General features: G+C 58.5%; 53 protein-coding genes, 1 other RNA gene and 1 riboswitch (1 of these 55 running past the window's edge). Of the genes, 18 read left to right on the forward strand and 36 right to left on the reverse strand.

From position 1 onward, the window contains the following. Positions 1-115: 115 nt before the first annotated feature. The 3 genes from fusA to rpsL are packed head-to-tail and all read right to left on the reverse strand — an operon-like array spanning position 116 to position 3,109. Positions 116-2,233 carry an elongation factor G gene (gene fusA, locus GOW98_RS20610; protein WP_170335583.1) on the reverse strand — a complete coding sequence of 706 codons (2,118 nt, stop codon included), beginning with the start codon at positions 2,231-2,233 and terminating at the stop codon, positions 116-118. Positions 2,234-2,251: 18 nt separating this feature from the next. Then, on the reverse strand, positions 2,252-2,722 hold the full coding sequence (gene rpsG, locus GOW98_RS20615; RefSeq protein ID WP_039529242.1) for a 30S ribosomal protein S7: 471 nt from the start codon (positions 2,720-2,722) through the stop codon (positions 2,252-2,254). 15 nt (positions 2,723-2,737) lie between these two features. After that, complete coding sequence (rpsL, locus tag GOW98_RS20620; protein ID WP_005621086.1) at positions 2,738-3,109, reverse strand: 30S ribosomal protein S12; 372 nt, start codon at positions 3,107-3,109, stop codon at positions 2,738-2,740. Between the two features lie 398 nt (positions 3,110-3,507). Between rpsL and GOW98_RS20625 the strand changes: the two genes are divergently transcribed. Then, positions 3,508-4,314 carry a putative rhamnosyl transferase gene (locus GOW98_RS20625; protein WP_170335584.1) on the forward strand — a complete coding sequence of 269 codons (807 nt, stop codon included), beginning with the start codon at positions 3,508-3,510 and terminating at the stop codon, positions 4,312-4,314. Here GOW98_RS20625 and GOW98_RS20630 read toward each other — a convergent pair. The 6 genes from GOW98_RS20630 to rplJ all read right to left on the reverse strand — a co-directional run bounded on the left by GOW98_RS20630 (position 4,299) and on the right by rplJ (position 16,455). Further along, complete coding sequence (locus GOW98_RS20630; RefSeq protein ID WP_170335585.1) at positions 4,299-5,168, reverse strand: DMT family transporter; 870 nt, start codon at positions 5,166-5,168, stop codon at positions 4,299-4,301. The two genes, GOW98_RS20625 and GOW98_RS20630, sit on opposite strands and share 16 nt — an antisense overlap. A gap of 304 nt (positions 5,169-5,472) precedes the next feature. After that, positions 5,473-6,459 (reverse strand): linear amide C-N hydrolase, encoded by a 987-nt coding sequence (locus tag GOW98_RS20635; protein WP_170335586.1) that lies wholly within the window; start codon positions 6,457-6,459, stop codon positions 5,473-5,475. A 344-nt stretch (positions 6,460-6,803) separates the two neighbouring features. Then, positions 6,804-11,045, reverse strand: a complete 4,242-nt coding sequence (gene rpoC, locus GOW98_RS20640; RefSeq protein ID WP_170335587.1) for a DNA-directed RNA polymerase subunit beta' — start codon at positions 11,043-11,045, stop codon at positions 6,804-6,806. A gap of 50 nt (positions 11,046-11,095) precedes the next feature. Next, positions 11,096-15,232: a DNA-directed RNA polymerase subunit beta gene (rpoB, locus tag GOW98_RS20645; RefSeq protein WP_170335588.1), complete on the reverse strand. Its 4,137-nt coding sequence runs from the start codon at positions 15,230-15,232 to the stop codon at positions 11,096-11,098. 250 nt (positions 15,233-15,482) lie between these two features. After that, a complete protein-coding gene (gene rplL / locus GOW98_RS20650) occupies positions 15,483-15,857 on the reverse strand; it encodes a 50S ribosomal protein L7/L12 (protein WP_008204003.1) in 375 nt (124 codons plus the stop codon). Positions 15,858-15,936: 79 nt separating this feature from the next. Beyond that, entirely contained in the window at positions 15,937-16,455 is a 519-nt protein-coding gene (gene rplJ / locus GOW98_RS20655; RefSeq protein ID WP_170335589.1) for a 50S ribosomal protein L10, read from the reverse strand. 402 nt (positions 16,456-16,857) lie between these two features. Here rplJ and GOW98_RS20660 point away from each other — a divergent pair, with 402 nt between their 5' ends. Beyond that, a complete protein-coding gene (locus GOW98_RS20660) occupies positions 16,858-17,823 on the forward strand; it encodes an aminoglycoside phosphotransferase family protein (RefSeq protein ID WP_170335591.1) in 966 nt (321 codons plus the stop codon). An 85-nt stretch (positions 17,824-17,908) separates the two neighbouring features. Here the strand turns inward: GOW98_RS20660 and rplA are convergent, their stop codons facing one another. Continuing rightward, positions 17,909-18,607 (reverse strand): 50S ribosomal protein L1, encoded by a 699-nt coding sequence (gene rplA / locus GOW98_RS20665; protein WP_170335593.1) that lies wholly within the window; start codon positions 18,605-18,607, stop codon positions 17,909-17,911. Position 18,608: 1 nt separating this feature from the next. Beyond that, positions 18,609-19,058, reverse strand: a complete 450-nt coding sequence (gene rplK, locus GOW98_RS20670; RefSeq protein WP_113791694.1) for a 50S ribosomal protein L11 — start codon at positions 19,056-19,058, stop codon at positions 18,609-18,611. 312 nt (positions 19,059-19,370) lie between these two features. On the opposite strand from rplK, the gene GOW98_RS20675 reads away from it, so the two are divergent. The 3 genes from GOW98_RS20675 to GOW98_RS20685 all read left to right on the forward strand — a co-directional run bounded on the left by GOW98_RS20675 (position 19,371) and on the right by GOW98_RS20685 (position 22,483). After that, complete coding sequence (locus GOW98_RS20675) at positions 19,371-20,231, forward strand: hypothetical protein (RefSeq protein ID WP_170335595.1); 861 nt, start codon at positions 19,371-19,373, stop codon at positions 20,229-20,231. After that, entirely contained in the window at positions 20,228-20,992 is a 765-nt protein-coding gene (locus GOW98_RS20680; RefSeq protein WP_170335597.1) for a hypothetical protein, read from the forward strand. The genes GOW98_RS20675 and GOW98_RS20680 overlap by 4 nt, the downstream gene beginning before the upstream one ends. 246 nt (positions 20,993-21,238) lie before the next feature. Continuing rightward, on the forward strand, positions 21,239-22,483 hold the full coding sequence (locus tag GOW98_RS20685) for a peptidoglycan-binding domain-containing protein (RefSeq protein WP_170335599.1): 1,245 nt from the start codon (positions 21,239-21,241) through the stop codon (positions 22,481-22,483). Positions 22,484-22,582: 99 nt separating this feature from the next. Here the strand turns inward: GOW98_RS20685 and nusG are convergent, their stop codons facing one another. The 11 genes from nusG to ccoN all read right to left on the reverse strand — a co-directional run bounded on the left by nusG (position 22,583) and on the right by ccoN (position 32,580). Next, positions 22,583-23,116 carry a transcription termination/antitermination protein NusG gene (gene nusG / locus GOW98_RS20690; RefSeq protein WP_170328796.1) on the reverse strand — a complete coding sequence of 178 codons (534 nt, stop codon included), beginning with the start codon at positions 23,114-23,116 and terminating at the stop codon, positions 22,583-22,585. Positions 23,117-23,316: 200 nt separating this feature from the next. Further along, the gene (gene secE, locus GOW98_RS20695) at positions 23,317-23,514 is read right to left on the reverse strand and encodes a preprotein translocase subunit SecE (protein WP_170335602.1); all 198 of its coding nucleotides are present in this window, start codon (positions 23,512-23,514) and stop codon (positions 23,317-23,319) included. Positions 23,515-23,582: 68 nt separating this feature from the next. After that, positions 23,583-23,741 (reverse strand): cbb3-type cytochrome oxidase assembly protein CcoS, encoded by a 159-nt coding sequence (gene ccoS / locus GOW98_RS20700; RefSeq protein WP_170335604.1) that lies wholly within the window; start codon positions 23,739-23,741, stop codon positions 23,583-23,585. Positions 23,742-23,745: 4 nt separating this feature from the next. Then, complete coding sequence (locus tag GOW98_RS20705) at positions 23,746-25,923, reverse strand: heavy metal translocating P-type ATPase (RefSeq protein WP_170335606.1); 2,178 nt, start codon at positions 25,921-25,923, stop codon at positions 23,746-23,748. A gap of 4 nt (positions 25,924-25,927) precedes the next feature. Beyond that, positions 25,928-26,386, reverse strand: coding sequence for a FixH family protein (locus GOW98_RS20710; protein ID WP_170335675.1), 459 nt, complete (start codon positions 26,384-26,386; stop codon positions 25,928-25,930). 1 nt (position 26,387) lies between these two features. Then, positions 26,388-27,815, reverse strand: a complete 1,428-nt coding sequence (ccoG, locus tag GOW98_RS20715; protein WP_170335608.1) for a cytochrome c oxidase accessory protein CcoG — start codon at positions 27,813-27,815, stop codon at positions 26,388-26,390. Between the two features lie 101 nt (positions 27,816-27,916). Further along, positions 27,917-28,792, reverse strand: coding sequence for a LysR family transcriptional regulator (locus tag GOW98_RS20720; RefSeq protein ID WP_170335610.1), 876 nt, complete (start codon positions 28,790-28,792; stop codon positions 27,917-27,919). A 375-nt stretch (positions 28,793-29,167) separates the two neighbouring features. Then, entirely contained in the window at positions 29,168-30,031 is an 864-nt protein-coding gene (gene ccoP / locus GOW98_RS20725) for a cytochrome-c oxidase, cbb3-type subunit III (RefSeq protein WP_170335613.1), read from the reverse strand. Next, entirely contained in the window at positions 30,028-30,219 is a 192-nt protein-coding gene (locus GOW98_RS20730; RefSeq protein WP_170335615.1) for a cbb3-type cytochrome c oxidase subunit 3, read from the reverse strand. The genes ccoP and GOW98_RS20730 overlap by 4 nt, the downstream gene beginning before the upstream one ends. A 10-nt stretch (positions 30,220-30,229) precedes the next feature. Further along, positions 30,230-30,958: a cytochrome-c oxidase, cbb3-type subunit II gene (gene ccoO, locus GOW98_RS20735; protein ID WP_170335617.1), complete on the reverse strand. Its 729-nt coding sequence runs from the start codon at positions 30,956-30,958 to the stop codon at positions 30,230-30,232. 14 nt (positions 30,959-30,972) lie between these two features. Further along, complete coding sequence (gene ccoN, locus GOW98_RS20740; protein ID WP_170335619.1) at positions 30,973-32,580, reverse strand: cytochrome-c oxidase, cbb3-type subunit I; 1,608 nt, start codon at positions 32,578-32,580, stop codon at positions 30,973-30,975. A gap of 194 nt (positions 32,581-32,774) precedes the next feature. Between ccoN and GOW98_RS20745 the strand changes: the two genes are divergently transcribed. Next, positions 32,775-33,614, forward strand: coding sequence for a universal stress protein (locus tag GOW98_RS20745; RefSeq protein WP_170335621.1), 840 nt, complete (start codon positions 32,775-32,777; stop codon positions 33,612-33,614). A 41-nt stretch (positions 33,615-33,655) separates the two neighbouring features. Here GOW98_RS20745 and GOW98_RS20750 read toward each other — a convergent pair whose 3' ends face one another. Both GOW98_RS20750 and fnrL read right to left on the reverse strand, forming a co-directional pair. Then, entirely contained in the window at positions 33,656-33,907 is a 252-nt protein-coding gene (locus GOW98_RS20750; RefSeq protein WP_170335624.1) for a GlsB/YeaQ/YmgE family stress response membrane protein, read from the reverse strand. 74 nt (positions 33,908-33,981) lie between these two features. Further along, entirely contained in the window at positions 33,982-34,725 is a 744-nt protein-coding gene (gene fnrL / locus GOW98_RS20755) for a transcriptional regulator FnrL (protein ID WP_170335626.1), read from the reverse strand. A 61-nt stretch (positions 34,726-34,786) separates the two neighbouring features. Here fnrL and hemN point away from each other — a divergent pair, with 61 nt between their 5' ends. Further along, positions 34,787-36,142, forward strand: coding sequence for an oxygen-independent coproporphyrinogen III oxidase (hemN, locus tag GOW98_RS20760; protein ID WP_170335628.1), 1,356 nt, complete (start codon positions 34,787-34,789; stop codon positions 36,140-36,142). Between the two features lie 175 nt (positions 36,143-36,317). Further along, the gene (locus GOW98_RS20765) at positions 36,318-38,246 is read left to right on the forward strand and encodes an elongation factor G (RefSeq protein WP_170335630.1); all 1,929 of its coding nucleotides are present in this window, start codon (positions 36,318-36,320) and stop codon (positions 38,244-38,246) included. A 20-nt stretch (positions 38,247-38,266) separates the two neighbouring features. Here GOW98_RS20765 and GOW98_RS20770 read toward each other — a convergent pair whose 3' ends face one another. The 5 genes from GOW98_RS20770 to GOW98_RS20790 form a co-directional block, all read right to left on the reverse strand. Beyond that, complete coding sequence (locus GOW98_RS20770) at positions 38,267-39,844, reverse strand: ABC transporter ATP-binding protein (RefSeq protein ID WP_170335632.1); 1,578 nt, start codon at positions 39,842-39,844, stop codon at positions 38,267-38,269. Further along, positions 39,841-40,947 carry an ABC transporter permease gene (locus tag GOW98_RS20775; RefSeq protein ID WP_170335634.1) on the reverse strand — a complete coding sequence of 369 codons (1,107 nt, stop codon included), beginning with the start codon at positions 40,945-40,947 and terminating at the stop codon, positions 39,841-39,843. Before GOW98_RS20775 ends, GOW98_RS20770 begins: the two co-directional genes overlap by 4 nt. Then, on the reverse strand, positions 40,948-42,033 hold the full coding sequence (locus GOW98_RS20780) for a microcin C ABC transporter permease YejB (RefSeq protein ID WP_170335636.1): 1,086 nt from the start codon (positions 42,031-42,033) through the stop codon (positions 40,948-40,950). It abuts the gene before it with no gap. A 9-nt stretch (positions 42,034-42,042) separates the two neighbouring features. Then, the gene (locus GOW98_RS20785) at positions 42,043-43,947 is read right to left on the reverse strand and encodes an extracellular solute-binding protein (protein WP_170335639.1); all 1,905 of its coding nucleotides are present in this window, start codon (positions 43,945-43,947) and stop codon (positions 42,043-42,045) included. Between the two features lie 174 nt (positions 43,948-44,121). Then, on the reverse strand, positions 44,122-44,631 hold the full coding sequence (locus GOW98_RS20790) for a c-type cytochrome (protein ID WP_170335677.1): 510 nt from the start codon (positions 44,629-44,631) through the stop codon (positions 44,122-44,124). 119 nt (positions 44,632-44,750) lie between these two features. Here GOW98_RS20790 and GOW98_RS20795 point away from each other — a divergent pair, with 119 nt between their 5' ends. Next, positions 44,751-45,584 carry a prephenate dehydratase gene (locus GOW98_RS20795; RefSeq protein ID WP_170335641.1) on the forward strand — a complete coding sequence of 278 codons (834 nt, stop codon included), beginning with the start codon at positions 44,751-44,753 and terminating at the stop codon, positions 45,582-45,584. A gap of 12 nt (positions 45,585-45,596) precedes the next feature. Here GOW98_RS20795 and GOW98_RS20800 read toward each other — a convergent pair whose 3' ends face one another. The 3 genes from GOW98_RS20800 to nudC are packed head-to-tail and all read right to left on the reverse strand — an operon-like array spanning position 45,597 to position 47,581. After that, positions 45,597-46,061, reverse strand: a complete 465-nt coding sequence (locus GOW98_RS20800; RefSeq protein ID WP_170335643.1) for a GNAT family N-acetyltransferase — start codon at positions 46,059-46,061, stop codon at positions 45,597-45,599. Positions 46,062-46,093: 32 nt separating this feature from the next. Then, entirely contained in the window at positions 46,094-46,561 is a 468-nt protein-coding gene (locus tag GOW98_RS20805) for an SRPBCC family protein (protein ID WP_170335645.1), read from the reverse strand. A gap of 39 nt (positions 46,562-46,600) precedes the next feature. After that, on the reverse strand, positions 46,601-47,581 hold the full coding sequence (gene nudC, locus GOW98_RS20810) for an NAD(+) diphosphatase (protein WP_170335647.1): 981 nt from the start codon (positions 47,579-47,581) through the stop codon (positions 46,601-46,603). A gap of 126 nt (positions 47,582-47,707) precedes the next feature. Here nudC and GOW98_RS20815 point away from each other — a divergent pair, with 126 nt between their 5' ends. Beyond that, entirely contained in the window at positions 47,708-49,636 is a 1,929-nt protein-coding gene (locus GOW98_RS20815; RefSeq protein ID WP_170335649.1) for a bifunctional 2',3'-cyclic-nucleotide 2'-phosphodiesterase/3'-nucleotidase, read from the forward strand. A gap of 39 nt (positions 49,637-49,675) precedes the next feature. After that, an RNA gene (gene ffs, locus GOW98_RS20820) (signal recognition particle sRNA small type) lies at positions 49,676-49,774 on the forward strand. A 30-nt stretch (positions 49,775-49,804) separates the two neighbouring features. Here ffs and GOW98_RS20825 read toward each other — a convergent pair. After that, positions 49,805-50,662 carry an alpha/beta hydrolase family protein gene (locus GOW98_RS20825; RefSeq protein WP_170335651.1) on the reverse strand — a complete coding sequence of 286 codons (858 nt, stop codon included), beginning with the start codon at positions 50,660-50,662 and terminating at the stop codon, positions 49,805-49,807. A 141-nt stretch (positions 50,663-50,803) separates the two neighbouring features. Next, a riboswitch (cobalamin riboswitch) is annotated at positions 50,804-51,024 on the forward strand. On the opposite strand from GOW98_RS20825, the gene GOW98_RS26125 reads away from it, so the two are divergent. Beyond that, entirely contained in the window at positions 50,982-51,110 is a 129-nt protein-coding gene (locus GOW98_RS26125; protein WP_302479303.1) for a hypothetical protein, read from the forward strand. Its footprint overlaps the riboswitch before it by 43 nt. Beyond that, on the forward strand, positions 51,107-51,514 hold the full coding sequence (locus GOW98_RS20830; RefSeq protein ID WP_170335653.1) for a hypothetical protein: 408 nt from the start codon (positions 51,107-51,109) through the stop codon (positions 51,512-51,514). The genes GOW98_RS26125 and GOW98_RS20830 overlap by 4 nt, the downstream gene beginning before the upstream one ends. A 1-nt stretch (position 51,515) precedes the next feature. On the opposite strand, the gene GOW98_RS20835 is transcribed toward GOW98_RS20830, so the two are convergent. After that, positions 51,516-52,019: a protein-tyrosine phosphatase family protein gene (locus GOW98_RS20835; RefSeq protein ID WP_170335655.1), complete on the reverse strand. Its 504-nt coding sequence runs from the start codon at positions 52,017-52,019 to the stop codon at positions 51,516-51,518. 131 nt (positions 52,020-52,150) lie between these two features. Here GOW98_RS20835 and GOW98_RS20840 point away from each other — a divergent pair, with 131 nt between their 5' ends. The 3 genes from GOW98_RS20840 to recR all read left to right on the forward strand — a co-directional run bounded on the left by GOW98_RS20840 (position 52,151) and on the right by recR (position 55,092). Beyond that, positions 52,151-53,902, forward strand: coding sequence for a DNA polymerase III subunit gamma/tau (locus GOW98_RS20840; RefSeq protein WP_170335657.1), 1,752 nt, complete (start codon positions 52,151-52,153; stop codon positions 53,900-53,902). Positions 53,903-54,089: 187 nt separating this feature from the next. Further along, on the forward strand, positions 54,090-54,434 hold the full coding sequence (locus GOW98_RS20845) for a YbaB/EbfC family nucleoid-associated protein (protein WP_170328851.1): 345 nt from the start codon (positions 54,090-54,092) through the stop codon (positions 54,432-54,434). A 64-nt stretch (positions 54,435-54,498) separates the two neighbouring features. Then, positions 54,499-55,092, forward strand: a complete 594-nt coding sequence (recR, locus tag GOW98_RS20850) for a recombination mediator RecR (protein WP_170335659.1) — start codon at positions 54,499-54,501, stop codon at positions 55,090-55,092. 72 nt (positions 55,093-55,164) lie between these two features. Here recR and GOW98_RS20855 read toward each other — a convergent pair whose 3' ends face one another. Further along, positions 55,165-55,662 (reverse strand): lactoylglutathione lyase family protein, encoded by a 498-nt coding sequence (locus GOW98_RS20855; protein WP_170335661.1) that lies wholly within the window; start codon positions 55,660-55,662, stop codon positions 55,165-55,167. A gap of 198 nt (positions 55,663-55,860) precedes the next feature. On the opposite strand from GOW98_RS20855, the gene GOW98_RS20860 reads away from it, so the two are divergent. Further along, entirely contained in the window at positions 55,861-56,349 is a 489-nt protein-coding gene (locus GOW98_RS20860; protein WP_170335663.1) for a hypothetical protein, read from the forward strand. Here GOW98_RS20860 and GOW98_RS20865 read toward each other — a convergent pair. Beyond that, positions 56,346-56,987 (reverse strand): ribonuclease T2 family protein, encoded by a 642-nt coding sequence (locus GOW98_RS20865; RefSeq protein WP_170335665.1) that lies wholly within the window; start codon positions 56,985-56,987, stop codon positions 56,346-56,348. The two genes, GOW98_RS20860 and GOW98_RS20865, sit on opposite strands and share 4 nt — an antisense overlap. A 130-nt stretch (positions 56,988-57,117) precedes the next feature. Here GOW98_RS20865 and GOW98_RS20870 point away from each other — a divergent pair, with 130 nt between their 5' ends. After that, on the forward strand, positions 57,118-57,671 hold the 5' portion of the coding sequence (locus GOW98_RS20870) for a DUF1013 domain-containing protein (RefSeq protein WP_170335667.1). Its footprint extends 208 nt past the window's final position; the window shows 554 of its 762 coding nt (coding positions 1-554); it begins with the start codon at positions 57,118-57,120; its stop codon lies beyond the right edge, outside the window.

Below are 57,671 nucleotides of genomic sequence, written 5' to 3' on the forward strand. Positions count from 1 at the left end.
CAATCGTGCCGATGTTGACGTGCGGTTTTGTACGCTCAAACTTTTCCTTTGCCATGATGGCCTCCTTTGTCGGTAATGAAGGGAGCCCCGGACCGGAGCTCCCTCAAATCTTCGCTTATGCGTATTTCGCCTGAATCTCGTCCGAGATGTTCTGCGGAACCGGATCGTAGTGGTCGAACTGCATGGTGAACTGGGCGCGGCCCGACGACATCGAACGCAGAGTGTTGATGTAGCCGAACATGTTCGCCAGCGGAACGAACGCGTCGATCGCGATTGCGTTGCCGCGCGGCTCTTGTCCAGATACCTGGCCACGGCGCGAGGTCAGGTCGCCGATGATACCGCCGGTGTATTCTTCCGGGGTGATCACTTCGACCTTCATGATCGGTTCCAGCAGTTTCGCGCCAGCTTTGCGCATGCCTTCACGCATACACATCCGCGATGCGATTTCGAACGCCAGAACGCTCGAGTCAACGTCGTGGAACTTACCGTCCAGCAGGGCAACCTTGAAGTCGATCACAGGGAAGCCAGCCAGAGGGCCGCTGTCCATGACCGAGTTGATGCCTTTTTCAACACCCGGGATGTATTCTTTCGGAACGGCACCACCAACGATGCGGCTTTCGAACGAATAGCCTTCGCCTGCTTCGGTCGGCTGGATCTCCAGCTTGACTTCCGCGAACTGACCCGAACCACCCGACTGTTTCTTGTGGGTGTAGGTGTGCTCGACCGGCATCGAGATGGTTTCGCGATAGGCCACCTGAGGTGCACCGATGTTCGCTTCAACCTTGAACTCGCGCTTCAGGCGGTCAACCAGGATGTCCAGGTGAAGTTCGCCCATGCCCTTCATGATGGTCTGACCCGATTCCAGGTCAGTTTCCACACGGAAGGACGGGTCTTCGGCGGCCAGACGGGCCAGACCCTGGGACATCTTCTCTTGGTCGCCCTTGGTTTTGGGCTCAACCGCGATCTCGATCACCGGATCGGGGAAGGTCATGGTTTCCAGAACCACCGGATCCTTCGCGTCACACAGGGTGTCACCGGTGGTGGTGTCTTTCAGACCCGCCAGCGCGATGATATCGCCTGCAAACGCTTCTTCGATCTCTTCCCGGTTGTTCGAGTGCATCATCATCATACGACCGATGCGCTCTTTCTTACCTTTGGTCGAGTTCAGGATCGAGTCACCCTTGTTCATGGTGCCCGAGTAGATCCGGGTGAAGGTCAGCGAGCCAACGAAGGGGTCGTTCATGATTTTGAACGCCAGACCCGAGAAGGCCATGTCGTCATCGGCACGACGTGCGATGTCACGAACTTCTTCCTCGTCGCCGGGTTTGAAGCCCATGTAATCGACAACGTCCAGCGGGCTGGGCAGATAGTCGATCACAGCGTTGAGCAGCGGCTGAACGCCTTTGTTCTTGAACGCCGAACCACCCAGAACCGGAACGAACGCGATGTCCAGAGTACCTTTGCGCAGCAGGGCGCGCAGGGTTGGAACGTCGGGCTCATTGCCTTCCAGGTATTCCATCATCGCGTCGTCGTCCATTTCGACGGCCGCTTCGATCATCTTGCCACGCCATTCGTCAGCCATGTCTTTCAGGCTGTCGCGGATCGGAGCTTTGATCCAGCTTGCGCCCAGATCTTCACCCTGCCACAGCCACTCTTCCATGGTGACCAGGTCGATCAGGCCTTCCAGCTCGGACTCGGCGCCGATCGGAATACCAACCGGAACAGCGCGTGCGCCGGTGCGGTCTTCGATCATGTTGACGCAGTTGAAGAAGTCTGCGCCGATCTTGTCCATCTTGTTGACGAAAACCATACGCGGAACCTTGTAGCGGTCAGCCTGACGCCACACGGTTTCGGTTTGGGGCTCAACACCAGCGTTTGCGTCCAGAACACATACGGCACCATCGAGAACCGCCAGCGAACGCTCAACTTCGATGGTGAAGTCAACGTGGCCGGGGGTGTCGATGATGTTCAGGCGGTGCTTCGGGGTTTCGGCAGTCTGACCGTCCTCGGTGCGCTCCCAGAAAGTGGTGGTCGCAGCCGAAGTGATGGTGATGCCGCGTTCCTGCTCCTGCTCCATCCAGTCCATGGTGGCTGCACCATCGTGCACCTCACCGATGTTGTGGGATTTACCAGTGTAATACAGGATACGCTCCGAGCAGGTGGTCTTACCTGCGTCGATGTGCGCCATGATACCGAAGTTACGGTACAGTTCGAGCGGATATTCGCGTGCCATTTGGATAAGCCTCTAGAATTACCAGCGGTAATGGCTGAAGGCTTTGTTCGCCTCGGCCATCTTGTGGGTGTCTTCGCGCTTCTTCACGGCGGTACCGCGGGACTGTACAGCATCCAGCAGTTCGCCGGCGAGGCGTTCTTCCATGGTGTTTTCGTTGCGGCCACGCGCAGCAGTGATCAGCCAACGGATGGCCAGTGCTTCGCGGCGCTCGGGGCGCACTTCGACCGGAACCTGATAGGTTGCACCACCAACCCGGCGCGAGCGAACCTCGACCGACGGTTTGATGTTGTCGAGCGCTTCGTGGAACACTTCGACAGGAGCGCGCTTGATCTTGTTCTCAACGCGGTCAAACGCGTTGTAAACGATGCGCTCTGCGACCGACTTCTTGCCGTCGATCATCAGGTTGTTCATGAATTTGGTCAGTACCTTGTCGCCAAATTTGGCGTCAGGCAGGACTTCGCGTTTTTCGGCGGCGTGACGACGTGACATATCAGCCTCTCCTTCTTACTTGGGACGCTTCGCGCCGTATTTCGAACGACGTTGCTTACGGTCTTTGACGCCCTGAGTATCCAGAACACCGCGCAGGATGTGGTAACGCACACCGGGAAGGTCTTTTACACGGCCGCCACGGATCAGAACAACCGAGTGTTCCTGCAGGTTGTGGCTTTCACCGGGGATGTACGAGATGACCTCGAATCCGTTGGTCAGGCGCACCTTGGCAACCTTACGCATAGCCGAGTTCGGCTTTTTCGGTGTGGTGGTGTACACGCGGGTGCAGACGCCGCGCTTCTGCGGGCACTGCTCCAGGTGCATGGACTTCGAGCGTTTTACTTTGGGCTGCCGCGGCTTGCGGATCAGCTGTTGAATAGTTGGCATTCCGGTTTCTTCCCCGTTTTGCAACACACATGACATGCACGCGCATTGCGTGCGGTTAAACTTTGCTGCACTCATGCGTCCACAAGCGCAAAATCCGCGAGCGTTCCCATTCCGAGGTGAACGTCGCGGTTGGTTATCAGAGGGCGCGAACTGCAAAATTGTCCGGGCCTTGACCAGTTCATTACTGGAATCGGTTGTGGGGCGGCCCCCGACACCGAGATGACGCGCGTAATAGGGGGAGTCGGCCCGAGTGTCAACAGCAACCCCTAACCAGGAAGTCCGGCGACCCGACTACGCAGAGTTATCAGGGAGTAAGGTGGATTTCCAGTGCGGTAGCCGTTGCGGGGATCAAATCGCAGCGGCATAGTCTGCTGACCACTTTGCTCCACGGATGAATCATGCAAGTCATCGGCCTTTGCCGCTTTTCCTATCCAGCACTCGGAGGCTTTCAGGTCGAACATGATACGATCGAAGAACGGCGCGCCTACCTCTACAGCCCCATCCGGTTGGAAGAACGGTTCCGGCTGTTCGAAACGACCACCCTGCCCTGTCTGAAAGAACAAACGGACGAAGATTTCCAGCTTTTGATCGTGATCGGAGACTGCTTGCCCAAACCCGCGTTTGACCGGTTGCACGACGTTACCGCAGGTATGAAACAGGTCCGGATCATAGCTCGCAGCCCCATGCGCCATCGGCCCGTGATGAAAGAGGTTCTGAACGCCGCCCGCGATAATCTTGACGCGCCCTGCATTCAATTCCGCCATGATGATGATGACGCTGTATCGGTTGATTTCATCGAGCGCCTGCGCATCGCTGCAGATGAAGGCAAAACGCTGATGCGGAACAACAGGACCGTTGCCATTGACTACAACCAAGGGTTTCTGGCCCGGTTCGGGCCGGACGGTATTCGGGCCTCGCAGGTTTTTCGCTCACTACTGGGTATCGGCTTTGCCATGTATGTGCGTGGCGGATGCGAGCAGACCATCATGAACTTTGCCCATCACCGCATTGGAAACTTCATGCCTGTGATCAGTTACCCGGATGCGCCGATGTGGGTGCGCTCGCTGAACCAGTTCAACGACTCGTATCATGCCCGCAATAGCAAGGCCGAGCTACTCCCTCTCACGCCCGAGCAGGAGGGGGAATTCATCGCACGTTTTGCCATCGATCAGGATGCCGTACGGCGGGTTCACTCTGCCGTATGAGTCTGTCGTTCGCGGAACAAGGTGAACAGCCCAGCCCCGACAACCAATGCCGCCCCCAGAAGTGTGATTGTGTCCGGCCAGTCTCCGAATACCAGCCAGCCAAGAACCAGCGCCCAGATCAGGCTTGAATAGCGAAACGGCGCGACAAATCCGACGCCCCCGACCCGCATGACCATGACGCTGCACAGGTAACCAGTCAGCACGAAGACAGCGGCACAGGCGACCATCGCACCTGCGACAGGCGGAACCGGTTGCCAGCCCGAGGCTAACGAGACAAACCCGGCCGCAATCGTGATGGTAAACGAGGTCGCCAGCGTAACAGTCAGGGACGGTACGTGGATCGACATACGCCGCGTGATGAGATCGCGGATCGTGACCGACACAACCGCAATCAGCGCGTAAATGGCATAGATGCTGAACCCTTCGGGTCCCGGGCGTACGATCAGGAGCATACCAAGGAACCCCAGAGCAATCGCCAGAACACGTCGCCATCCGATCTGTTCGCGAAAAAACAGAACGGCACCCAGCGTCACAGTCAGCGGCAAGGCTTGCAACACTGCCGTCACATTAGCCAATGGCATGTGCAACAACGCAGTCAGAAAGAAATAAGTTGCCGACAGTTCCGCCAGACACCGGGCCGCTACAAGCCATTTATCATGATGTGGAAAATTCAGGTGCAGCGCGCCCAGATGGCGTGCCAACACATACACCAGACCGGTGGCCAGCACACCGCGCATGGCCACCATCTGGAACAATGGCATCTCTGCCCCGGCAGCCTTTATCAGCGCATCATTGATAGTAAAGGCCGCCATACTGCCCACCATCAGCAGCGCACCTTTTAGGTTTGGGGTCATAGTGGCGGCTTCCAAGACTAACGGCATTTCCCCCCATTGACAGAGCGCATGACAATCTTGTCAACCGCCCTTTCAGCTGGATGCTTCCAGCCGGAAAAACAATCAGCGTATGACCTAAACCCGACCGCATCATTCGCGCAGGGGTTAGCCGCTCGGGCACTAGAAAAGGTTGGCTATGCGGGACAAAACGGACACGCGCAGGATTATCTAAATACCATAACTCGGACGACCGCAGACAGGCAATAAACCGACAGTTCCTTTGGCTGGAGTCGTAATCAGTCTGGCAAGCCGAACTTTTCCTAGGTCAATCAAACTCAAAAGACCGGTAGTCCTGCGTGCCAAATATCGACTGCGACTTGAACTCAATCGCGCCAAAGTCGATTTCGTCGAGATCGATTTTGCGGATGTCATAGTTGTCGTAGGTTCGGAAATAGTAGGTGCGTTCTTGCGGATCGACTACAACCGAATAAGACGTAATCTGCGGATCGTCATTCACCCAGCGCCAATACAGAATGCCTTGCGGGATATCCACGGTATTGATCATTGACCAAGCCCGGTTCACCGCCGCATCAGTGTCAGGCACAGTCGCTTGCGTTGCATTCATTGCCGCCATACGCTGGAACCGGCCTTCGGGCGACCAGTCGAAGCTCTCGAACGTACCTTCATCGAAGTTGTTCGGATCATAGGCCTGCCAGAGTTCAAGTTGGACGTCATAGGTCGGGTCGTTTGTCATAACCCCCACCTCATTCTCGTAGACCGCCAACCCATCTTCGGCGTACTCGACGACAACCGAACGACCGGTTTCGTCCGTGATTGCAAAGTGAATAGTAAGAGGCATCCCACCTAAAACTTCGGGTCCATACGCGTAGAAGCGATTGTCGCGGATGAAATCCAGTGCTTCGTCGACCGTCTTCGTATTTCCCAGTACGTGGTGGATGAGATCGACGTTCTTTCGCGCTCCGTCACCTTCCTCGTCGTATTGGCTGTCAGACAGCCATAAAGCAGAAAGAGCAAGGCCATGCTCGTTCACGCCGTCACTAATCACGCTCCCGTGCCACATCCCCACGAAGCCATATTGGGTTGTAACGTCTCCAATCGTATGGCCGCGTGGAACCCGAGCAATCTCTGCGCCAAGGTCGCCAGGCCATTCCATAGTGCGTCCGATAAACGGCTTGTCCTCGTCATTGAGAAACCCAAACCAAGTGCACGACAAACCGGGAGTCGCGCTCAGCAAAAGCGACAGTGCTGTAGCACCTCCAGCGAGTTTAGACGTGATGCAAAGGTTTCTCATTTTGATGCCTCCAATCAACTTGGTTTAGTTTTCGATTAAATTCTTTGAGAGTTAAGCAGTGGCTGCCGTCCAATAGCCAATTAAAAATGTCTACGCCGTTGTTTTCAGAATGAGCGAGAACTTACGTTTCCTGCTTCGATCCCATCATCGCCAATACTCCCATCCTCGGGAAGAATTGAATCAGCGACTTACCTCACGATCAAGCAAGAGTTTTTCAACAAAAAGGCTTAAAGCAGCCATTGGAGTTGAATATGACGCCCGCAGCAAATCCCCTGCTGGCACTTTTTCACAAAAGAAAAGGCCCCGCGTTTCCGCAGGGCCTTTCTTAATTCACGCCAACGAACTTACTCGCGGCTTTCCGGGGTTTCCACCAGAACGTCCAGCTCGTCGCCGACCATATCGTCGTCCATCATCGGCGCAGCCAAGGCAGCGGCCGCTTCGGCCTCTTCCCGGCGGGCTTCGATCACGACGTTGTCGCGCGACTGGGCAACCTGACGCACGGCCTGGGTTGCGCCACCGGTACCGGCGGGGATCAGGCGACCGACGATGACGTTCTCTTTGAGGCCAACCAGCTTGTCTTTCTTGCCCTGAACCGAAGCTTCGGTCAGCACACGAGTGGTTTCCTGGAACGATGCTGCCGAGATGAACGAACGCGTCTGCAGCGAGGCTTTGGTGATCCCCAAGAGGATCGGCTCGCCCTGTGCCGGACGACCACCGCGGGCGATGGTCTTCTCGTTGGCTGCGTCGAACTCTTGCTTGTCGACATGCTCGCCTTTTAGCAGGGTGGTGTCGCCTGAATCCAGGATCTCCCACTTCTGCAGCATCTGGCGCACGATGACCTCGATGTGCTTGTCGTTGATCTTCACGCCCTGCAGACGATAAACGTCCTGCACCTCGTCGATCATGTAATCCGCCAGCGCTTCGACACCCATGATGGACAGGATGTCATGCGGAGCCGGGTTACCGTCCATCAGGTATTCACCCTTCTGGATGAAGTCCCCTTCGGCGACCGGGATGTGCTTGCCCTTGGGCACCATGTACTCGATGGTCTCCATGGACTCGTCAGCCGGTTCGATGCTGATGCGGCGCTTGTTCTTGTAGTCGCGGCCAAAGCGCACGTAACCATCGGCTTCTGCGATGATCGCGTGATCTTTCGGACGACGGGCTTCGAACAGTTCGGCCACACGCGGCAGACCACCGGTGATGTCCTTGGTCTTGGCGCCTTCACGCGGGATACGCGCAACAACGTCACCAGCTTCAACCTGTTGACCATCTTCGACCGACAGGATCGCATCCACCGACATCGGATAGTGAACCGGGTTGCCCGCATCGTTGCGGACCGGCTCGCCATCTTCGCCAACCAGAATGATCTCGGGCTTGAGGTCGCTGCCTTTGGGGGCGGCGCGCCAGTCGATCACGATCTTCTGGGTCATACCGGTTGCTTCGTCGGTCTCGTCGCGGACGGCAAGGCCCGAAACCAGGTCGACGTATTTCGCGGTACCGGCTTTCTCGGCGATGATCGGCAGAGTGTACGGGTCCCACTCGAACAGTTTGTCGCCACGGGCTACCTTGGTGCCGTCCTTGACAAACAGCTTGGAGCCGTAGCCCAGCTTGTGGCTGGCACGCTCTTCGCCATGCTCGTCCTTGATCACCAGCTTCATGTTCCGGCCCATGACGAGGCTTTCGCCTGCGGCATTGATCAGAATCTGCGGGTTCTCGAAGGATACGACACCTTCCTGGCTGGCTTCCTGGAACGACTGCTGACCACCTTGCGCAACACCACCGATGTGGAATGTACGCATGGTCAGCTGTGTACCGGGTTCACCGATCGACTGAGCGGCGATGATGCCGACAGCCTCACCAGTGTTCACCATGGTACCACGTGCAAGGTCACGACCGTAGCAGGTTGCACAAACGCCTTCCTCGGACTCACAGGTCAGAGGCGAGCGGATGCGCATGGACTGAACACCAGCTTCGTCGATGGTGTCGGCCATACGTTCGTCGATCAGCTGACCCGCAGCCACGATCACCTCATCGGTGCCCGGACGCAGAACATCGTCAGCTGCCACACGACCCAGCACACGTTCGGCCAGCGAGGCGACAACCTCACCGTCGTTCACGGCTGCTTCGGCAGTGATCGCACGCTCGGTGCCACAGTCGATCTCACGAACGATACAGTCTTGTGCCACGTCCACCAGACGGCGGGTCAGGTAACCCGAGTTCGCCGTCTTCAGAGCGGTATCCGACAGACCCTTACGGGCACCGTGGGTCGAGTTGAAGTACTCGAGAACAGTCAGACCTTCTTTAAAGTTCGAGATGATCGGCGTCTCGATGATGTCACCGTTCGGCTTGGCCATCAGGCCGCGCATACCGCCCAGCTGTTTCATCTGAGTGACCGAGCCACGCGCACCCGAGTGGGCCATCATGTAGACCGAGTTCGGTTCCTGTTCGGAGCCGTCCGCTGCGCGATCCGAGGACGAGATCGTGCTCATCATCGCTTCGGTGACGCGGTCGTTACACTTCGACCAGGCATCGACAACTTTGTTGTACTTTTCGCCCTGGGTGATCAGGCCGTCCATGTACTGCTGTTCAAAGTCCTTCACCTGACCGCGGGTGTCGTCAACGATGCCCCACTTGTCGTTCGGGATGACCATGTCGTCCTTACCGAACGAGATGCCCGCCTTGAACGCTTCTTTGAAGCCCATCGACATGATCTGATCACAGAAGATAACCGACTCTTTCTGACCGCAGTAACGGTAGACGGTGTCGATCACCTGCTGCACTTCTTTCTTCCGCAGCAGGCGGTTGACCAGCTCGAACGGCGCTTTGTTGTTCATCGGCAGCAACGCACCCAGACGCAGACGGCCCGGAGTGGTTTCATAACGCTTCTGAACTTCGTTGCCTTCGTCGTCGATCTGCGTGATCCGCGCGGTGATCTTGGTGTGCAGATGCACTTCACCGGCGTCCAGCGCGTGCTGAACTTCTTCGATCGAACCAAAGACCTTGCCTTCGCCCGGCATGCCTTCACGTTCCAGGGTCACGTAGTACAGACCCAGGATCATATCCTGCGACGGAACGATGATCGGCGCGCCGTTTGCAGGCGACAGAACGTTGTTCGTCGACATCATCAGAACACGGGCTTCCAGCTGCGCCTCAAGGCTCAGCGGAACGTGAACGGCCATCTGGTCACCGTCGAAGTCGGCGTTAAAGGCCGAACAGACCAGCGGGTGTAGCTGGATGGCTTTACCTTCGATCAGAACCGGCTCGAACGCCTGAATGCCTAGACGGTGCAGCGTCGGCGCGCGGTTCAGCATGACAGGGTGTTCGCGGATCACCTCGTCGAGGATATCCCAAACTTCGGGACGCTCTTTCTCGACCAGTTTCTTCGCCTGTTTCACGGTCGAAGACAGGCCCTTGGCTTCAAGGCGCGAGTAGATGAATGGCTTGAACAGTTCCAGCGCCATCTTCTTGGGCAGACCACACTGGTGCAACTTGAGTTCCGGACCGGTCACGATGACCGAGCGGCCCGAGAAGTCGACGCGCTTACCCAGAAGGTTCTGACGGAAGCGACCCTGCTTACCTTTCAGCATGTCCGACAGCGATTTCAGCGGACGCTTGTTGGCGCCGGTGATCACGCGGCCACGACGGCCGTTGTCAAACAGAGCATCCACGGATTCCTGCAGCATCCGCTTTTCGTTGCGGACGATGATGTCAGGTGCGCGCAGCTCGATCAGACGCTTCAGACGGTTGTTCCGGTTGATGACGCGGCGATACAGATCGTTCAGATCCGAAGTCGCAAAACGGCCACCATCCAGAGGAACCAGCGGACGCAGTTCCGGCGGGATGACCGGAATCACGGTCATCACCATCCACTCGGGACGGTTGCCCGACTCGAGGAAGCTTTCAACAACCTTCAGACGCTTGATGATCTTCTTGGGCTTCAGTTCGCCGGTCGCTTCGGCCAGATCAGCGCGCAGCTGCTCGGCTTCGGCTTCCAGATCGATCTGGGCCAGCATCTCACGGATGGCTTCAGCACCGATATTCGCGGTGAACGCGTCCATGCCATAGGCATCCTGCGCATCCATGTACTCTTCTTCGGTCAGCATCTGGCCGTAGGTCAGGTCAGTCAGACCGGGCTCGATGACGACGTAGTTTTCAAAGTACAGAACGCGCTCCAGATCACGCAGCGTCATGTCCAGCATCAGACCGATGCGGGACGGCAGCGACTTAAGGAACCAGATGTGTGCAACAGGCGCGGCCAATTCGATGTGGCCCATACGCTCGCGGCGGACTTTTTGCAGGGTGACTTCCACACCGCATTTCTCGCAGACAACGCCGCGATATTTCATCCGCTTATATTTGCCGCACAGGCATTCGTAATCTTTGATCGGGCCAAAGATACGCGCGCAGAACAGACCGTCACGTTCAGGCTTGAACGTCCGGTAGTTGATGGTTTCGGGTTTCTTGATCTCGCCATAGGACCAAGACAAGATCCGCTCGGGCGACGCCAGCGAGACCTTGATCTCGTCGAAGACCTTCGGAGGCGTCAGCGGGTTGAACGGGTTGTTGGTGATTTCCTGGTTCATTTGTTACCTCAAATCTTGCGGAAGGGGGGACGGGAGAAAGGGCAGCGCCCTTACTCCTCAACCTCCGCATCCAGGAGTTCCATATTCAGGCCGAGGCCACGGACTTCTTTCACCAGAACGTTGAACGATTCCGGTACGCCCGCTTCAAAGTTATCCTCGCCCTTGACGATCGACTCATAGACCTTGGTCCGGCCGGCGACGTCATCCGATTTCACGGTAAGCATCTCCTGCAGGGTGTAGGCGGCGCCGTAAGCTTCCAGAGCCCAGACCTCCATCTCACCAAAGCGCTGACCACCGAACTGCGCCTTACCACCCAGCGGCTGCTGGGTAACCAGGCTGTACGGCCCGGTCGAACGCGCGTGGATCTTGTCGTCCACCAGGTGGTGCAGTTTCAGCAGGTATTTGATGCCCACGGTCACCGGACGTGCGAATTGCTCACCAGTACGACCGTCGAACAGAATCGACTGACCGCTTTCCGAGAAGCCCGCACGCACAAGCGCGTCGTTGACGTCAGCCTCTTTGGCACCGTCAAAGACCGGGGTAGCAATCGGAACACCGCGAGTCACGTTGCCCGCAGCCTCGATCAGGCCATCCTCGTCCAGACCGGTGATGCCTTCTTCGTAGACATTCTCGCCATAGGCCAGCTTCATCGCTTCGCGCACCGGGGTCAGGTCGCCGGAGCGGCGATATTCACCCAGAGCGTCGTCGATGTTCAGACCCAAACCGCGTGCGGCCCAACCCATGTGGGTCTCAAGGATCTGACCAACGTTCATACGCGAAGGCACACCCAGCGGGTTCAGACAGAAGTCAACCGGAGTACCATCGGCCAGGAACGGCATGTCTTCCATCGGAACAACCTTGGAGATCACACCTTTGTTCCCGTGACGACCGGCCATCTTGTCGCCCGGCTGCAGCTTGCGCTTCACGGCGATGAAGACTTTGACCATCTTCATCACACCCGGCGGCAGGTCGTCGCCACGACGGACTTTCTCGACCTTGTCCTCGAAACGAGCGTCCAGAGCACGCTTTTGCACTTCGTACTGCTCGTTCAGAGCCTCAACGATTTGTGCGTCCTGTTCGCCTTCCAGCGCTAGCTGCCACCACTGACCACGGGTCAGGGTTTCCAGCAGCTCCTCGGTGATCACCGAGCCTGGTTTGACGCCTTTCGGGCCTTTGACAGCGGTTTTACCCAGGATCAGGCCCTGCAGACGCGCATAGATGTTGCGGTCAAGGATCGCCAGTTCGTCGTCCCGGTCACGGGCCAGACGTTCGACTTCCTCACGCTCGATCTGCAGCGCACGCTCATCCTTCTCGACGCCGTGACGATTGAAGACGCGAACCTCGACGACCGTACCGTAATCGCCCGGCTTCACGCGCAGCGAGGTGTCGCGCACGTCAGATGCTTTCTCACCAAAGATGGCGCGCAGCAGCTTTTCTTCCGGGGTCATTGGGCTTTCGCCCTTCGGAGTGATCTTACCGACCAGAATATCGCCCGGCTCAACATCCGCACCGATGTAAACGATGCCTGCCTCATCGAGGTTGCGCAGCGCTTCTTCACCAACGTTCGGGATGTCGCGGGTGATCTCTTCCGGGCCCAGCTTGGTGTCACGGGCGGCGACTTCGAATTCCTCGATATGGACCGAGGTAAACACGTCGTCACGCGCGATACGTTCCGAGATCAGGATCGAGTCTTCGTAGTTGTAACCGTTCCACGGCATGAACGCGACGACCACGTTCTTACCAAGGGCCAGTTCACCCATATCAGTCGACGGACCGTCGGCAATGACTTCGCCCTTCTGGACGGTGTCACCTACCTTGATCAGCGGACGCTGGTTGATGCAGGTGTTCTGGTTCGAACGCTGGAACTTGCGCAGACGATAGATGTCAACGCCAGCGTCGCCCAGTTCCAGATCTTCGGTAGCACGGATAACGATACGCTGGGCATCGACCTGGTCGATGATACCAGCGCGTTTCGCCTGAATCGCAGCACCCGAGTCGATCGCAACCTTTTCCTCGATGCCGGTACCGACCAGCGGTGCCTCGGCCCGCAGCAGCGGAACCGCCTGACGTTGCATGTTCGAGCCCATCAGAGCGCGGTTGGCGTCGTCATTTTCAAGGAACGGGATCAGCGATGCAGCAACCGAGACCAGCTGTTTCGGCGACACGTCGATCAGGTCCACATTCTCGCGCGGGGCAAGGGTGTAGTCACCGGCCTGACGGGTCGAAACCAGATCGTTGATGAACTTGCCATCGGCATCCAGAGTCGCGTTCGCCTGCGCCACAGTGTGACGCATTTCCTCGGTCGCGGACATGTAGTGAACCTCGTCGGTCACCTCAGCGTCTTTGACGACGCGGTACGGTGTTTCGATGAAGCCATACTTGTTCACGCGGGCAAAGGTGGCCAGCGAGTTGATCAGACCAATGTTCGGACCTTCCGGCGTTTCAATCGGGCACATCCGGCCGTAGTGGGTCGGGTGTACGTCGCGAACCTCAAAGCCTGCACGCTCACGCGTCAGACCACCCGGGCCAAGCGCCGAGAGACGGCGTTTGTGGGTCACTTCCGACAGCGGGTTCGTCTGGTCCATGAACTGTGACAGCTGCGACGAGCCGAAGAATTCACGAACAGCAGCCGCAGCGGGTTTCGCGTTGATCAGATCCTGCGGCATGACGGTGTCGATTTCGACCGACGACATACGCTCTTTGATCGCGCGCTCCATACGCAGCAGGCCAACGCGGTACTGGTTTTCCATCAGTTCGCCGACCGAACGCACACGACGGTTGCCGAGGTGGTCGATATCGTCCACGTCGCCTTTGCCGTCGCGCAGCTCAACCAGCGCCTTGATGCAAGCCACGATGTCTTCGCGGCGCAGGGTGCGCAGGGTGTCCGGCGCGTCCAGAGCCAGACGCATGTTCATCTTCACGCGGCCAACGGCGGACAGGTCATAGCGCTCGCTGTCGAAGAACAGAGTGTCGAACAGAGCCGACGCAGCTTCGACGGTGGGCGGCTCACCCGGACGCATGACGCGGTAGATGTCCATCAGCGCGCTTTCGCGGCCCATGTTCTTGTCCTGCGCCATGGTGTTGCGCATGTAGGGGCCGACATTGACGTTGTCGATATCCAGAACCGGGATGTCGGTGATACCGGCATCGATCAGTTCCTTGACAGTGCCGCCGATCAGGTCGCCGTCCTTGTCGTATTCCAGGGTCAGCTCATCACCGGCTTCGACATAGATCGCGCCGTTTTCTTCGTTGATGATGTCCTTGGCGACGTATTTGCCAACGATGTGATCGAACGGAACCAGCAGGTCGGTAACCACGCCTTCTTCGATCAGCTTCTTGACCGCGCGCGGGGTAACTTTCTTGCCGGCTTCAGCAATCACTTCGCCCGATTTCGCGTCAATCAGGTCATAGGTCGGGCGGGTGCCGCGCACACGCTCGGGGAAGAACGGCGTGACCCAGCCCTTCTTCTTGTCCAACTTGTAGGACACGGTGTTGTAATACGCGTCCATGATCGCTTCCTGATCCAGACCCAGCGCGTACAGCAGGGTCGTCACAGGCAGCTTGCGGCGGCGGTCGATACGGGCGAACACGATGTCCTTGGCGTCGAACTCAAAGTCCAGCCAGCTGCCGCGATACGGGATGATGCGGCAGGCAAACAGCAGCTTGCCCGAAGAATGGGTCTTGCCCTTGTCGTGGTCAAAGAACACACCGGGCGAACGGTGCATCTGGGACACGATCACGCGCTCGGTGCCGTTCACGATGAACGTACCGTTCGGCGTCATCAGGGGCATATCGCCCATGAACACGTCCTGTTCCTTGATGTCTTTGACCGACTTGGCGCCGGTGTCCTCATCAACATCAAACACGATCAGACGCAGAGTAACCTTCAGCGGCGCGCTGTAGGTCATGTCGCGCTGCATGCACTCTTCGACGTCGTATTTGGGTTTTTCCAGATCGTATTTCACGAACTCCAGAACGGAGGTTTCGTTGAAATCCTTGATCGGGAAAACCGACTGGAACACACCTTTGATGCCTTCGCCGTCAGTGGGCTGCTCTGCATCACCGGAGCGCAGGAAAAGATCATAAGAAGATTTCTGGACCTCAATGAGGTTCGGCATCTCCAGCACTTCGCGGATTTTGCCGTAATATTTACGAAGACGTTTCTGGCCAAGGAACGTTTGAGCCATGTCAGATGTCACCTTTCGATGTTCTCAGCGGGCAAAGACACCGTCGGGCCCCGGCATCTTGCACATTCGAGACGACACGTCCGGATCAATTCATGGCCACCGTCCCGAAGGCAGCCTCCCGATCCGCGAACCGCGTCTTAGAAAACGCCCCAACCCATGAGGCCCTTACTAAGACAGGTTCGGCTGGATCCGGATTTCTCCGGACCCAGCCAAATTTTTCGGCGCATCAGCGATGCACCAGAGTCTAAGCTTAGGCCAGCTCGACTTCGGCGCCAGCTGCTTCCAGCTTGGCTTTGACGTCTTCTGCTTCTGCTTTGTCCACGCCTTCTTTGATCTTGCCGCCGGCTTCGACCAGTTCCTTGGCTTCTTTCAGGCCCAGGCCGGTGATGCCGCGAACTTCTTTGATGACGTTGATTTTCGATGCGCCGGCGTTCTTCAGAACGACGTCGAATTCGGTTTTTTCTTCCTCAGCTGCACCGCCGGCGTCGCCACCAGCAGCCATGACAACTGCGCCGCCTGCTGCGGGCTCGATGCCGTATTCGTCTTTGAGGATGGTTTTCAGTTCTTGTGCTTCCAGCAGGGTCAGACCCACGATGCTTTCTGCGAGTGCTTTCAGATCAGCCATTTTATCAGCTCTTTCCGTTTACAGTGTGTGTTCCAACGTCAGGGCATATGCCCCACGCAGATCATTCAGTGCCAACCGCTTACGCAGCTTCCGCCTTCTCTTCGATGGTGGAAAGGATGCTTGCGATGTTGCTTGCAGGTGCGCCAATCGCGCCAGCGATGTTCGAAGCAGGTGCGCCAATGCAGCCCACGATCGAAGCGATAAGCTCCTCGCGAGACGGCATTTTCGAAACTGTTTCGACGCCTTTGCGGTCCAGAGCGTTCTCACCCATTGCACCACCAAGAATTTCAAAATTCTTATTATCCTTGGCGAAGTCCTCGGCCACCTTGGCTGCTGCCACGGGGTCTTCGGAATAGGTCAGAACGGTCATCCCTGTCAGCAGGTCGGCCATGCTTTCACACGGCTTACCCTCAAGGGCGATTTTGGCGAGCCTGTTCTTGGCAACACGCACGGCACCACCCGCGTCACGAGCACGTGCGCGAAGGTCCTGCATCTCGGCAACTGTCAGACCGGCGTAGTGAGCAACCACTACGACGCCAGAGCTTTCGAAGATTTGGCCGAGTTCCTCGACCACTTTCTCTTTCTGGGCTCTATCCACAGTTCTCTCCAAGTTAGGGGCGATGTTTCACCCCGGCTCATATTTGCCGAGGTCGAAACCCCAGCGTTCAGGTCCGTTGTTACGGGATTGGCCAAAACTCGCCCGAGGATCGTGACCCTCAGAATTCTTTGGTCTTACCCGTCTCAGGCAGGGAATTAAGGGGCCGATTGGACCCACCCACCGTCTTGGACGAAACGAAATAAAGCGCACGACGAATCGCACGCTTTACTCCGCAGCTCTCTTTAGGGCAGATAGCCGGGGTTTCCAAGGGGTAAATTGACCGTTCTGGTGGTTTGGCGGGACCATACCGCCCTGCTCCGAACCATGTCCGCGATTGACATGGCTTGCGCGCTGGGGTCCTGTCAATCAAACCCCTTGTTTCGCGTCCAGCTTTTACCCCTTATGCCAATCCTCACAGAAGATGAAAACAGGCGCGCAACTGAGTTTGTCGCGGAATTCTCGCGCCATGCGGGGTTGGGCCCGGCGCTGCAATTCGATTGCGTATACCGATCGCACGGCTTTCCCGACACCCGTCTGGTTCTGCGGGTACAGGGGCCAACGCGGGACTACGCGATGAAGATCGACACTGCCTCGCCCGAGTCCGGCCGGTTGAAGGCAGAGTTCGATGTTCTGACCCGGCTGGAGCGGTATTTTGACCGGCATGAGACTTCGCGCGTTGTACACCCTTACTACCTGTCTCCGGGAAACATGTTCTTCGTGACCGAATTCATCGACCGACCAACCGCCGTCGACGTGATCCACAACAGCGAAGACGACGATCAGGTCGCCCGTATCTACCGCCGTGCAGGGGCGTGGCTGAACGACCTGCATAGCTTTCAACCCGCAACGGAGTATGAGTTCCGGCCACGTTGGATGACCCTCAGCATCAGAGAGTTAGTGAATTCGGTGCCGCCGCACATCGTGGAAGAAAGTCAATCGATGGTGAAGACCCTGAAGACCTCGGCCCAGCATCTCAAGGGCATCCCCGACACGCGGGTGTTTTCGCATGGCGACTTTCACGGCCAGAACCTGATTGTCGGCAAGGGTGAAATGATTGGTCTGGATTTCACCGAGGTACGAGAAAAATTAGCTGTCTACGACATCGTCGATTTTCTCAAGTCGGATATCTTCCGCGATGCGGACCAGTCCGATGTGGACCGCAGCGGCATCCTAAAACTGAACAAGGACATGTTCTTTCGCGGCTATCGGCACCCGATCCATATAGGGATACTGGATTTCTGCATCCGCGGGCGTCTGCTGAAAGACTGGCTTGCGTCGTGGCACATCGATCACAACTGCAGCGCTTACGAGGAAGACAGGCGGCGGCGTCTGGGGGATCGGCTTCAGATCGCGTTTCAACAACGCTGAAAACGCTTAATCCCCAGCAAGACCCAAAAGAAAATCCCGGGCAGTTTGCACCACCCGGGACAAAATCTTGTCTAACCGTTAAGGCTTATTCGCCAGCAGCAGCCGCCACATCCAAAGTCACGCCCGGGCCCATGGTCGAGCTCAGTGCGATTTTCTTCATGTAGGTGCCTTTGGCGCCCGACGGTTTGGCCTTGGCAACAGCCGAGACGAAAGCACGAACGTTTTCGGCCAGCTTGGCTTCGTCAAACGACGCTTTGCCAACACCGGCGTGCACGACGCCGCCTTTTTCCGCTTTGAACTGAACTTCACCGCCTTTGGCTGCTTCCACGGCCGCTTTCACGTCCATGGTCACGGTGCCAACTTTGGGGTTCGGCATCAGGTTGCGGGGGCCCAGAACTTTACCCAGACGACCGACGATCGGCATCATGTCCGGGGTGGCGATGCAGCGATCGAATTCGATGGTGCCGCCCTGAATGGTTTCCATCAGGTCTTCTGCGCCAACGATATCTGCGCCTGCTTCTTTTGCTTCGTCAGCTTTGGGGCCACGAGCAAAAACAGCAACGCGCATCGCTTTGCCTGTGCCGTTCGGCAGACCGACAACGCCGCGAACCATCTGGTCTGCGTGACGGGTGTCAACGCCCAGGTTCATCGCGATTTCGATGGTCTCGTCGAATTTCGAGGTTGCGTTGGCTTTGACCAGGGCAACTGCGTCTTCAACCGACAGGTTTTCCTTGCCAGCGACAGCTTCGCGCGCAGCGCGGGTACGTTTACCGAGTTTTGCCATCTTACTTCACCTCGATGCCCATGGAGCGGGCCGAGCCCAGGATGATCTGCATTGCGCCTTCGACGTCGTTGGCGTTCAGATCTTTCATTTTGGCTTCGGCGATTTCGCGAACCTGCTTGGTGGTCACGGTGGCCACGGTCTCACGACCGGGGTTTTCCGCGCCACGGGGGCGGTTACGCTTGCCAACCGGCTTCAGACCAGCGGCTTTTTTCAGGTAATAAGACGCGGGCGGCGTCTTGATGTCCATGGTAAAGGACTTGTCCTGATAATAGGTGATCACGGTCGGGCAAGGCGCACCCTGCTCCATATCTGCGGTTTTGGCGTTGAACGCCTTGCAGAATTCCATAATGTTGATGCCGCGCTGACCCAGCGCCGGACCAACTGGCGGCGACGGGTTCGCCTGACCTGCAGGAACCTGCAGTTTCATTGTACCAGCAAGCTTCTTGGCCATTTGGTTTTCCTTTCAACGTAGGTGAAACGCGTTCCACCCGGTTTATGTTGCGTGGTCCGATCCGGGATCGCGATCCCAGCAACCTCCCACGAGAGAATCTCGCCCGAAGACGATAGAGGCGGCGTTTACAGTGGAACGTTGGGGTTGGCAAGTGGCTGGAGCCATAATCCGAAGTGATCCGTTTCAGCTCTATTCAGCCCCTCAATTTCGATCTGAATCTCGGAAACAGGAATTTTTTGCAAGGTCCTAAGTTGCTTAAGTAACGCAGACAGGTATCTTGGGCCTGCTTGGTCACAATAGAGGTGGTCTGGGATGGCATCATCTCGAATAAACAAAGGACTTCTGATCTGCGTTCTTTTCGCCATGTTGCCGGGCTGTGGCAGCAAGGCTCAGGATCAGGGTGCTGTATCCGAGACGGCGACCCAAACCAACGGGGACAAGAAGGCCGCGTCATTTGCTTCAGGGGGTATTGATCCGGCCACCTATGCCGGTCGTTTTCAGATCAAGCTAACCAAAGAGGTTCCTCTACGCGATATACCTGTACCTTTCACGGTCTACAGCGGCATCGAAGAAGCCAGCCCAACTCGATTGCGGTTGCGGGCCTTCATGGACCTGCGCGGCTTGCAAGAAAAAGCGCCCGAAATACTGACGGGCCCATTGGAAGAAAGCTGTAAGCGCCAGATCTATCTCGAAATCCGAAACGTCACCGCGAAAGGTGAAACCGTGAAAGTCGAAGGCTCGGCCCGTGCGCGGTTCACAACCTGCAATCGGCGCGAAGAACCGGGCTTTCGTTACTTTGGTGCCACGGTAGATGCTGTTGCGGTCGCCAAAGCAGAAGTCAAAGGTCAGTGCCTTACATTTAGTATCGAAGGCGTCGACCTTGATCCGCGCGGTTTCATCGGCGCGGTCTCTGACCTCTTCGGGTTGACCAATCGCATCAACGAAGCGGTCCTTGAAAAAGGCGGAGAGTTTTTGGCAGCCAACCCGGTCTGCCCTCCGCTACCGGAAGAATTCTCTGTCCTCGATCCGATCTACGAATCCGGCGGCACACGCGAAATTGCACCCGGCGGAATGGGGGCAGCTGTCGTCGGATCCGCGGATGTCAGCGCCGAGACGATAGTCAAAGTGCTTGGGGGCCTTAAAGAGCTTGGCGTATTGGAGTTTGCTGAATGAGACTTTGGCTTTTGATCCCGGTCTTATTGGCAGTTGTTCTGGATGCACGAGCGCCCAGCGCACAACAGGTGAACTTTGTCATCGACGCAAAGCTGCCCGTACGCGATACGGAATTGCCGTATACGCTTGACCTGAACCTCACCGCGGCCGCCCCCACTCGGATCGGGGTGGGCGCACTTCTGGATTTGCGTGAAATACAGAAAACTGTGCCTGAGCAACTGGCTGATAACGCGATCATCGACAACTGCGGCCTGCAGGTCCGGCTTGATGACCTAAATCTTAAAGCCGAAAACGACGCGATTGGTTTGGATGGCGATGTAACCATCACGATCTTCGAATGCAGCCGAACCGGTGAACGTGACTTTCATCGGGGTGAACAAAAAAGAGCCATACTGGCGAATATGTCAACCGAAGCGACTGTCGAACTGCGCGACAACTGCGCCTATTTCAAACTCATCGATCTTACACTTACGGCACCTGAAGCACAGCGCGAGCAACTTCTGCAGGACGATACTCTCGAGTCGGTAAAAGAGCTTACGCTGGCCGCCGTCGACCTTGTACTCAACGAGACACCTCTGTGTCCCGAACTACCTGCAGAGCTCGCATCACTTGATCCGGTTTATGACAAAGGCGGTCCGAGGGAGATCGGAGAAGGTGGACTGGGTGTTTTCCTTGACGGGTCAGTAGATTTCAGCCCTTCGACAATCCTCGACATTCTGACAGTCCTTCAACAACAAGAACTGATCCCCGGTCCGCCGTAATTGTCAGGAACTTTCATTGAAGTAGTCCTCCCTTCTGGTTCACGCCTTCCGCACAGCCGACCACGTCATCAAAGCCCTCAAACGCGCCGTCGGTGACCTGCCCGCTCACATCTCGGATTGGGCAGAAGTCCGCCAATCAATCGCCAAAAGATCAGGTTTCTGGCTTCGCGGCCGACTCCAAGCCCGCGTCGCGCAATGAATGTGCTATACTCATCGAATTCAGGCGTTTTGTTTTGGAGGTAAGTTATGATTTTTCGTTTAATAACAACGCTGGGAATCGCTCTATCCTTTGCTTTAACGGCTCCTCAGGTTGCACGGGCCGACGCCGGCGACTTCCTTGGCGGCGCTGTCGTTGGCGGGGTCGTAGGTTACGCGATTGGCAAGGACCAGCAGAAGAAAAAAGCCCAAAGAACAACTCGGTCAACCCGGACCTATCGTCCGAGCATACCGTCGACAACGCAGGGTGCGCAAACCCAGACCGCACTCAACTACTTCGGTTACAATGCCGGAACGGTCGATGGTCAGGTTGGACGCGGCACCCGAGCAGCAATCGAACGCTACCAGGTTTCAATGGGCTACCCTATCAATGGCTATGATTTTCAGCCCTATCAGCGCGACTTCCTTATGCAAGCGTACTATTGGGCGACGAGCGGAGGACAGGCTTCAACTCAACAGGCGGGCCAACCTCTTTTGATGGCGTACCGCCAACAAGTACATAGCGGCACCGCTCTGGCAGCCGCGCCTCAGCCCACGGCGCCCACGGTAGAAGCCGCCCCGGTCGCGGTCGCCCCGGTCGCGGTCGCCCAAGAGCCCGAACCAGCGCCAGAGGTTGCAGAAACACCCACCGCCACCCTGCCGACCCTGTTTTCCGGGGGAACAACGGGTCCATCGCTCGCCAATCGCTGCAGCGCGGTCATGCTTCAAACTTCGACCAATGGCGGCTATACGACATTGGCAAACATGTCCGATCCTGATTTTGCACTCAGCGAACAGTTCTGCCTCGCCCGTAGCTACGCGATGGCACGGGGTGAAAGTCTGATGCAGGACATCCAGGGACTGACGCCGGATCAGGTGGCAGCGCAGTGCGATTCATATGGTGAAATGCTGGAGCCGCAAGTTGTTGCGCTGTCTCTGAACTCCAAAACAGAAGCGGAAACTCAGATGCGCAAGCTTGCATTGGAATCCGGGCAAAGCCCAGAAGATCTGGCGGCAACAAGCAAAGTCTGTCTGGCAATGGGATACCTGCAGGACAACATGGATACCGCTGTAGGTTCCGCGCTGATGTTGGTCGCAATGGGAGAGCCCGCCTATGGAGAGTTGGTTGGACACCACCTGCGTGAAGGTTTCGGTGTACAGGAACGCCGCGATCTTGCGATGCAATGGTACGAAGCGAGCCTTTCCGCGTTGGATGCTGGATCGCAGGCAGTCTTCTTACCGTCCCAGTCAGACCGCCCGCAACTGTTGCGCGCGGCTATGGTACAGGTGCAATAAGTCGATAATCTAAAAGTTAACGACACCCGCATTGCCGAAACAGAAAATCGCCGCGTTGCCTGTTGCATCGCGGCGATTTGAATTTCGATGCAAAGCCGTTTAGCTCTGCTTGGTCACCTGCGTGAAGTCCAGTTCGACCGGGGTTTCGCGGCCAAAGATCGAGACCGAAACCTTCAGCTTCTGGTTCTCGTCGTCCACGCCTTCGACCATGCCGTCGAAGTCCTCGAACGGGCCGTCGTTGACCTTGACCTTCTCGCCGACCTCGAAGGTGATCATCAGCTTGGGCGCTTCTTCGCCTTCCTGAACGCGGTTCAGGATCTGGTTCACCTCAGCGTCGCGCATCGGCATCGGGCGGCCTTGCGGGCCCAGGAAACCGGTGACGCGGTTGATCGAGTTCACAAGGTGATAGCCCTGATCCGACATCTCCATATGCACCAGCACATAGCCGGGCATGAAGCGGCGTTCGGTCGTGACCTTCTTGCCCCGGCGCACTTCGATCACCTCTTCGGTGGGCACCAGAACCTCGTCGATATCGTCCTCAAGGCCCTGCTCGGCCACCGACGTGCGGATCTGCTCTGCGATCTTCTTTTCGAAATTCGAAAGAACGCTGACCGAGTACCACCGTTTCGCCATGAACCTGTCGTCCTTGTTTTACTTTCGGTGCTTTCGGATGGCCGCAAGCACCGTCATTGAAATTCTATCGCATCACCCGGAATAAAAAGCGGCGCGCAGCCCGAATCGCCGCACGCCCATTCCGAATAGTACCGCGTCAACTACTCTGACATCGCACAAGGTGCAAGGGGGCAGTGGCGTTTCCGCCCGCCCGAACCGGTTTAGCTGAACGCGCCCAGGATCGCCTGCAGCCCGCCACGAATGGCCAGATCAACCAGCGCAAAGAAAACGGCCGTCAGCGCCGCCATGATGAACACCATGACCGTGGTCAGCAGAACTTCACGCCGGGTCGGCCAGACGACCTTTGCAACTTCGGCACGGACTTGCTGAATGAACTGGATCGGATTCATAGTTGCCATTTGGCTTGGTTCTCTCTGCTAGCGGATGGGCCGGACATAACCGGGCATTGCGGCAATTTCAAGGGCCGTCAGGGCTTTGGCTTGTCGTCCCATTCATCGCTGAGGATACGGCGTGCGTCGCCTTCGGGATCATCATACTGGTTCGACCGGACCGTATAGATGAACGCCACAAGGCCAACCCCGCCCAAAAGCAGGGAAATCGGTATAAGATAGGCCAGAACTTCCATCGGTTTACCTCAGACGCAGGGCGTTCAGCGACACGGTAATGGACGAGGTCGACATCGCCAGCGCCGCTATCAGCGGTGTGGCCAAGCCAACCACGGCCAACGGTACTGCGATGATATTATATACGGTAGCGATGCGGAAGTTTTCACGAATCCGTTTTGTCGCCTTCACCGCCGTATCGCAGGCATCCGCGATTGGGGCAAGATCATTGCCCAGCAGCACGATATCCGACGCCACCCGCGCCGCATCCAGCGCCGAGGCCGGAGAGATCGACACGTGTGCGGCCGCCAGAGCGGCCGTGTCATTCAGGCCATCGCCAACCATCAGAACGTGACGGCCCTGATCGCTCAACTCCTGCACGCGGGCTGCCTTATCCTGCGGCAGGGCCTGCGCGACCCAGTTTTCGATTCCCAGCTTTTCAGCCAACGCCTGCACCGCGCCCTGCGTGTCGCCGGAAATCAGAATGACGTCCTTGCCTGCATTGCGAAGGGCATGAACCGCCTCAGCCGCGCCGGGGCGCTGGCTGTCCGTGAACAGGAATGTTGCAGGGGCTTGCCCGCCAACAGACAGCCAGGCCGCCGTCTGGTTGCCCTCTTTTGCGCCGGTCCATGCCGCGCGGCCCAGACGCACCCGCTGGCCGCGCCAGTTGCCCTCGGTGCCATAGCCCGGAACTTCGGTAACGTCTTTGAGGCTGGCCGGTTTGATCCCGGCGTCGCGTGCAGCCTTGGTCAGCGCCACCGACAATGGATGCGAGGACGCCTCGGCCAAGGCCAGCGCGATTTGAAGATCCGCACGGGAATGATCACCCAGATTGGTCAGTTCAGGCGTGCCCGAGGTCAGCGTGCCGGTTTTGTCAAAGACGACAGTATCGACCTCGGCCAGACGCTCCAGCGCGGTGGCATGTTTGATCAGCATACCCTTGCGAAACAACCGCCCCGAGGCCGCCGTGGTCACCGCCGGAACAGCCAGGCCCAACGCACAGGGGCAAGTGATGATCAGAACAGCGGCGGCGATGTTCAGCGCGGTACGGATATCGCCAGAATAGATGTACCAGCCCAGAAAGCTGAGCGCCGACAGGATGTGCACGCCCGGCGCATAAAGCTTGGCCGCCTTGTCCGCCAGCGAGGTATAGCGTGAACGACCCGATTCAGCGATAGCGACCAGATCGGCCATGCGATGCAGCGAGGTATCCTCGCCCACCGCCGTTGCCCGGATGGTCAGCGGACCGGTCAGGTTGACCTCTCCGGCACTGACGGTCAGGCCAGCCTCGGCAAAGACCGGCAGGGTTTCCCCGGTCAGCAGAGAGCGATCCAGTTCCGACTGGCCAGAGACAATCTCGCCGTCCACCGGCATACGGCCTCCGGGCCGGACCAAGATCAGATCACTAACGGCCAGCGTGGCCACGGCAACTTCTTCTTCGGCCCCACCGACCAGCTTGATAGCACGGGGCACTTCAAGGGCGGTTAGTTCTTCAGCCGCAGATCGGGCGGCGGCGCGGGTACGGTAATCCAAGTACCGGCCCGCCAGCAGGAAGAAGGTCAGCGTCAGCGCCGCGTCGAAATAGGCGTGCTCACCGCTAAGCGCGGTTTCCCACAGCGACGTCACCAGCGCCAGCACGATGGCGAGCACAATCGGCACGTCCATATTCAAGCGACGCACACGCAGAGCGCTCCAGGCGTTGGCAAAGAAGGGCTGCGCAGAAAAGGCAATCGCGGGCAGCGCAATCGCGGCCGAAATCCAGTGGAACATGTCGCGCGTGGCGTCCGAGGCCCCCGACCAGACCGACACCGACAGCAACATCACGTTCATCGAGGCAAACCCGGCCACCGCCAGACGCATCAACAGATCGCGGCCCGCCTTGTCCGCCTGCGTGGCCGACAGCGCGCCGGGGTCCAGCTCATGCGCCTCGAAGCCCGCGTTTTCCAGCACCGGGATCAGATCGGCGGCACGCAGGTCGGGTGCCGCTTTGACCATTGCGCGTTTCAGGGTCAGGTTCACCCGCGCATTTTCCACGCCGGGATGGGCGTTCAGCTCACGCTCGACCGTGGCGATACAGGCCGAACAATGGATGCCCGGCAGCGACAGCGCGATCTGCACATCCTGTGGTACCGGGCGCGCCGGTTCCGCCGGGCTGGCAATGCACCCCGGACAGGCTGCCGTGCCGGATGTAAGCTGCGCCGTCATCCATTCACCCCTTCACGTACAGCGGCACGCGCTGCGCGAACTCGGCACCCGAGCTGTCCTTGGCCACCAGCCGGATGTTCCAGTTACCCTTGCCCAAGGTCGCCGGGGTTGCGTAGGCTTGGCCATCAAAAGTGAAATCGGGCGAAAAATCCTCTTTCACATGGGTGGCTCTGCCAACCACGGCCTGCAATTCCGTCACTTCGACCGGGGCGCCGGTCTTGTCCGTGATGTGTAGGATCAACAGCCCACCCGACACCTCGGCGCGGATGGTCCATCCCAGCGCCTGCTGTTCCTGCAGACGCTCGTTGAACTCCTGACTGGCGACATACGAGTTCTTCACCTCGAGCCCCGGAAAGGTTTTGACCGCGCTATAGGCCAACACGAGGTTGACGGCGATGATCACGCCAAAAGCGGCGACAAACACTGCCAGGGCGTGCTTTCCGGTAAACTGACGCTGGGCCATCTTAGTTTCCTCGTCCATTGAACGTGGTGTCCTTATAGGCGCGTTCACCACTTTCCACATCCTCGACCCAGATACGGACCGGCGTGGTATCCGCAGCCGAAGGTCCGGTGCCTTTTGCCGAAACGATATAAACGCGCGTCAATTGTGCCGTATCCGCGGTGACATTAACAGTGCTGCCCTCGATCCCTTCGATTTGCAGCTGCAGTGCCGGATCACCGGCCAGCGTCAACTCGAACGGCCGGTCCTCGCCATGTTTATTGCGCAGACGCACGTCATAAGTGTTTCGGATGGTGCCGTCAGACAGGGTCACGAAGGTCGGGTTGCGCACCGGCGCCACGGTCAGATCGATGTCCGAGCGGATGAACAGCGCGAACAGCAGGCCAAAGCCAACCGCCGCCCACATCGCTGTATACATGATTGTGCGCGGCCGCAGGATGTGTTTCCAAACATTCTTGGGCGGCTCGCCCGCGCGTTCGCGGGTCTCATCACTCAGCGCCATATAATCGATCAGGCCACGCGGCTTGCCGATCTTGGCCATCATATCATCACATGCGTCAATGCAAAGCGCGCAGGTAATGCACTCCAACTGCTGACCGTCGCGAATGTCGATCCCTACGGGGCAGACATTCACGCAGGCCATGCAATCGATGCAGTCGCCCAACTCGGAATCCGCGGTCCGCTTGCCCTTGCCGCGCGGCTCACCGCGCCATTCGCGGTAACCAACGACCAAAGTGTCCTCGTCCATCATCGCGGCCTGAATACGCGGCCACGGGCAGGCATAGATACAAATCTGCTCGCGGGCGAATCCACCGAACAGAAAGGTCGTGCCGGTCAGAATTAGAACGGTTGTGTAGGCAACAGGGTGGGCGTTGCCCGTGACCAAATCGTGCAACAGCGTCGGCGCGTCGGCAAAATAGAACACCCAGGCCCCGCCGGTGGCCACGCCGATCAACAGCCACACGGTCCATTTCGTCAAACGCAGCCGGGCTTTGCGGAAGTCCAGTTTTTCCTGACGGTGCAGGCGCAGACGGGCGTTTCGGTCGCCCTCGATCCAGCGCTCAACCAGAATGTAAAGGTCGGTCCACACGGTCTGCGGGCAGGCATAACCGCACCACACACGCCCCAGCGCCGAAGTAAACAGGAACAGCCCGAGGCCCGCCATGATCAGCAGGCCCGCGACGAAATAGAACTCGTGCGGCCAGATCTCGATCCAGAAAAAATAGAACCTTCGGTTTGCAAGGTCCAAAAGCACCGCCTGATCCGGCAAGCTGGGGCCGCGGTCCCACCTGATCCAGGGTGTCAGATAATAAATCCCCAATGTGACCGCGAGGATGATCCATTTCAGGTTTCGAAAAGGACCGGACACGCGCCGGGGAAAGATGGGCTCCCTAGCAGCGTAAAGGCTGGGGGCGGGGTCGGAATCGCTCACGAGCTGGCTCCAGATGTGGCTGTTTTTTAGGCGTCTTGTCCCAAATCACAGCGTGTCCCACTTTGACATGGGTCAAAAGCGCATCGCACAGACACCTTTTGTCACATGCGACCAGATTGCCGCCTGAGCCAAGCCACAAAAACCTTGACGGCAGGCCGCAGCGGTGCGTCGCCGGTTACAATATGATAGCCCCGTTCGCCCGGTTGGCAAAACAGTTCGACAAGGCGGCCCGCTTTTATGTCGGGTTCAACGAAATGCCGCGCCGTGACGGTCACGCCCTGTCCGGCCCGTAGCCCTTCAAGCACCAGATTGCCTGGCAACATGATGCGCCCGGCACGAGGGCCATGTTCGACCCCCTGCCGGGCAAGCCAAGAGGTCGCCTCGGTGGTTCCAAGCTCTTCAAGCCAGGGCAGCTGGCTCAGCTCGTCCGGGGTCATCGACACCCTGCCCTGCAGCAGAGAGGGCGCGGCGACAATCACGATCGGGCTTTGCAGCAGCAGATCCGATACCATCCCCGGCCAGTTCCCGTCGCCGTACCGGATCGCCACATCCACCCCGCCCGGACGCAGGCTGACCAGTTCGGGCGACGGGTCTAACACCAGAGGGATATCAGGATGGTCGAGCTGAAAGGCAGGCAGGCGCGGCATCAGCCATGACGCCGCAAAAGATGCAGTCAGCGAGACGTGAACGGGGCGATCCTCGGTCAGGTGCAACAGGTCGGCCACGGCATCGCCGATGGCACCAAATCCCAGATGCAGGGCGCGGGCCAGCCTCTCGCCCTCGGGGGTCAGGGTCATGGACTTTCCACTTCGGTCCAGCAGCGCGGCACCCAGATGTTTCTCCAACGCGCGCAATTGCTGGCTGATGGCAGCGTGGCTGACATTCAGCAAGGCCCCCGCCTGCACAACATTTCCTGTTTCCGCAAATGCATGAAAGGCCTTCAGCGACGCAAGCGGCGGCATCTTCAACCAATCCATATGTAAACCCTGCTTACACGTTCGATTTCCAATTGAGTCGCATTTCCGCGCCCGCAGATCAATCCTGAACCTAGTTAGAGACAAACCCAGGAGAGGTCAGATGCTTTCTATTCTTGCCAGAACTTTCATGGTCGCCACCCAAACCGACCCGCGTGACGAGCCGTCAAAGCCAAAGCTGCGCTCTAATGATCATTGGGGGAAGAAAAGCTTGCGCGTCACAGGTTCGTGCTCCAAGTAAAAGGTGCACTGGACCGGTACATTTTGGATCACTAGTCTGGAAATGTAGCACCGGCTGTTCAGGAAACGCGCGAACAGATGGAACAGCCGGTGCCTCAACCTTCGGGCGGCGAACCGTCCGAAGGTATTCCTTAAACCTTACTGACCACCACCAAGCTGGTGGACATAGGCAGTGACAGCGCGGATTTGCGCGTCAGTGAGACGGTTTTCCCAAGCAGGCATCACACCAAAGCGGCTGTAGGTCACCGTCTCGGTCAAAGCCTCTTGGCTGCCGCCATAGAGCCAGATCGCGTCGGTCAGGTTCGGCGCGCCCTGGAAGACATCGCCTTTGCCGTCTTCGCCGTGACAGGCCGCACAGTTGTCTTCAAAGACAACCTTGCCCGCCTGCGCCGCCGCATCGTCGGTCTGCGCATTGGTCAGAGACATGACGTACTGAACCACCTGAGTGATCTCTTCGCCTTCGAGAATCTCGCCAAAGGCCGGCATCTCGGAATAGCGCGCATCGTCGCTTTCCTCGTTCCGGATACCGTGAGCGATGGTGAACTCGATATCTTCGAGCGTACCGCCCCACAGCCAGGCGTCATCCAGCAGGTTCGGGAAGCCGGTGGCGCCTTGCGCACCCGAGCCGTGGCACTGCGCACACCAGGTGCGGAACACAGCACCACCCGCGTTCACCGCGTATTGCTGCAGTTCCGCATCGGCCGAGATCTGCTCCAGCGGCGTTTCAACCAGCTTGGCGTTCCACGGTGCGTTCGCCTCTTCGAAACTCACCATTTCCTGCTGCACGTCCTCACGCGTGGACCAGCCTAGAACACCGGCCGTTGCAGAATGAACCAGTGGCCATGCGGGATACATGATCGTGTAGATCACGCCCCAGATAATAGTGGCGTAGAAGGTCCACAGCCACCAGCGTGGCATCGGGTTGTCGAATTCTTCGATGCCGTCCCAGGTATGTCCGGTTGTGTTTGGATCGCCCGGCAGTTTTTCAGATGGTTTGCTCATTGCCGCGCCTCCTTAGATTCTGATTCGGCGGGTTTGTCTTGATGCCGGAACGGAATGTTGGCGGTGTCCTTGTATTCCTTGCTGGCACCGGGGCGGAAAACCCAGATCACGATGCCGACAAAGAAGGCAAACAACAGCAGCAGCATCCAGCTATCCGCGAATTGCCTCAGGAGTGTATATTCTTCCATCACACCCTCCTTAGCGGCTCGCGTCCGGGGTGAAGGTCGAGAAATCGACCAGCGTTCCCAGCATCTGCAGATAGGCAACCAGCGCGTCCGCTTCGGTCAGTTCGGGCTGACCGTCGAAGTTGCGCACGCTGACCTTGTCGCCATAGCGTTCCAGCAGCCCGTCATAGTCGCTGTCCGGGTCGGCCTGCGCACGAAAGTCCGCCTGGGCGTTGGCCAGCATCTCTTCGGTATAGGGCGTGCCCACCAGAGCGTTTGCCGCCATGATGTCGCCGATATACTTGCCGTCCAGCTTGCGGTGCTCGAGGAAGCCGTATTTCGGCATCACCGATTCCGGCACAACCGACTGCGGGTCACGCAGGTGGTCCACATGCCACTGGTCCGAGTAACGACCGCCCACACGTGCCAGATCAGGACCGGTACGCTTGGAGCCCCACTGGAACGGGTGGTCATACATCGACTCAGCCGCCAGCGAATAGTGGCCATAGCGTTCGACCTCATCCCGCATCGGGCGGATCATCTGGCTGTGGCAGACATAGCAGCCTTCGCGGATGTAGATCTCACGTCCCGCCATTTCGAGAGGGGTGTAAGGGCGCATGCCCTCCACCTTCTCGATTGTGTTCTCAAGGTAGAACAGCGGGGTGATCTGAACCAGGCCACCGATGGTTACGACCAGAAAGCTGAAGATCAGCAGGAGGGTCGCGTTGGTCTCGAGGATCTTATGTTTGTCGAGAATTGCCATTGCTCCGGCCCTCCTTATTCAGCCGGGACCGCGACGGTCAGGCTGGCCTCTTTGGCCGGTGCCTTCCGCACAGTCATCCACAGGTTGTAGCACATGATCACAGCACCAGCGACGAACATCACGCCACCCAGAGCACGCACCACATACATCGGGAACTTGGCCGCCACGGTATCGGCGAACGAGTTCACCAAGAAGCCGTTAGCATCCACTTCACGCCACATCAGGCCTTCCATGATACCGGTCACCCACATCGACGCGGCGTAAAGCACGATGCCGATTGTGGCGAGCCAGAAGTGCCAGCTGACCATCTGCAGCGAGTACAGACGCTCACGTTTCCACAGGACGGGCACCAAGAAGTACAGCGCACCAAAGGTGATCATGCCGTTCCAGCCCAGCGCACCCGAGTGCACGTGACCAATGGTCCAGTCGGTGTAGTGGCTCAGTGAGTTCACAGCGCGGATCGACATCATCGGGCCTTCAAAGGTGGACATGCCATAGAAGCCGACCGAGATCACCATCATCCGGATCACCGGGTCGGTGCGCAGCTTGTCCCATGCACCCGACAGGGTCATCAGACCGTTGATCATACCACCCCAAGACGGCATCCACAGGATGATCGAGAACACCATGCCCAGCGTCGAGGCCCAGTCAGGCAGCGCGGTATAGTGCAGGTGGTGCGGACCGGCCCAAATATACAGGAAGATCAGTGCCCAGAAGTGGATGATCGACAGCTTGTACGAGAACACCGGTCGTTCGGCCTGTTTCGGGATGAAGTAGTACATCATGCCCAAGAAGCCTGCAGTCAGGAAAAAGCCCACAGCGTTGTGGCCGTACCACCACTGGATCATAGCGTCTTGCACGCCCGACCAGACGATGACCGATTTCGAACCCCAGATGCTGACTGGGATGGTCATGTTGTTGACCAGGTGCAGCATGGCAACGGTGACGATAAACGCCAGATAGAACCAGTTGGCCACATAGATATGCGGCTCTTTCCGCTTGACCACGGTGCCCAGGAACACGGCCAGATAGGCCACCCAGACGACGGTCAGCCACAGGTCAACATACCATTCGGGTTCAGCGTATTCTTTCGACTGGGTTCCGCCCAGAACGTATCCGGTTGCGGCCAACACGATGAACAGCTGGTAGCCCCAGAACACGAACCACGCCAGATTGCCGCCCCACAGGCGCGCGGCGCTGGTGCGTTGCACGACATAAAACGAGGTCGCGATCAGCGCGTTGCCGCCAAATGCGAAAATCACCGCCGAGGTGTGAAGCGGACGCAAGCGGCCAAAGTTCAGGTAACCCTGCGCCCATTCAAAGTTTAGCGCCGGGAAGGCCAGCTGGAACGCAATAAAGGTCCCCGCCAGGAACCCGATCACACCCCAAAAAGCGGTTGCGATCACGCCGTAGCGGATGACCCCATCCATGTATTCGCCCGAGCGATCCACGAGAATATCTGGCTCTTCGGTGTTTCTCAGCGTCCAGATGAACAAACCAACGGCGATAATCATCACCAGAATTGCGTGCACCTGATACGCCAAATCGCGTGCGTAATTGGTTCCGATCGCCGCGAATATCGCGATCAGACCAAGCACGATCAGCTTGATGTAATTTGACATATTGCGTCCCTTTGCCATGCCCCGCGTGATTCTTTATGTGTCGCGAGACCCATTTGACTGGCTGCTGTTTTGTCGGACAGAAGCCAGAACTGCTTTGATCTGTGTCAAGACAATAGCCCGATTTCTGTGACAATCGTACTCTTGTTGTTGGGTCATCAGGCCGCAGCAAGACGCTCCGCAGGCACGAGGTCAAAATGGCGTATAAATCTCTTCTCACTGTCATGACGGACACAAGCCAAAGTGATCCGGCTCTGGCACAGATGGCCGCACTGGCATCCGCGCAGGACGCGCATATCGAAGCGCTTTGCCTAGGCGTCGACCGCAGTCAGACCGGCTACTATTACGCGGGTGCCAACGCGCTGATTCTTCAGGAAACACTGACCCGCGCCAATGCCGAAGCCGAGGAAATCCTGACCCACGCCAAAACCTTTCTTGGCAAGACCGACACCCGGTGGTCGGCCGAAAGCGGGGTGGCGCAGATTTCGGATATCGGTCGCCATGTCGCCCATCGCGCGCGATTCTCCGACCTCGTCATCCTGCCGCAACCCTATGGCGAAGATCGCGGCGCCGAGGCCGAACCCATCGTCGAAGCCGCAATGTTCGAAGGTCACGCACCGGTTCTGATCACGCCGCAGGACGCCACGCCCTTCGTGCGACCCGGCACGATCCTGATCGGCTGGAACGAAAGCGTCGAGGCAATGCGCGCCATTCGCCGCGCCATGCCTTTCCTGATTGAGGCCGATCTGGTGCGTATCGTCGTCATCGACCCTCCGCGCCACGGTCCCGACCGGTCGGACCCTGGGGGAATGTTGTCACAGATGCTGGCCCGTCATGGCGTGAAATGCGAGATTGACGTGCTCAGCAAAACCATGACCCGTGTGTCGGATATTCTCAACCGACACGCCGCAGACACCGAAGCGGACATGATCGTGATGGGGGCCTATGGCCATTCGCGGTTCCGCGAAGCCATTTTGGGTGGCGCGACCCGGAACATGCTGGAACAATCCTCGGTGCCCGTTTTCCTCGCCCATTAAGGCAAGCTTGATTACGAAAACCGCCCCTCGGGGCGGTTTTTCTATCGTTTTATCAGCCCGATCAAGAACAGCAGAATCACTGCGCCAATTGTGGCGAAGAAGATTGATGAGAAGACACCGCCGCCCACAGCAAAACCCAGCGCCGGAAAAATCAATCCGGCCAAGAAGGCACCAACGATACCAACGATGATATTGCCGATCAGGCCAAAGCCGCGGCCTTCCATGATCTTGCCCGACAACCATCCGGCGACAGCGCCAATGAACAGCATCGCCAGAATGCTACTGAATTCCATGGTTTGCTCCTGAGAATAGCGTTAATCAGGGCCAGTTAAGCACGGTGCGCGGCCTCAGTCACGCCGCAAGCGTTTCAGACCAGAAATCCGCCATCCGTGTCGTCGCCCGCCTCTTCCATCAGCCGCCCCATATCCGGGATCGTGACGTGGCGCTTGCCTTCCAGCAGAATGACCTCATCCTTTTTTAGTGCCGAGATCTGACGGCTGACCGTTTCCAGCGTCAGGCCCAGATAATCCGCCATCGCCTCGCGGGTCAGGGGCAGATCAAACACGATAGGGCCGGAGTTGCCCTTCTGGTGGATCGAGGCGTCGCGACGGGCGATGATCGACAGCAGGCTTGCGATCTTCTCGCGCGCGGTCTTGCGCCCCAGAACCAACATCCACTCGCGCGCCGCATCCAGTTCGTCCAGCGTCATTTGCAACAGTCGATGCGCGATATGCGGCGTTGAGCTCATCAGTTCTTCGAAGGGCTTCTTGCGAAAACAGCACATGACCAGATCGGTTGTCGCCTGTACGTCATATGGCGCAGAATCACGCCCCGGACGACCAACAAAATCGCTGGGCAACAAAAGGCCGACCATTTGCGTGCGTCCGTCCTCCATCGTCTGTGTCAGCGATGCGATACCGGACACGACAGAGCCGACAAAGTTCATCTGATCCCCGGACCAGATGATCGTCTGACCTGCTTCGAAACTGCGATAATACTTAATGCCTTCAAGCTCTTCCAGCTCATTCGCATCGCAATGCGCACACACTGCGCGATGCCGGATTGGGCAGTCTCCACAGTTCGTATGGTCGATCTTGAATATCGGTGTCATGCGCATTTCCACTTGATCTCGGTCAAAGCATCTGGCCGGGCCGTCCCTTAAACGTATCGCCATGATAGTGAAACCACAATTGGCAAAGCTTGGACTATTTGACGCGAAAGTACCGCGTTACACCAGCTACCCCACCGCTCCCCACTTCAGCAATGATGTGGGGCCAAGTCTTTATGGTGACTGGATTTCCGGCCTTAAACCCGGCAGTTCCGTATCGCTGTATATCCACGTCCCCTTCTGCCGCAGGCTGTGCTGGTTCTGCGCCTGCCGCACGCAGGGCACGCAGACGGACAACCCGGTCATCGCCTATGTCGACGTGCTTAAGGCCGAGCTGGACTTGTTGGCCGAGCGTCTGCCCGAAGGTGTCACCCTGTCGCGCCTGCATTGGGGCGGGGGCACACCGACCTTGCTGAACGCCGATCTGATGCGCGATCTGGCAGCACGGATTTTGGACGTGGTGCCGCTGGGACCAAATGCCGAGTTTTCGGTTGAGATCGACCCGAACGAGATTGATGAGGCCCGTCTGGACGCGCTGGCCGAGGCTGGTATGAACCGCGCCTCGATCGGGGTGCAGGATTTCGACGACGAGATTCAAAAGACCATCGGGCGCATCCAAAGCTATGACACCACCCGAGACGCCGTGGACATGATCCGCGCGCGCGGGATTACCAGCCTGAATGCCGATATCCTTTATGGCCTGCCGCATCAGACTAAAACCCGGATGACGGAAAGCGTACAGAAACTGCTGTCGCTCAGCCCAGACCGCGTTGCGCTGTATGGCTACGCGCACGTGCCGTGGATGGCTAAGCGGCAACAGCTGATTCCTTCGGACGCCCTGCCCACCCCCGAAGAGAGGCTGGACCTGTTCGACACCGCCCGCCGTCTGTTCATGTGGGACAACTACGCGGAAATCGGCATCGACCACTTTGCCACACAGGACGATGGCCTGACCCATGCGCTGAAGGCCGGACGGCTCAAGCGGAACTTCCAAGGCTATACCGACGATCAGGCCGAGGTTCTGATTGGTGTCGGCGCCAGCTCGATCTCGCGCTTCCCGCAGGGCTATGCGCAGAACGCGCCCGCGACGTCCGCCCATACCAAGGCGATCCGCGAGGGGCGGTTCTCGACCTCGCGCGGGCACCTGTTCAAAGGGCAGGACATCTTGCGCGGCCGTCTGATCGAAGCGCTGATGTGCGATTTCCAGATCGACAGCGCCGAGATTCTGCGCGACCACGACATCACCGCAGCCGAACTGCAGCGCATGTATCAGAACGCCAACAGCGCCTTTGACGGGTTGCTGCGCATCACCGAAGGCGGTTTGTTCATCCCGCCCGAGGCGCGCCCTCTGACCCGCATGATCGCCCGCAGCTTTGACGCGTATGATCTAAGTAAAGCCGGCCACAGCTCAGCAATATGACCCGGCAAGAGGTCAGGGCTTGACGCGACGGGTCGGTTTTTCACACACTTGCAGGGTGGGCGGCACCTCGCCCGCACCTGAGGCAGGCCGAGTAACAGACAATTGCGCCAACGCATTCGCGTAAGGCTACCCTTTTCGTGCAGTCGATCTGCAATTTGAAAGAGGGACAGCACCTATGCGCGTTTTCACCGTCCTCGGCCCCAGCCAATCGGGCAAAACCACTCTGGTCGAGGCTATAAGCCGCCTCGACGGGCGGCCCACAACATTTGATGTTTCTGGAACCGTGCATTTGCACGGTTTTTCTTACTTGGACGAGCCCTGGTGCGCCATCGACGTGGATGGCGGCGGCGACAATCTGGCTTATGTCGGCCCGGCCATGGCAATCTCAGACGCCGCCGTGGTGGTTGTACCACCCGACCCGAACGCCGCAGTTCTGTGCGCCCCATACCTGCGGCTGGTTGAAGAGGCGGGCATTCCCTGTTTCCTGTTTATCAACCGTATGGACAATCCGAATGGCCGGATTCGCGACATCATCGCGGCGCTTCAGACCTATTGTTCTCACCATATCGCCCTGCGGCAGGTTCCGATCCGCGAAGGCGACACGATCATCGGTGCGGTCGATCTGATCTCGGAGCGAGCATGGAAATACCAGGAAGGGCAGCCTTCGGCCCTGATCGAGCTGCCGCAATCAGTCGAGGACCGCGAACAGGAGGCCCGCACCGAGTTGCTGGAAACCCTGTCGGATTTCGACGATCACCTGCTGGAACAACTGATCGAGGACAAACAGCCCCCCAGCGCCGAGGTTTATGATCTGGCCGCACAGGTGCTGCAGAACCACCAACTGATCCCGGCCTGTCTGGGGGCGGCCAGCCACGGCAACGGCCTGACCCGTCTGATGAAGGCGCTTCGGCATGAGGCACCCGAGTTCAACATCGCGGCGGATCGTGACGAGGCAGCCGAGAATGCCCGCGCCATTGCCGGGTTTGCGGATGTGAAGAAGCATATCGGCAAGATCGTCGTGCTGCGTGGGTTGGGCGATGGCGTGAAAGCGCATGAGAATCTCGGCGGTGAGACTGTCGGAAACCTCACCACGCTGGACGCCAAGACGCAGATCGCGGACCTGCCCGCCGGACAAATCGGACTGGCGGTGAAATCCGACCACCTGAACCCTGGCAATCTCTATGACAGTACCGAGGCGACACCGCTGCCGGAATGGGCGTCTTCTCATCCCATCGCCTTCCGTCAAATCGTGTCCCCGGCCCATGAACGCGACGACGTCCGCCTGTCGAACGCCCTGACCCGTCTGGTCGAGATCGACCCCGGCCTACATCTGGAACAGGATGAGTTGAGCGGCCATGCCATTCTGGGCTCACAAGGGCCGCAGCACATGCGGCGCGTCACCGCCAAGCTGGCCGAGGATTTCGGCATCGAGATCGCAACCGAGCAGGTCGAAACCGCCTATCGTGAAACTATCCGTGCACCCGTCGAACACCGCCACCGTCACCGCAAGCAATCCGGTGGCGCGGGGCAGTTTGCCGATGTGGTGATCTCTGTCTCACCGATGCCGCGCGGGGCAGGCTTCCAGTTCGAAGAGATCGTCAAGGGCGGCGCGGTGCCCAAGAACTATATCCCCTCGGTTGAACACGGCGCCAAGGACGCGCTGGCGCAGGGGCCCGAAGGGTTCCCGGTGGTCGATGTGAAGGTGACACTCAGCGATGGCAAGCACCACAACGTGGACAGCTCGGATTATGCCTTCAGGACTGCGGGCAAGAATGCCGTGCGTGAGGCGTTGCCACAGGCCAAGCCGGTGGTTCTGCAGCCCATCCTAACCGCTGAGATTCACCTGCCCTCGGATTTCGTCGGCGATCTGGTTCCGACCATCAGTTCTTTGCAGGGTCAGGTTCTGGGCTTTGAAGGCAACCCCAACGCCTCGGGCTGGGAGATTTTCAACGCCCAGCTTCCCGCTGTAGCCGAGGACGAGTTGCACCGCACCCTCGCCAGCGCCACGCGCGGCACCGGCTGGGTGAAGCTGAGCTTCGATCACTACGAAGAACTGCGCGGGCCGGTACCGAAATCAGCCTCAAAAGAAACGGCTAACGCCTGAAACGACGTGGCGGGCTGAGGTCAGCCCGCCGCCGCAATCAACTCGCGGGTATAGTCTGTCTGGGCGTTTTCGAACAGATCCTCAGCAGTACCCATTTCAACCACATCACCGTTCCGCATCACGATCACCTTGTGGGACATGGCACGCACGACCTTAAGGTCATGGCTGATAAACAGGTAAGCCAACCCGTATTTTCGCTGCAGGTCACGCAGCAGATCAACGATTTGCACCTGAACCGTCATATCCAGCGCGCTGGTCGGTTCGTCCAAAACCAGCAGTTTGGGCCGCAGCACCATTGCACGTGCAATCGCAATACGCTGGCGCTGCCCACCTGAGAACTCGTGCGGGTAACGGTCCATCGCCGCTGGGTCCAAACCCACTTCGGTCATCACTTCGGCGACCAGTTCACGCGGGGCGCGGTGGGGGTCGACCTTGTGGATTGCCAGCCCCTCGGCAATGATCTGTTGGCAGGTCATCCGCGGGCTGAGGCTGCCGAACGGATCCTGAAACACAATCTGCATGTCCTTGCGCAGCCGCCGCAGCTGTCGCGTGGACCAGCGGCGCACATCCTTGTCGCGGAAGGTGATTCCGCCCTCGGACGCAATAAGCCGCATGATCGCCAGCGCCAGCGTCGTCTTGCCCGAGCCGCTTTCCCCGACAATACCCAGCGTCTCACCGGCACGAACGCTCAGCGTCGCGTCGTTGACCGCCTTCACATAGCCCACGGTCCGTTTCAGGAACCCGCGCTGAATCGGGAACCAGACTTTCAGATGGTTGGTTCGGGCGACCTCTTCTGCATCCTGCGCGACCGGGTCAGGATGACCCGAAGGTTCGGCCCCCAGCAGCTTGCGCGTATAGGGGTGTTGCGGGTTGTCGAAAATCTCGGCGGTGGCACCGGTTTCGACAATCTCACCGTCCTTCATCACGCAAACCCGGTCGGCAATGCGCCGCACGATTCCAAGGTCGTGGGTGATGAACAGCATTCCCATGTTTTCGGATTTCTGCAGCTCAGCCAGCAGTTCCAAAATCTGCGCCTGAATAGTCACGTCGAGCGCTGTCGTGGGTTCATCCGCAATCAAAATATCCGGCTTGTTGGCCAGTGCCATGGCAATCATAACCCGCTGCCGCTGCCCGCCAGACAGTTGATGCGGATAGCTGTCCAGCCGCTCGCGCGGATCACGGATGCCGACCTTGGTCAGCAGTTCGACAATGCGTTCCCGCGCTGCGTCACCGGTCAGCCCCTGATGCAGGGCCAGCGACTCGGCCATCTGCTTCTGGATTGTGTGCAGCGGGTTCAGTGAGGTCATCGGCTCTTGGAAGATAAAGCTGATGTCGTTGCCGCGCACATCCATCAGCTTGTTCTGCGAGGCGCCGATCATCTCGTCGCCATCGTATTTCACCGAGCCCTCGACAATGGCACTGTCGCCCAGCAACGACACGGTGGACAGGGCGGTGACGGACTTACCCGAACCGGATTCACCCACCAGAGCCACGGTTTCCCCGCGATCGACGGTGAAGGACACGCCCTTGACCGCCGCGCTGATCTGTCCGTCCTGCCGGAAAGAGACCTTGAGGTTGTTCACTTCCAGCAAGCTCATGAGAAGGTCTTTCTGGGATCAAACGCGTCGCGTACGCCTTCAAAGATGAAGACCAGCAGCGACAGCATGATGGCAAATGTGAAGAACGCGGTGAAGGCCAGCCACGGCGCCTGCAGGTTCTGTTTTGCCTGTAAGGTCAGCTCACCCAGCGACGGGGCCGAGGATGGCAGGCCGAAGCCCAAGAAGTCCAATGAGGCCAGACCCGCAATCGTGCCGGTCACGATGAACGGCATGAAGGTCAGCGTGGCAACCATAGCGTTCGGCAGCATGTGACGGAACATGATCGTCATGTTGCCCACGCCCAGCGCCCGCGCCGCGCGGACGTATTCCAGGTTTCGGGCCCGCAGGAACTCGGCCCGTACAACCCCCACCAATCCGGTCCAGCTGAACAGGATCATCAACGCCACAAGCAGCCAGAAGCTTCGCCCAAGAATCGCGAACATGATGATGATCACATAAAGCGACGGCGTGGCCGACCAGATTTCGATGATGCGTTGGAACACGAGGTCCAGCCAACCGCCGAAAAAGCCCTGAATGGCCCCGGCGAAGATGCCTACGATACTGGCCGCCCCCGTGACCATCAGCGTGAACAGGATCGACAGGCGGAAGCCATAGATCACCCGTGCCAGCACATCGCGTTTAGTGTCATCCGTGCCCAGCAAGTTCTGTCCGTTGGGTGGCAGAGGCGCAGCCCCGGGGCGATCGACACTCGTGTTGAAGGAATACGGGATCAGCGGCCAGATCGCCCAGCCGCGTTCAAACCCATCGGTTTGATAGGTCCCGGCCTTGATCTCATCAATGATGCCTTCGGGGTCATCGAAACAGTCTTCGATCCCGCCGCTGTCGATCAGGCACTGCACCTCGGGGTCGCGATAGATTGCTTCCGTCTGGAAATCGCCGCCGAACTCAGTTTCCGGGTAGAAATTGAAGATCGGCGTGTAGAATTCACCCCGGTATTTCACCAGGATCGGTTTGTCGTTGGCGATGAACTCGGCAAACAGCGACAGACCGAACAGCACCGAGAATATGATCAGCGACCAGAATGCTCGACCGTTGCGGCGGAAGTTGCGCCAGCGACGCTGGTTGAGTGGGGACAGTGCCATTTACCCCTCCCGCTTTTCGAAATCGATGCGCGGGTCGACCAGCACATACATCAGGTCGCTGATGATACCGACGACAAGGCTCATCAGGCCGAAGATGAACAACGTCCCGAAGATCACCGGGTAGTCCCGCGCCACGGCGGCCTCGAAACCCAAACGGCCCAATCCATCCAGCGAGAAGATGGTTTCGATGATGATCGAGCCGCTGAAGAACACGCCGATGAACACCGCGGGAAAGCCCGCGATCACGATCAGCATCGCGTTGCGGAAGACATGGCCATACAGCACTTTACTTTCACTCAGCCCCTTGGCACGAGCGGTCATGACGTATTGCTTCTTGATCTCATCCAGGAACGAGTTTTTGGTCAGCAGAGTCAGCGTCGCAAAGGCGGAAATGGTCAGGGCAATAACCGGCAGGGTGATGTGCCAGAAATAGTCGGCGATTTTGCCAAACAGGCTGAGGCTGTCCCAATTGTCCGAGGTCAGCCCCCGCAGCGGGAAAATCTGCCAGTAAGACCCACCGGCAAACAACACCAGCAGCAGGATCGCGAACAGAAAGCCGGGGATGGCGTAGGCCACGATGATCATACCACTGGTCCACGTATCGAAGCGCGATCCATCCTTGACCGCCTTGCGAATACCCAGCGGGATCGACACTAGATAGGCGATCAGCGTCGACCACAGGCCCAGAGAAATCGACACCGGCATCTTTTCCAGCACCAGATCGATCACGCTTATCGAGCGGAAATAGCTCTCACCAAAATCCAACGTCAGATAGTTGCCCATCATATCAAGGAACCGTTCTACCGGAGGTTTGTCGAAGCCGAACTCTTTCTCAAGCTCTTCGATAAATTCCGGCGGCAGGCCACGCGCACCAACATAGCGGTCATTCACGCCGCCAGTCTGCTGCTCGATATCACTGCCGCCTCCGGCAATACCTTCGAACACGTCACCACCGCCCTCCATCTGGGCGATGATCTGTTCAATCGGGCCGCCGGGGACGAACTGAACCAGCGTGAAGTTGACGATCATGATCCCAAGCAGGGTTGGGATGACCAGCAACAGGCGTCTTAGAATATATGCTCCCATGGGGGCGGATTACCTCAACGCGCCCGAGGACTTCAACTCGGCTTCTTTCTCGGCGTTGATCCACCACAGGTCCTGGACGCCCAAGTCATAGGGCGGCAGGTTTTCCGGGTATTCATACATATCCCAATACGCGACCCAGTATTTACCCAGATACCACGTGGGCACCATGATCCGCTTGGCACGCAGCACACGGTCCAGCGCGCGAACATTGGCGAAAAGCTCCTCGCTTTCGGTTGCGGCGACGATGTTGTCGATCAGCGGTTCGATGTCGGGGCCATGCGCGCCCGACGGGTTGAACACGGAATACGAGGCCGCCTCGGTTCCGAATTGCTGATACAGACCGGTCGAAGGCTGCAGCGAGGACGGATAGCCGCCAACGATCATGTCGAAATCCCGGTCGCGACGGCGCAGCGTGAATTGAGCGTTGTCGACGCGGTTGTAAACCGCATCCACACCCATGGCGCGTAGGTTATCCACGAAGGGTTGGATGATCCGGTCCAAAGTCGGTTGATCCGACAGGAACTCAATCGACAGCACTTCACCATTTGCGTTACGGCGAATGCCGTCGTCACCAACCAGCCAACCAGCGTCGTCCAGCAATTCCATCGCTGCGCGCAGATTCCGGCGATCATTTTGGCGCCCGGGACGAGATTCGTGCGCGGCAACAGGCTCTTCGGTTAGAACCGCCGGGTCCACCGCGTCACCGAGGGCTTGCAGCACCTCAAGCTCACGCCCTTCCGGTAAGCCAGTGGCCTCAAGATGCGTGCCTTCCCAGAACGAACTACGTTGCTGGAACAGTCCGTATTGCAGGCTTTCATTGGTCCATTCGAAGTTATAGGCAAGCTGGACCGCTTCGCGTACGCGGGGGTCTTGAAACTGCGGGCGGTCAAGGTTCATGACAAAGCCCGATGCCGTCGGTACATTGCCATCCTCAAGTTCGGCCCGAACAACAGAGCCATTTGCAATCGCAGGGAAATCATAGGCAGTCGCCCAGCTTTTCGAGTTATTTTCCTGCCGCAGCGTGAACGTACCGGCCTTAAACCCCTCCATCGCCGCGATCGAGTCGCTGAAGTACTCGATCCGAATTGCGTCATAGTTGTTGCGACCCACATTCACATTGACGTGGTCGCCCCAATAGCCCGGGTTACGTTTGTATACGATGCGCCGGTTGATGTCGTAATTGTCCAGAAGATACGGGGCTGAACCGATGCCTGGCACCAGGCGGGATTTGTCCAGACGGCGGTTCTCGGGGTCCGCTTCAAACCACGCTTTGGAAAATACCGGCGTTCCGCCCACCTGCGAGATCAGCGCTCGGCGCGGAAAATCCGGCGCAAAGTAGAACTTGACCGTGTGGTCATCCAACGCCTCGGCGCGCGGGATACGCTTGCGGACGGCATCCGCGTAGGACTTCAGCCCCTGATCCAGCAGCAAGTTGTGGGAAAATACGACGTCTTCGGCGGTTACGGGAGTACCATCAGAAAATCGTGCCTCGGGGCGCATGTTGAAAATCACCCACTCTTGGCTTTCCGGATACTCAAGACTCTCTGCAAGCAGGCCATAATACGATGCGGGTTCATCATATGAGGGAACCAAAAGAGATTCGTATTGATCCGCCGACCGCGCGCCGGCGCGCCCTTGCCGTGTGAACGGGTTGAAACTGTCGAAGGTGCCCTGAGCGGCATAGGACAGCTCTCCGCCCCGCGGAGCATCCGGGTTCACGTAGTCGAAATGGGCAAACCCTTCGGGGTATTTCAGATCGCCAAATTCCGAAAAACCGTGGCTTTTAATGATCTTTTCTTCGGCAAACAGCTGGGTTGCCGCCAAGAGGATCACAAGAAACCCCAGCATCGACGCATGTATCAAACCTCTGAATTCCAATGCGCGCGCCTGTACGGTCACTCTGGCGGATCTCATGTTGCTCATCCCCTGCTTGGCCTCTGCCTTTAATCTTATGCGTGTCAGCTAAATGACCAGCACTGTCAGGTTCAAGTTTAGAATGCGTGAACGCTTTGTGAAGATGTCCTTAAACAAAAATAAAGCCGCTGCACGGGGCAGCGGCTTTGAAATTCAGTGCGGTTGATCAAAGGATCAGTTGCCGATGGTCTGCAGGTAAGCAATCAGATCGGCGCGCTCCTGCGGTTTTTTCAAACCCGCAAAGCTCATGGAGGTACCCGAGATATAGGCGCTGGGGCGGGTCAGGAACGCATCCAGTGCTTCGGGCGTCCAGTTGCCGCCATGGGCCTGCATCGACGCTGAATAGCCTGTGAAACCCTTGGCCGATGCCACCGGACGATCCACAATCGCGTACAGGTAGGGGCCAGTGCCGTTTGCGCCGTCTTCCAGCTTGTGGCAAGCCGTGCACTTGCGGAATACTTTTGCGCCCTTGTCCGGGTCGGCGGCGGCCAGCATGTCTTCGAATACCACCTCTTCACCGTCGGCGCTTTCACCCGCGCTTTCGGTTTCGATGATGTAAGAGGCGGTCTCGCCATGCCCATCGGCATGGTACAGCGCCTCGGCGCCCCATTTGGCCAGAAGCAACACCAGGAAGGTGCCAAACAGGCCTGCGGCGGCCTTGGTAACTGTCATCGTGTCGAACATTGATCGCGTGTCCATTTCAGCTGTCTGCGGGGTGTCTAAGGCTTCCCCTCGCAAGAGGCAAGGTATAGACACCGCGACTAAACGCCCAATTCTGGAACTTGTTGCACGGAATCGATCAAATGACCAATCGTATCGCATTTCAGGGAGAACCCGGTGCCTATAGTCACGAGGCCTGCCGCAATGCACGCCCCGATATGGAGGCCCTGCCCTGCCGCACGTTTGAGGATGTGATCGAATCGGTTCGCTCAGGCGAAGCGGATCTGGCGATGCTGCCGGTTGAAAACACGACCTATGGCCGGGTGGCCGACATTCACCGGCTGCTACCGCATAGCGGGTTGCATATTATTGATGAAGCCTTCGTGCGCGTGCACATCAACCTGCTGGCGGTGCCCGGTGCGACTCTGGCCGATATCACCGAGGCCCATTCGCATCTGGTCCTGCTGCCGCAATGTGCCGGGTTTCTTAAAGAACACAACATACGTGGCCGCGTCAGCCCCGACAACGCCCGCGCCGCACGAGAAGTTTCAGAACAGGGTGATCTGTATTCGGCGGCACTGGCGAGTGAACTGGCCGGGGAAATCTATGGGCTGAATGTTCTGGCCCGCCACATCGAAGATCAGGACAACAACACTACCCGCTTTCTGGTCATGTCGCGCCAGTCGGACCTGTCACGGCGCGGACCGCATGGCATGATCACCAGTTTCGTCTTTCAGGTCCGCAACATACCGGCGGCGCTATACAAGGCGTTGGGTGGTTTTGCTACAAACGGCATCAACATGACCAAGCTGGAAAGCTATATGGTCGATGGCTCGTTCACCGCGACGCAGTTTTACGCCGATATCGTGGGGCACCCAGACGACCACAATGTGCAATTGGCGATGGACGAGCTTGAGCACTTCACCACTAACGTCGAGGTGCTGGGCGTCTATCCTGCGGCCCACCCTCGCGGCTAAACGTTTTGGTCGTTACACGGCGAATTTCTTGGAAACAGTGCCTGCGGACTGCCGATAGTCGACGAACCCCATCGCCTCATAGTAGGCCAGACCCTCGGCATTCCTGGCACCGATAGTTGCATCGATATGTGAAAGCCCTGCGGCCAGTGTCGCCAATAGCGTTTCCCGAAACAGGGCCCGCCCGATCCCCAAACGTGCCGCTGACGGGCGAATATGCGTCCCAATGACACCCCAGCCGACGGATACGCCATAGGGATTTCTTTCAACCGCCCGTTTAAGCGATTGAAGCCCTACCAATTGTGCATTCAGAACCGCCACTGTGCATCGAATGCTATCTGGGTCAGCGATATAATTCGCCCTAACAAAATCCACATCGCTAGGCCGTGTGCGTTTTCCAGCGACTGTTAGCTCTTCCAGCACCTCAGAAAGGGCTTCGGCATCACTCAAAACGGCCTTTCGAATAACCAGATTTTCCATCCTGATCCACTTACTCTGAACCCGTAGACCATTCAGCTCCCATGCAAATGGCGCTCTTCCATTTCCCGGGCAAATTCGCTGAGACGCAGCTGAAACTGCCGCCGGAACCGTGACTGGCCCAGCCGCAGAGACTGCAGCAACAGCCGCGCCGGCAGTGATCTGGCGGCCAGCGACATGTCAATGCTCAGGCGTGTGCGGCGTTGCGACAGAGCGAGGAATTCAACGATTGTCACCCCGTTCATACCTTTGCTGATCGCTTCGAACCGCAACAGAGACGGCGGGTCGCATTCGGCCATTTCAATCGCGATGTGGCGAGGCTTGCCGCGCAGTTTGAATACAGTTTCCCACTGCGTACCGGGCACCACCCCCATGTGACCCGACAAACGCCGTACTTCGACCCCGCGACGCATCGCCATACGTTCGAACCGCTCAAAATCGGCGACCATCTCGAATACTACGTTGATAGGAGCTTCGATATCTTCGCGCGCTGTAAACTGCATGACTGTTTGTGGTTCTCTTCGCTATGGGCTCAGTATCTGTCAGTCCAGCGTATCCGCAAGCCAGTTTTGCAATAGAAAATGCGCAATGGCCCCTTTACGGGCTGGCAACAGCTTCGGATGTTCTCCCGCAAAAGCCTGCATCATTTCGGGCTTGCTAACCCACATGGCGTCTTCGATTTCCACCGGATCGATGGTGATCTCGCGCGACAGCGCCTCACCGGCGCAGCCAAACATAAGCGAGGCCGGAAACGGCCAAGGCTGGCTGGACAGGTAACTGACCGCACCAACGGGCACACCTGCTTCTTCCATAACTTCGCGCCGAACCGCGGCTTCCAACGTTTCTCCGGGCTCAACAAAACCGGCCAGCAACGAGTACATCCCCTCGGGCCAGCCCGGCGACCGCCCCATCAGCACCGAATCCCCGTGTGTTATCAGCATAATGACCACTGGATCGGTGCGGGGAAAATGCTGCCCTCCACAAGACGGGCAACTGCGCTGCCACCCGGCCTGCGAGACCTCGCTGGCAGCGCCGCAGCGCGCGCAGAAGCGATGGGTTTCGTGCCATCCGATCACCGCTTTGGCCGCCGCAGCCAGTTCCGCATCGCGGGCGGACAAGCGGGTCATGATACGACGCAGCTCGGCAAAGACATGGCCTTGCGGCAGATCTGGATGTTGCTGTTCGGACGGATCTACAAACGCCCCCACCTGCGACATGTCCAACCCTTCGGGTGACCAGTTCGAGATATCCAGCGCAAAGACAGGATCATCGTCCGAAAGACCCAGGAAAACAGGTTCTTCAATACTGCCGCCCGGACCGTTTTCAACCAGCCCGTGAGTCATGGGGATCAGGCCCAGCCGATCCAGCCCCTCGCCCTGAACCAGCGGTTTGCCGCGCCACAGCAGCAGGCACGACGCCTGCGGGTGGGCACGCATCTGCGCAAGCTGATCAGCATCCCCCCGGATATGCGCTGCGCGATCAAGGCCCGAGCCGCCAAACGTCACGAGTTCTGCGTGTTTCATCATAGTTCCTTTGGATCGTCGGCAAAGGGCTGCCACGGCTGCACAGCTGTTGCAATGGCAATTTCCAACATCCGAAACCTGAGGTCGTCAAATGACCGCAGGCAAGCCATACAAGTTGCATCCAATATGTTTTTTAGAGAAGTTAAATTACATATAGCTGCCAAAAGTAGAAATTTGACTCACTCTGCTCCCCCATCCGTCACCGAATTGAAGATACGGATTCTGGCAACCTCCGATCTGCATATGAATCTGAACGGCTTCGATTACCATTCAGACGCCCCCGAGCCCACAATCGGGTTCACACGCACAGCCACCCTGATTCGGGACGCACGGGCCGAAGCAGAAGAGGAGGGCGCCCTTGTTTTGCTGTTCGATAACGGAGATTCCTTGCAAGGCACTCCGATCGGGGAATGGGCGGTTGAACGGTCCAATGCGCCGCATATCCTGATGCGGGCCTTTGGCAATCTGGGCTATGACGCCATAGGTTTAGGCAACCATGATTTCGACTTTGGACTGGAAGTTCTGGATCATATTCTGGCCGACTCACCCTGCCCGGTGGTGTGCAGCAACGTACACCGACAGGATGCCGATCCTTTGTGGCAAAGCCGCGCGATCCTGACCCGCCCGGTCCGCTCCCATGACCAACAGGTCTCTCTCAAGATCGGGATTTTCTCGGTTCTTCCACCGCAAACCGTCCAATGGGAGGCGCACCGGCTTCAGAACAAAGTCATCATAGACGACATCCTGACCTGTGCGGGCAGAATGGTGCAGGACTTGCAGGCGGAAAACTGCGATCTGATCATTGCCCTCGCGCATACAGGATTGGGGTCACCCAATGCGGAACCTGAAATGGAAAACGCGATCATACCGATGGCCGCCATTGACGGAATCGACGCCCTGATCGCCGGACATTCCCACCTGACGCTGCCCGGCCCCGCGCATGAGGGGCTGGATCATGTTGAGGCCACCCTGGGAAAGGTACATGGGAAGCCGGTGGTCATGCCGGGCGCGGCAGGGTCAAATCTGGGGTTAATAGATCTGAAACTCCAAAAGGCGAATGACGGCAAGTGGACAATTCAGGACCAAAGCACCGAATTGCGCTCGGTTTGCCCGACCCGGCTTGACGGCACGGCCGAGCCGGTTTCGGAAAACCCCGATTTGTTCAACCTATTCTCCAAATGCCATTCGGAAACCCGAAACCGCACGGCACAACCGGTGGGACGGACCAACCAGCATCTTCACAGCTATTTCAGCTTTTGCGCTCCGGATAGAGGGCTTGTTCTTGCCGCAGCGGCGCAGGCGGCGGCCCTGCGCTTGTATTTGCAGGGAACGCCCATGGCAGAGCTGCCCCTTCTGTCCGCGGTGGCCCCTTCAAAATTCGGAGGGCGCGCCGGGCCACGTTTTTTTACAGATGTACCTCCCGGTCAGGTCTTCCTGCGCCATATCAGTGATCTGTACATATTTCCCAACGAATTACAGGCCGTTGTCGTCGATGGAACGCAAATCGGCGATTGGCTCGAAATGTCGGCAGGCGTTTTCAACCAGTTAAAACCAGACTGCGAAATCGATCTGGTCGATCCAAGTCGCGCAGGGCATAATTTCGATGTTCTGCAGGGGCTGAGCTATCAGATCGACCTATCGCAGCCTGCGCGCTTTGATGCTGCTGGTCATGTGACCAACCCCGCACATCGCCGCATTCGCGATATCCGATTCGAGGGGTATCCTGTGGTCTCTGATCAACGCTTTGTTGTCGCCCTCAACAACTATCGCGCCAATGGGGGCGGGCATTTCCCTTTCATCGACCGTGCCAAACCGATCCCGCTGCCTGCCCGACCCATCCAGCAGATACTGCAGGACTATGTCTCGGGCATTCTGCCCCGGGACCCATTGGAAAATGCGCCCCACCCCTTTCACTTTGCCCCACTGCCCGGGGCGACAGCTTTGCTCAGAACCGGTTCGAAAGCCCGGGATCACCTGGCCGAACTTGAGGAATACAACCCTCAACTGGTCGGAGAAGATGATAAGGGCTTTTTGCTGATCCGTTTGGCGCTCTGACGGGTTGTCTTTTCCGCGCCTGTTGCCTATATCGACCGTTGAGAGGTTGGCGCGGGCGAGCGCCTCGCCAACCTGGTCAGGTCCGGAAGGAAGCAGCCACAACGAGCCCCGCTTGGGTCGATGTCCAACCTCTCACTTCTTCCCGATAGAGAATGTAGACCGGCAGTGTTATGCGATCAGCCGGGGCCAGACGGCGGCGCTGCGGCGGGCGAAGGCACCGATATGCCCAACTTCCGACAGGCCAAATTCACCGGGTGAAAGCAGGTTGCGGCGTGCATGCGGCCCGTACAGATCAGCCAACCGCCAAACCGCTGCGGGCGGGACAAGATCGTCATCTTCGAAAGTGAACAGATCCACGGGCGTCTCTGACTGGGCCCAGCGCGCCTCGGGCAGGCTCACCCCAATTTCGGGCAGGTAGTTGCCCGGCGCGGTGCACCACCGACGCCACTGCCAATAGACACTTGCGGGCAGGTTCGCCCCGAACCCCAACGCTTTGCCCGGAAGATATCCCAAGGTTTTCACCGCCAAGGGCGCGTGGCCGTACCAAAACAGCAAAGCCAGCGCACGGTAGGGCCAGGGGTGATCCGACACCGTCACCGGGCCGGCGCAGACACAAATCATGCGATCGATCTGATCGATGTCCGGCTGAATTGGCCCAAGCATTCCACCAACGGAATGGCCTATGCTCCACTGCTGCGCGCCGGGGAACCTGCGGCGCATCTCAGCCCGGGCCGCAGGCATGTCGATCAAGGCCCAATCCGCCATCTTGACCCGCGATGCTTTCAGCGATCCGTTCAGAGAATGGCCAAAATCGCTGTAGTCATAGGTCAGGCAGGCCATCTCCTGTTCGGCAGCCAGCCAGCGGGCAAAATGCTGGTAGTAATCTCTCGGCACACCGGTGGCGCTGTGAATGGCCACCGCCACCCGGGGCGCAGAGGCTGGCAGATACAGGCGCGCAGACAAGGTGCCTGTGCCGGACGGAAACTGGAAATCTTCGGTCGATACGGTCTGTGTAGTGTCCAGCATGGTACGGGCTCCGGGCATTGAACCGATTGGTTCACTTTCTACAGTCCTCCGTGTTTGCCGCCACAAGTCAACAGTGGCCGTGCATGACCACACGTCCACCTGACCGCGCAAATTGCCCGCTTGACTCGTGCCGCCCACACCCGCTAGCGATGACGTGATGGTTCTCGACCCCGATCCCGGGGCGGGATGAAAAGGGAACACGGTGCGGTTCTGCCTGGCTATGCCAGATTGAACCAAGGCCGCGACTGCCCCCGCAACTGTAAGCGGTGAGCAATGCCGAAACACCACTGGCCGAATGGCTGGGAAGGTCGGCAAAGCGATGACCCGCAAGTCAGGAGACCTGCCATCAAAGCAAAACCGAAACTCGGGCGGGGTGTCCGGGCAGGTCGTCAGTACGCTGTCACACCTGTTCTACGCCCCCGTCCTGCGCGCGGAGGGCGCACCATGATCTGGAAGACAAAAACACACGAATTTTCGGCCACCGTGTGCCAACGCACCGGCAAGACCTGCCCGGCACTGGCACAGGTCGCGCGTGTCATCACACAGGCGATTGAGACCGCCGCACCTGCCACAACACCAGATTTTCAGGTCGAAGGCAGCAGCGAACTGAGCCATTGCCCCGAAGGCTGCACCGCCCGCTTTCGTGCGCGACAGGATCAAATTCGGGTCTATTGCGGCGCGGAGCCGGATGTCTCTACCGATTCTCTTGATAGTTATGCAGACATGATGTTCACGGATACGTTCAGGTCTCTGCCCGCCGATGTCCTAGCTCACCCACCCTGCGCGATGCTTGAGGTTTCGACGCTGGCTCCAAGCCCGGTTGCACACCCAGAACAGCACGCGGCGCTCTGAGTTAGCTGTCCCGTCGGGTGCTGGTCGCCTGCGCAGCCCAGTCAAACTGGCCGTAGGTCTCGACTGCACAGGGCCGCACGGCGCGCAGGCGTTTCAGCGCTGCCTCAGGGCGTTCGCCATGTTCGATCATAAGCCGCAGGGCAACCATCCCGGACCGACCGCAACCGCCCCGGCAATGCACCAGCACGCGACCAGCGCCGGCCAGAATCTGTGCCGCCGCCGCGCTGACTTCGGGCCATGCGGCCTGAACCTCCGGCGGGGGCGCGCCAAAATCTGTGACCGGCAGATGCGCCCAGCCGATTGCCGCGGCGCGCAGGTCATCGCCAAACCCGGCGGCGCCCTCCTGCAGCATCTCACCTTCGGTGGTCATGGAAATCACCAGATCGGGCTGCCAGTCGCGGATGATGTGGAAATCCTGCCTGTAATTACCGGCGCGCCCCGGCAATGGTGACAGGGAAACCGTACCGTTCCCCACCTGCACGGGATGAATTGCAAACAGTTTCACCAGATGCCCCCTCTTGATACGCGCTTACGGTACATAAACTGCGACGCAAACGGAAATTCGCCAAGGGGGATGTGGACGCGGGCGGCGGGGGGCTCTACGCTGCATCGGAACCCGAATCCGACAGAGCAGACATGAACGACACGCCCAGCCCCGCCTATCAGGTTCTTGCCCGCAAATACCGCCCTGAAACCTTTGCCGACCTTGTCGGTCAGGACGCCATGGTGCGCACGCTGAAAAACGCGTTCGAAGCCGACCGGATCGCGCAGGCCTTCATCATGACCGGTATTCGCGGCACCGGCAAAACTACTACGGCGCGGATCATCGCCAAGGGCATGAACTGCATCGGCCCCGATGGCGAAGGCAAGCCGACCACAGAACCCTGCGGTCAGTGCGAGCATTGCTTGGCCATCATGGAAGGCCGCCATGTCGACGTGATGGAGATGGACGCCGCCAGTCGCACAGGCGTGAACGATATCCGCGAGATCATCGACAGTGTCCGCTATCGCGCTGCCTCTGCCCGCTACAAAATCTACATCATCGACGAGGTCCACATGCTGTCGACCAGCGCGTTCAACGCGCTGCTGAAGACGCTTGAGGAACCGCCCGAGCATGTAAAGTTCATCTTCGCCACCACCGAGATTCGCAAAGTGCCGGTAACCGTCTTGTCCCGCTGCCAGCGCTTCGATCTGCGCCGGATCGAGCCAGAGGACATGATCGGCCTGCTCAACAAGATCGCAACGGCAGAGAACGCTCAGATCGCCGATGACGCGCTGGCGCTAATCACCCGCGCGGCCGAAGGGTCAGCGCGGGATGCGACCTCTCTGTTGGATCAGGCAATCTCACACGGGGCCGGGGAAACCAGCGCAGACCAAGTGCGCGCAATGTTGGGCCTGGCCGATCGCGGGCGGGTGCTGGACCTGATGGACATGATCCTGCGCGGCGACGCGGCGGGCGCCCTCACCGAACTGAGCGCACAATATGCCGAGGGCGCTGACCCGCTGGCGGTACTGCGCGATCTGGCCGAGATCACGCACTGGATCTCGGTTGTGAAAATCACCCCGGATGCGGCCGAAGACCCGACCGTTGCACCGGATGAGCGCGCCCGCGGACAACAGATGGCCGAGGCCCTGCCCATGCGGGTTCTGACACGGATGTGGCAGATGCTGCTGAAAGCGCTGGAAGAGGTCTCGGCAGCTCCGAATGCGATGATGGCCGCCGAAATGGCCGTGATCCGCCTGACCCATGTGGCCGACCTGCCCAGCCCGGAAGAACTGATCAAACGGCTGCAGGATGCACCGCCGCCGCCACCAAACGGAGGCCCCGGTGGCGGCATGGCCGTGCCGTCCCATGCGCCTGCTCAGCCAGCTCCTGCTTCGTTCGCCCCGACCACGCGCGGCCCGGCTAGTGCGCCAACCGCCGCGTTGGCCCACGACACTCAGGCAGCCCTAGCGCGGTATCCCAGCTTTGACCATGTCGTCGAACTGATCCGGACAAACCGCGACGTGAAACTGTTGGTTGAGGTTGAAAACGGTGTCCGCCTCGTGTCCTACCAACCCGGTCGGATCGAATTCACACCTACAGACAACGCCCCCACCGATCTGGCCGCCCGGGTCGGCTCCGCATTGCAGCGGTGGACCGGAAACCGCTGGGCGGTGTCCATCGTCGCCGACGGAGATGCCGCGACCATCGCCGAGGTTCGTGACGCGGCCGATCTGGCCCTGAAAGCGCAGGCCGAGCAGCACCCTTTGGTTCAGGCCGTGCTCATGCAATTCCCGAAAGCGCGTATCAAACGGATCGAAACACCGGAAGAACGCGCAGCCAAGGTCGAAACCGAAGCCCTGCCCGAGGTCGAAGACGAATGGGACCCGTTCGAGGAAGACTAACGCAAACCCTCCACGAAACTCTCCCGCGCCCGCCACGGGCCATCGGCTGACGCCGATACCCCTGAGCGGCCCGCGGGAGGAAAGGTCTTGCCAAAGACCTTGACGACGGACGGGAACATCCTGGCCCCTTGTGCCGCGCGGACGGCAGCCGTATTTAGGCGGCAAACCGATACACAGGAGAAATACGATGCTCAAAGGACTCGGCGGTCTGGGCGATATGGCCAAGATGATGAAATCCGCGCAGGATTTGCAGACCAAGATGACCGAAATGCAGGAAGAGCTGAACAACCTGATGGTTGTCGGCGAATCCGGTGCAGGCCTGGTCAAGGCAACCGCCACCGCCAAAGGTGAACTCAAAGGTCTGGATATCGACCCGTCGATCTTCAATGGCGACGACAAGGAAGTGGTCGAGGACCTGATCCTGGCAGCCATCAAGGACGCACAGACCAAGGCGGCCGAGCGTTCTCAGGCCGAGATGGCGAAACTGACCGAAAGCATGGGTCTGCCCGCAGACATCAAACTGCCGTTCTGATAGACACTCCTGACGGAATACCGGCCGGGCACCCCTGCCCGGCCCTTTTGCAGGAGCATCCGCAGTGAGTTCGAACAGCGATATCGACAACCTGATCGACCTGATGGCCAAGCTGCCTGGCCTCGGCCCCCGCTCGGCCCGTCGCGCGGTACTGCACCTGATCCGCAAACGCGCCCTGCTGCTGACGCCGCTTTCGGACGCCATGCAGCAGGTGGCCATCACCGCCCGCGAATGCCTGAATTGCGGCAATGTCGGCACAACAGACATCTGTGACATCTGCGACAGCGAAGATCGCGCAACCGGAGAACTGTGCGTGGTCGAGGACGTCGCCGACCTCTGGGCGATGGAGCGCGCGGGCGTGTTCAAAGGCCGCTATCACGTGCTGGGCGGTACGTTGTCGGCGCTGGACGGCGTCGGCCCGGACGAACTGCGCATTCCCCGACTGAAAGATCGGGTCATGGCCGAAGGGATCACAGAGATCATCCTCGCGCTGAATGCCACAGTCGACGGCCAGACCACGGCGCACTACATCGCCGATCAGTTGGAAGGGCAGGTTCGCCTGACTTCTCTGGCGCAAGGCGTGCCGATTGGCGGTGAGCTGGATTATCTGGATGACGGGACGATTACGGCGGCGCTAAGAGCCCGAAAAGAACTCTGAGTACCGCGATACGACGGTAACCAGAACACACCTTTACCTGTTCCAGTTTTACACCGGAATCTGCCCAGTTTGTCAGGTGTAAGCTCCCGACGAATAGGTCAATTCATAAGAGTGGCTGTAAATCTCGAAGACAATGCCAAAGGGGTCTTCAACGTAGACCATACGGTATGGTTTCTCTCCGGGGTAATAGTATCGGATCGGCATCCGTTGTTTGCCACCTGCGGCCACGATTTTTTCTACAAGGCCTTCGACATCTGGGTCCTGAACGCAAAAATGGAACGTACCATTCTGCCGAAAATCGATATTGTTTTCAGGAACGTAATTCCCGTGAAATTCGAAAAGTTCGAACCCGATCCGATCAGCAGTAGCGAGATGCGCAATACGTAGTTTTTTCCATTCCGGACCAAACACATCAGTACACATGACACCGATATCCGTATCATCCTCTACCACGTCCGTCGGTGGCATGATTACGTAAAAACCAAGGACTTCAGAGTAGAATTTTACGGCCTCGTCAACGTTTGGGACGGACAATCCGATGTGAGAGAATGTTCTTGGATGTTGCGGCATGGCGCGCTCCTTAATTTTATGGAGCGAAAACTATTGTGCCGCAGCCGAGTTTCAAGCGCTCGCCCGGCGAGACATAGCCGGGTTCCGCAACACACATAGGTCTTTGTTCGCGGCCACATCAATCAAGAATGGCCTTTGCCTCCTGCACGCTGCGTGTACTATGGCTGTGACCTTATCCATTTGATATTGGGAACAGTTATGAAACGCCTTTTCGCCCTAACGCTGGCCGCCTTTACAGCAACCGCCGCTTTTTCGCAGGAACTCGTCGACAAGGGATTTGTCGAAGGCTGGAACATCATGATGGACCCCGCGCTCGGCAATGGGTGCCTGATCCAGACGGTATATCAGGACCTCTCGGTGGTGCGGCTGGGCTATGACGCTTTGGACAATCGCGGGTATTTCGCCGTTTACAACAAAGCCTGGGGCGATATCGAGCAAGGCAAAAGCTATCCGATCCGGTTTGATCTGGATGGCAAGAGCTTTGACGCCACAGCTATTGGGTTCAATCAGGGCAGCGTGCCTGGGGCGACTGTGTTCTTTACCGACCGGAATTTCGTCAACGCAATTGCGCAGAATAAGTCGATGACCGTCTACAACCCGGCAGGTGAGGTGGTGATGGCGATTGACCTCAAAGGTACCGCCAAAGCGCTAGAGTATGCGCGGGACTGCCAGAACCGGAAACTCTAACGAATCGGATCGAATAGCGCGTCTTTGGCCGTGCAGTCGCGGATTACGTCCCTGCCGCAGGGCACCGGTTCAAGATTGCGGGACAGGCACAGGCGCACCTCTTCGATGTAGCCTTGTTTGCAGGTTATGGTGATCGTGTCCCGCTCCAACGTGGGGTTGGCTTTCAAAAAGGCGTCCTCCACCACCGAGGCGGGCAGTTTGACTGTAGAATCCAGCTTGCGGAACACGGGCGGCCGCTGAACGCCCTCATAGGCTTGCCGAGACAGCGCAAAATAGTCAGCCGCGCTGAGGCCGGAACAGGTGCCGTGTTTTTTCCACTGGTGCCACGCAAGGCCCGGTGATCCCTGAATATCAGCCATATCGCGGGTCATGGCGCGCGACGGCGGTGCCTCGGGCGTGCGGCAATAGGCAGGCCAGCCCTGATGGTATTGCGGCCAGAGCCCGTGCAATACCCAGCCGTGATCGTGCCGCGCATCGCATTGGTCCGACCCGCGCGCATCGCCTTCACGGGCGCACCAGTTGGGCGACCAGCTGAGCGACAGAACGTAATAGTCGAACTCCCCGGCCTTTTCGCCATCGGCCAGCGCCGCCATCGCGCTGAACCCCCACAAAAACAGCCCCAAAACCGCGCTGCGCATTCGCCTCTTCCCTTCTTGCCGTGCCGCGACTATATACGGGCCAAGTTCCCCGACAACGGAAACCTGCCCCAAGACCACGGGGCCGCCGAATTCCGGCGACGGGACAAATGTATTTATAGGAGACGGGCTGATGGCAAAACCGCTTATGGCCAAGGCAACGGCCGTATGGCTGGTGGACAACACCACGATCAGCTTCAAGCAGATCGCGGATTTCGTAGGGATGCACGAGCTTGAGGTGCAGGGCATCGCTGATGGTGACGTGGCCGCAGGCGTAAAGGGGTTCGACCCGATCGCCAACAACCAGCTGACCCAGGAAGAAATCGACAAGGCGCAGAACAACCCGCTGCACAAGCTGAAGCTCAAGTTCAATGCCGCCGCTGCGGGCGAGGAAAAGCGCCGCGGCCCGCGTTATACTCCGCTGTCCAAGCGTCAGGACCGTCCGAACTCGATCCTGTGGCTGGTCAAGTTCCACCCCGAACTCAGCGACGGTCAGATCGCCAAGCTGGTCGGCACCACCAAGCCGACCATCCAGTCGATCCGCGAGCGCACCCATTGGAACATCGCCAACATGCAGCCGATCGACCCGGTTGCGCTGGGCCTGTGTAAACAGTCGGAACTGGACGCCATTGTTCAGAAGGCCGCTGCCAAGAAAGCCGCTGAAGGTGGCGTCATGAGCGATGACGA

The organism is Ruegeria arenilitoris, assembly GCF_013032445.1.
In the GTDB taxonomy this organism is placed as follows: Bacteria; Pseudomonadota; Alphaproteobacteria; order Rhodobacterales; family Rhodobacteraceae; genus Ruegeria; species Ruegeria arenilitoris_F.

Coding starts and splice junctions, on each gene's coding strand:
- fusA (WP_170335583.1), bottom strand. CDS start 2,233: ATGGCACGCGAATATCCGCTCGAACTGTACCGTAACTTCGGTATCATG.
- rpsG (WP_039529242.1), bottom strand. CDS start 2,722: ATGTCACGTCGTCACGCCGCCGAAAAACGCGAAGTCCTGCCTGACGCC.
- rpsL (WP_005621086.1), bottom strand. CDS start 3,109: ATGCCAACTATTCAACAGCTGATCCGCAAGCCGCGGCAGCCCAAAGTA.
- GOW98_RS20625 (WP_170335584.1), top strand. CDS start 3,508: ATGCAAGTCATCGGCCTTTGCCGCTTTTCCTATCCAGCACTCGGAGGC.
- GOW98_RS20630 (WP_170335585.1), bottom strand. CDS start 5,168: ATGACCCCAAACCTAAAAGGTGCGCTGCTGATGGTGGGCAGTATGGCG.
- GOW98_RS20635 (WP_170335586.1), bottom strand. CDS start 6,459: ATGAGAAACCTTTGCATCACGTCTAAACTCGCTGGAGGTGCTACAGCA.
- rpoC (WP_170335587.1), bottom strand. CDS start 11,045: ATGAACCAGGAAATCACCAACAACCCGTTCAACCCGCTGACGCCTCCG.
- rpoB (WP_170335588.1), bottom strand. CDS start 15,232: ATGGCTCAAACGTTCCTTGGCCAGAAACGTCTTCGTAAATATTACGGC.
- rplL (WP_008204003.1), bottom strand. CDS start 15,857: ATGGCTGATCTGAAAGCACTCGCAGAAAGCATCGTGGGTCTGACCCTG.
- GOW98_RS20660 (WP_170335591.1), top strand. CDS start 16,858: ATGCCAATCCTCACAGAAGATGAAAACAGGCGCGCAACTGAGTTTGTC.
- rplA (WP_170335593.1), bottom strand. CDS start 18,607: ATGGCAAAACTCGGTAAACGTACCCGCGCTGCGCGCGAAGCTGTCGCT.
- rplK (WP_113791694.1), bottom strand. CDS start 19,058: ATGGCCAAGAAGCTTGCTGGTACAATGAAACTGCAGGTTCCTGCAGGT.
- GOW98_RS20675 (WP_170335595.1), top strand. CDS start 19,371: ATGGCATCATCTCGAATAAACAAAGGACTTCTGATCTGCGTTCTTTTC.
- GOW98_RS20680 (WP_170335597.1), top strand. CDS start 20,228: ATGAGACTTTGGCTTTTGATCCCGGTCTTATTGGCAGTTGTTCTGGAT.
- GOW98_RS20685 (WP_170335599.1), top strand. CDS start 21,239: ATGATTTTTCGTTTAATAACAACGCTGGGAATCGCTCTATCCTTTGCT.
- nusG (WP_170328796.1), bottom strand. CDS start 23,116: ATGGCGAAACGGTGGTACTCGGTCAGCGTTCTTTCGAATTTCGAAAAG.
- secE (WP_170335602.1), bottom strand. CDS start 23,514: ATGGCAACTATGAATCCGATCCAGTTCATTCAGCAAGTCCGTGCCGAA.
- ccoS (WP_170335604.1), bottom strand. CDS start 23,741: ATGGAAGTTCTGGCCTATCTTATACCGATTTCCCTGCTTTTGGGCGGG.
- GOW98_RS20705 (WP_170335606.1), bottom strand. CDS start 25,923: ATGACGGCGCAGCTTACATCCGGCACGGCAGCCTGTCCGGGGTGCATT.
- GOW98_RS20710 (WP_170335675.1), bottom strand. CDS start 26,386: ATGGCCCAGCGTCAGTTTACCGGAAAGCACGCCCTGGCAGTGTTTGTC.
- GOW98_RS20720 (WP_170335610.1), bottom strand. CDS start 28,792: ATGGATTGGTTGAAGATGCCGCCGCTTGCGTCGCTGAAGGCCTTTCAT.
- ccoP (WP_170335613.1), bottom strand. CDS start 30,031: ATGAGCAAACCATCTGAAAAACTGCCGGGCGATCCAAACACAACCGGA.
- GOW98_RS20730 (WP_170335615.1), bottom strand. CDS start 30,219: ATGGAAGAATATACACTCCTGAGGCAATTCGCGGATAGCTGGATGCTG.
- ccoO (WP_170335617.1), bottom strand. CDS start 30,958: ATGGCAATTCTCGACAAACATAAGATCCTCGAGACCAACGCGACCCTC.
- ccoN (WP_170335619.1), bottom strand. CDS start 32,580: ATGTCAAATTACATCAAGCTGATCGTGCTTGGTCTGATCGCGATATTC.
- GOW98_RS20745 (WP_170335621.1), top strand. CDS start 32,775: ATGGCGTATAAATCTCTTCTCACTGTCATGACGGACACAAGCCAAAGT.
- GOW98_RS20750 (WP_170335624.1), bottom strand. CDS start 33,907: ATGGAATTCAGTAGCATTCTGGCGATGCTGTTCATTGGCGCTGTCGCC.
- fnrL (WP_170335626.1), bottom strand. CDS start 34,725: ATGACACCGATATTCAAGATCGACCATACGAACTGTGGAGACTGCCCA.
- hemN (WP_170335628.1), top strand. CDS start 34,787: ATGATAGTGAAACCACAATTGGCAAAGCTTGGACTATTTGACGCGAAA.
- GOW98_RS20765 (WP_170335630.1), top strand. CDS start 36,318: ATGCGCGTTTTCACCGTCCTCGGCCCCAGCCAATCGGGCAAAACCACT.
- GOW98_RS20770 (WP_170335632.1), bottom strand. CDS start 39,844: ATGAGCTTGCTGGAAGTGAACAACCTCAAGGTCTCTTTCCGGCAGGAC.
- GOW98_RS20775 (WP_170335634.1), bottom strand. CDS start 40,947: ATGGCACTGTCCCCACTCAACCAGCGTCGCTGGCGCAACTTCCGCCGC.
- GOW98_RS20780 (WP_170335636.1), bottom strand. CDS start 42,033: ATGGGAGCATATATTCTAAGACGCCTGTTGCTGGTCATCCCAACCCTG.
- GOW98_RS20785 (WP_170335639.1), bottom strand. CDS start 43,947: ATGAGATCCGCCAGAGTGACCGTACAGGCGCGCGCATTGGAATTCAGA.
- GOW98_RS20790 (WP_170335677.1), bottom strand. CDS start 44,631: ATGTTCGACACGATGACAGTTACCAAGGCCGCCGCAGGCCTGTTTGGC.
- GOW98_RS20795 (WP_170335641.1), top strand. CDS start 44,751: ATGACCAATCGTATCGCATTTCAGGGAGAACCCGGTGCCTATAGTCAC.
- GOW98_RS20800 (WP_170335643.1), bottom strand. CDS start 46,061: ATGGAAAATCTGGTTATTCGAAAGGCCGTTTTGAGTGATGCCGAAGCC.
- GOW98_RS20805 (WP_170335645.1), bottom strand. CDS start 46,561: ATGCAGTTTACAGCGCGCGAAGATATCGAAGCTCCTATCAACGTAGTA.
- nudC (WP_170335647.1), bottom strand. CDS start 47,581: ATGAAACACGCAGAACTCGTGACGTTTGGCGGCTCGGGCCTTGATCGC.
- GOW98_RS20815 (WP_170335649.1), top strand. CDS start 47,708: ATGTTTTTTAGAGAAGTTAAATTACATATAGCTGCCAAAAGTAGAAAT.
- GOW98_RS20825 (WP_170335651.1), bottom strand. CDS start 50,662: ATGCTGGACACTACACAGACCGTATCGACCGAAGATTTCCAGTTTCCG.
- GOW98_RS26125 (WP_302479303.1), top strand. CDS start 50,982: ATGACCCGCAAGTCAGGAGACCTGCCATCAAAGCAAAACCGAAACTCG.
- GOW98_RS20830 (WP_170335653.1), top strand. CDS start 51,107: ATGATCTGGAAGACAAAAACACACGAATTTTCGGCCACCGTGTGCCAA.
- GOW98_RS20840 (WP_170335657.1), top strand. CDS start 52,151: ATGAACGACACGCCCAGCCCCGCCTATCAGGTTCTTGCCCGCAAATAC.
- GOW98_RS20845 (WP_170328851.1), top strand. CDS start 54,090: ATGCTCAAAGGACTCGGCGGTCTGGGCGATATGGCCAAGATGATGAAA.
- GOW98_RS20855 (WP_170335661.1), bottom strand. CDS start 55,662: ATGCCGCAACATCCAAGAACATTCTCTCACATCGGATTGTCCGTCCCA.
- GOW98_RS20860 (WP_170335663.1), top strand. CDS start 55,861: ATGAAACGCCTTTTCGCCCTAACGCTGGCCGCCTTTACAGCAACCGCC.
- GOW98_RS20865 (WP_170335665.1), bottom strand. CDS start 56,987: ATGCGCAGCGCGGTTTTGGGGCTGTTTTTGTGGGGGTTCAGCGCGATG.